We start from the raw sequence: 47,628 nt of genomic DNA on the forward strand, positions 1-47,628 counted from the left end.
TGTGCTGAAAACTGGCGAAAAGTTCAATCCGATGCTGCACGCCGCTTGACAGCCATAACAGTATCTACGTATCGCGGCAAATCATGCTTCGGCCAGGTCGACGATCCGGTAACTGGCCTGGCCCGCGGCCGTATCGACCGTGACGAAGCTGCGTGCGCGGCCCGGCGCTGCGCCGAGGCGGTACAGCCTGGCGCTGCCGGCCGGGATCAGCAGCTCGACCCGCGTCACCACGTAGCCGGTGTGGCGGCCATCCTTCGCCGCGACCAGCACATGGCCGGCCGCCGTGGCGGGATGGTCCGGGCGCAGGTCGACCAGGGGCAGGGCGGCGCCATTCCACTGCATCGTCGCGCCGCCGCTGCCGGCAGCCAGCGGCACGATCTGCGCGACCGCGCCGATCGGCGTCGCCGCCCGCTGGCCGGCGGCGAACACGATGTAGGCGTCCTCGTTCGGCACGCCGCCATCGGGCGCGGCGCCGGCCGCCGCGCCGCGCCCGTCCGGCTTGCTCAGCAGCGCTTCCGGAAAGCGTGCGAACAGGGAGGCTGTATCGAGCAGCCGTACTTCCTGGCCATCGGCGTCGTACACGGCCGTGACGAGACCATCATCCCTGCCGGCAGCGAATGCTTGCAGCGCCAGTGCGGCGCTGACCGGCAGGCCGAGCGCCAGGCCTTTGTGTTCGAGCACGGCCAGCAGGGGCGCCTGGGCCGCATGCGGCAGGCCGGCCAGGGCGCCGCTCGCCAGCATGGGCAGGTGACGGCCGCGCCACCGGCACCAATTGCCGTCGATGCCGGTGCCGAACTGCTCCAGCGCCGGCATGCGCATGACTTCGACCAGGTCGCCGGCAGGCACGCCGAGCCGGGCGCCGTCCAGCTGCAGCAGCGCATAATTGACCTCGGCAGCACGCCCGGCAGGCGTTTCGGCCTGGACGATATCGGCGCGCGCTTCGTACGGTTCGACCTGATGCCAGCTGGCCGCGAGCGCGGCCAGGCGGCCGACGTCGAGCACGCTCAGGATGGCGTCGCTGCCCGGCACCCGCGCGGCGCTATGAAACACTTCTTCGGCGTGGTCGTCGTGATGCAAGCGCTTGACGTCCGCGCAGGCTACCTCGATGAGTCCATCGACGCTGTCGACCTGCAGGCCGAGGGTGCGGCCGTCCTGGTGCAGGACCAGGATGCGCGCGCTGCCGAGGCGTTCGGCACCCGTCCGGCCGACGTCGACCCAGCGCGCCAGGTCGACCACCGGCACCAGCGCACCCTCGTGCAGCACGACCCCGCTGAGCGCGCCCTGGCGCCTTGGCAGCAGCGCCTGCCCGGCCGGTACCGGAATCGCCTGCATCACGGCGTCGACCGGGATGCCGAGGCGCACGGCGCCGAGCGCGGCGGTGGCAAGGTGCAGGGCGGGATCGGCAAGGGGAGCACCCATCGCTCAGCGCTCCGTCGCGACGCGTTCGAGCTCCGCCAGCAGCGTGGAAACGTCCTGCGTGGCGCCGGCCTGGGCAGTGGTGGATGCGTGGATCTCGCCCACCGATTTGCTGGTGGTGGCGATCGAGTCGACGATGCGTGCGAAGGCATCCTCGACTTCGCTGGAGAGGCGCGTGCCTTCGCCGACGCGGGCCACGGTCTCGTTGATGAGCTTGGAGATTTCGCGCGCCGCCAGGGCCGACTTCTCGGCCAGCTTGCGCACTTCGTTGGCCACGACCGAAAAGCCCTTGCCGTGTTCGCCGGCGCGCGCCGCTTCGATCGCGGCATTGAACGCCAGCAGGTGGGTCTGGCCGGCGATGTCGCCGATGGTTTCGATGATGTCGTGGACGTCGCCCGACGCCTTCTGGATCGCGCCGATCGCTTCGCGCGAACGCCCCAGCAGCTTGCTGCCGGCGGCGGCGTCAAGCTGGGCACGGCCGGCCATGTCGGCCGACTGCTGCGAGCCGCGCGCAATCGCGCCGATCGACTGCGAAAGCGAAGCGAGCACGCCGGAAATCTCCTTGACCTTGGCGCTCACCAGCTCTTCGCGGTGCACCTGGTCGGTGACGTCCATGGCGAACTTCACGACTTTATACGGCTTGCCGTTGACGTCGAGGATCGGATTGTAAGTAGCCAGGATCCAGATTTCCGCATCGTGCTTGCCGCGCCGCTTGAAGCGGCCGGACTGGAACTGGCCCTGCGCCAGGTTGGCCCAGAAGTGGCGATAGGCCGAACTCTTGACGTAGTCGTCTTCGCAGAACATGCGGTGGTGCGCGCCCACCACTTCTTCTTCGGCATAGCCCATCGTGCGCAGGAAGTTGTCGTTCGCCGACAGCGCATTGCCGCGCATGTCGAACTCGATCACCGCCTGCGAGCGCCCGATCGCGTCGAGCTTGCCCTTGATCTCGGCGGCCATGCGCTTTTGCGCGGTGATGTCGGTGGCGAACTTGACGACCTTGACCGGCTTGCCTTCGGCATCGAAGATCGGGTTGTACGAGGCGAGGATCCAGACCTGCTTGCCGTCCTTGCGGATGCGGCAGTACTCGCCGGCGTTGAATTCGCCGCGCCCGAGGCGCTCCCAGAACGCCTGGTATTCCGCCGAGTGCGCAAATTGCGGGTCGCAGAACATGCGGTGGTGCTGGCCGCGCACGTCGGACAGGTTGTAGCCCATCACCGCGAGGAAGTTCTCGTTCGCGTGCAAGACCTTGCCCTGCAAGTCGAACTCGATCACGGCCTGGACCCGGTCGACCGCCAGGTTCTTGCCTTCGACGTCGGCGTTGCGGGTTTTCGCCGCCGTGATGTCGGTAGCGAACTTGACGACCTTGAAAGGCTTGCCGTCGGCATCGAAGATCGGGTTGTAGGTCGCCTGGATCCAGACCGGATGGCCGTCCTTGGCCAGGCGCTTGAATTCGCCGCTGTGGAACTCGCCGGCGGCGAGGTGCTTCCAGAAGGTGTGGTACTCGAGCGAGCGGCTCCAGGCGTCGTCGCAGAACAGCGCGTGGCGCTGGCCGACGACTTCGTCGAGCGTGTAACCGAGGGTGTCGAGGAAGTTATCATTGGCATGCAGGATGCGCCCTTCGAGGTCGAACTCGATCACGGCCTGGGCGCGGTCGAGCGCCTTCATGCGGCCCGCGTATTCGGCGTTGCGCTGCACCTGTGCGGTGACGTCGGTCGCATACTTGATGACCTTCATCGGCTTGCCGTCCGGCCCGAATACGGGATTGTAGGAGGCGTTGATCCAGACGTCGCGGCCATCCTTGTGGCGCCGCTTGTAGACGCCGGCGTGCAGTTCGCCGGCCCCGAGGTGGCGCCAGAATTCGGCGTAGGCGGGCGTGGCCGCCTGGGCCGCTTCGCAGAAGATGCGGTGGTGCTGGCCGCGCAACTCCTCCAGCGTGTAGCCCATCGTGTGCAGGAAGTTCTCGTTCGCCTCCAGGATATGGCCGTCCAGGCCGAATTCGGCCACTGCCTGGACGCGGCTGATGGCAGCGATCTTGGCCGCATTCTCGGCGCTGTGCAGCTTGGCCGCGGTGATGTCGGTCGCAAACTTGATGACCTTGACCGGGCGCCCGTCGCCGTCGAACACCGGATTGTACGAAGCCTGCAGCCATACCGGGCGGCCATCGCTCGCAATGCGCATGTATTCGCCGCTGCAGGGGTGACCCTGGCCGAGTTCCCTCCACAGGTTGCCGTAGGCGCTCGAGGCGGCGAATTCGTCGTCGCAGAACATGCGATGGTGCTTGCCCACCACCTCGCCGAGCGTATAACCCATCGCCTGGAGGAAGTTATGGTTGGCATGGACGACCTTGCCGCTCAAATCGAATTCGACCACGGCCTGCACGCGGTGGATGGCGTCGAGGGCGGCAAGCGCCAGGTCGCGCCGGCGGTCGGCGGCTTGCGATTGGATGGGTTCGGCGGAAGTGTGCATGAAATCTCAGGCAAAGAAGGGGTGCCCATGCGCCGGCATCAGCCTGGCGTGGGTGCGATATGCATGGCGCGCGCCATGCCCGGGGAGAACGGTGAAACGCAAACAGGAACGGCCGGATGCGTGGCACGGGTCAGGCGGCGTCGACTCAGCCGTCTTGTTCTCAGTTTGATCAATTTCTAATAGGAAACAGGATTGTATCTTTTGACTATACCGGTTGCAATCGTCAATATACACAAATCCATGAGTGTTGCCGTTTTTCAACAATACGGCAATGAGGACAGAAGAGAGGCAGCTCCCTAGACCGTAATGACCAGTTCCGGCCGGAAGCCGTCCTGCTCGCCCTTGCTCAGGTAACCGAGCGGATTGGCGACCACGCGGCAGGACCAGGCACGCCCGTTCTCGACGCCCGTCGCAACGTAATCGTTCAGGCAGTGCAGGTGCCCGTGCAGCCACAGGTCGGCCAGCGGGAACAAGGCGTCGAGCGCGTTGCAGAAGCCCGCGGTGCCGGGCGTGACGCCGTAGCGCGGGTCGGCGCTTTGCAGGCTCGGGGCGAAGTGGGTGACCGCCACCGTCACGCCGTCGAAGGGCACGGCCAGCGCGGTGCGCAGCCAGGCCTGGCAATCGAGCGCCATGGCGCGCCAACCGTCGGCCAGCACCGGTTCGCCGTTGCGCAGGGTGGTGTTCTTGTTCAGGTAATAGTTGGCGGCGCGGAGGGCTTTTTCGCGCAGTTGCAGCTGCCTGGTCAGCTCGTGTCCTGCGGCGAGGGCGTCGAAATCGGCCCACAGCGTAGTGCCGACGAAGCGCACGTGGCCGATCGTCACTGTCTCGCGGTCGAGCCAGGTGATCCCGAGGCGTTCACAGGTAGCGCGCAGGCGCATGTACGTTTCGTCGAAATCGAGGCCGTCGAATTCGTGGTTCCCAGGGATGAACAGCACCTGCGCCGTTGTTGCGCCAAGGGCGGGTGCGAAGCGTTCGAGGCCGAAGTCGGTGCCTGTCAAGCGCGAGCCGGCCTGGTAGGAGCCGATGTCGCCGGCGAGGACGATGACGTCGAGGTCGGGGGCGAACGCGGGCTGGAAAGCCGGATAGCGTTCGAGGTGGAGGTCGGAAAACAGCTGGATGCGCATGGCGGCAGTATAGCCGGATGGGCGCCGCCCCGGTGCGCGACCCGGCACTGACCCGCCGCCGTGCCGGTATCGTTCCTCAGTGTTCGCAAGCGCACGGAAAAGGCGCGGTGGGGGCGCTAGGGTAGCGCATTGGCCAAAGGGGGAAAGCATGAGCAAGGACGCGGACAAGCTACGTATCAAGCCGGCGACGATGCCGGCCGGCGGCTGGGGCTCGGTGGGCGAGGTCGCCCACATCCTGTTCGACCAGCGCGCGGCGCTCAAGGACAGCGCACTGCTGCTCAGGCAGAACAAGCCGGACGGCTACGCCTGCGTCAGCTGCGCCTGGGCCAAGCCGGCCAATCCGCACCCCTTCGAATTCTGCGAAAGCGGCGCCAAGGCCACCGCCTGGGAAACCACCAGCAAGCGCATCGGCGCCGACTTCTTCGAGCGCCACACGGTGACGGAGCTGGAAGCCTGGAGCGACCACGAACTCGAGGGCCAGGGGCGCTTGACGACGCCCTTGCGCTGGGACGCCGCCAGCGACAAGTACCGCCCCATCGCCTGGGACCGGGCCTTCGCCGAGATCGGCGCGCAGCTCAGGCAACTGCAGGCCGCCGAGCGCGAACAGGTCGTGTTCTACAGTTCCGGGCGCGCTTCGCTCGAAACCTCCTACATGTACGGCCTGCTGGCGCGCATGTACGGCAACAACAACCTGCCCGACAGTTCCAACATGTGCCACGAGAGCACCTCGGTGGCGCTGCAAAAGACGATCGGCGACGGCGTCGGCACCGTCGTGCTGGACGACTTCGCACAGACCGACTGCATCTTCTTCTTAGGCCAGAACGTCGGCGTGAACAGCCCGCGCATGCTGCACCAGCTGCAGGAGGCGCGCGAACGCGGCGTGCCGATCATCACCTTCAATCCGCTGCGCGAGCGCGGGCTGGTCAGCTTCACCAACCCCCAGTCACCCGGCGAAATGCTGAGCGGGCACGAGACCGCGATCAGCACCCAGTACCACCAGGTCAAACCCGGCGGCGACACGGCCGCGATCATGGGCCTGTGCAAGGCGATCTTTGCGCTGGACGATGCAGCTGTCGCCGCCGGCGAACAGCGCGTGCTCGACATGGCCTTCCTGGGCGAGCATACCCACGGTTTCGACGATTTCGCCGCATCCGTGCACGCATGCGGCTGGCCCGACATCGAACGCGAATCGGGCCTCCTGCGTGCGGACATCGAAAGCGCGGCCGCCGTGTATGCGGGCGCCGGCGCCGTGCTCGGCGTGTACGGCATGGGCCTGACCCAGCACCGCAACGGCGTGCAGAACGTGGCGATGATGGTCAACCTGCTGCTCCTGCGCGGGAACATCGGCAAGCCCGGCGCCGGCATCTGCCCGGTGCGCGGCCACTCGAACGTGCAGGGCCAGCGCACAGTCGGCATCACCGAAAAGCCCGAACTGGCGCCGCTCGACAAACTGAAGGAACAGTACGGCTTCGAGCCGCCACAAAAGACCGGCATGAATACGGTCGAGGCCTGCGAAGCGATCCTGGCGCGGGAGATCCCGGCCTTTGTCGCCCTCGGCGGTAATTTTTTGCGCGCCGTGCCGGAGACGAAGCTGATGGAAGCGGCCTGGCGCGAGATTCCGCTGACGGTGCAGATCGCGACAAAGCTCAACCGCAACCACGTCATCCACGGCAAGGCGTCGTACATCCTGCCTTGCCTGGGGCGTATCGAAATCGACCGCCAGGCCGGCGGCGCGCAGTCGGTCACGGTGGAGGACAGCACCGCCTGCATCCACGGCTCGCGCGGGATGGCGGACCCGGCGTCAAACGACTTGCTGTCGGAGCCGGCCATCGTCGCCGCCATCGCCAAGGCCACGCTGGATCCGAACCCGCGCGTGGACTGGGATGCCTGGGTGGCCGACTACGGCAGCATCCGCGATGCGATCGCCGAGACCTACCCGGACATCTTCCACGACTTCAATGCGCGCATGTGGACCCCGGGCGGTTTTCGCAAGCCGGTCGGCGCCGCGCACCGGGTCTGGAAGACCGAGAGCGGCAAGGCGACCTTCACGGTGCCGGACGACTTGCCGGGCGATCCGGACCTGGATGGCGGCGCTGCCACGCTGCGCCTGTTCACGGTGCGCAGCGACGGCCAGTTCAACACCACCATCTACAGCCACGACGACCGCTTCCGCGGCGTCTACGGCAGCCGCCGGGTGATCTTCATGGGGCATGCCGACATGGCGGAACGCGGCCTGGCGCAGGGCGACCTGGTCACGCTGCGTAGCGCCACCGACGACGGCGTGGAACGCCAGGTGGCCGGTCTCGCCGTCGTGCCCTACGATATTCCGGCGGGGACGATCGCCGGCTACTTCCCCGAATGTAACCCGCTGATCCCGCTCTGGCACCACGCCAAGGAGAGCAAGGTGCCGGCGGCGAAAGCAATCGACGTGCTGCTGGAGCGCAGCGGGAGCGCGCCGTGAACGCGGCCGAGCCCTTCCTCGCAAGCGGCGAGCACCAGGCCCTGGACGCCACCCGGCGCGTGCCGGCCAGCCGCTGCCGGGGCGACCTGGTCGAAGAAGGCAGCGAACTGCTGGCCGAGGAGGTCCCCGTCGCCCTGGTCTACAACGGCATCGCCCATGCCGTGATGCTGGCCTCGCCGCTCGACCTGGAAGACTTCGCGCTCGGCTTCACGCTGAGCGAACGCATCGTGCGCCACCGGCGCGACGTTTACGACATCGAGATCGACCACACGCCGCGCGGCATCGCGATCGACCTGCGCATCGCTTCGGGCGCCATGGCGCGCCTGAAGGGAACGCGCAGCGCACGCTTGGGGAAGACCGGCTGCGGCCTGTGCGGCGTCGACAGCCTGGATTATTTCGAGCAGGACGCCTGCCTGCCGGAGCCGGGCGCGCCTCGGGCCTTGAAGATGGCACCGATCGATCCGGCCGCGCTGCACCGCGCGATGGGCGAACTGGCCGCGCGCCAGCACCTGCACCAGGCCACCGGCGCCGTCCACGCCGCCGGCTGGGCCGGCATCGACGGCGCGCTGCTGTGCGTGCGCGAGGACGTGGGGCGCCACAATGCGCTCGACAAGCTGGTCGGCGCGCTGGCGCATGCCGGCGTGGCGCCGGACGCGGGCTTTGCCGTGGTCACCAGCCGCGCCAGTTTCGAAATGGTGCAGAAGGCGGCGCGCGCCGGCTTCGGCCTGCTGGCCGCGATTTCCGCGCCGACGGCGCTGGCGGTCAGGATGGCCGAGGGCGCCGGCCTGACGCTGGCCGGCTTCGTGCGCGGCGGCAGGCATGTGGTTTATAGCCATCCGCAGCGGTTGCTGGCTTAAATCTCGTCTTCTTCCTCGTCGCGCAGCTTGTCGAATACGGCCAGCGCCTTGTCGTCGAGCCCGGCGACGACGAAGGGATCGTCGTCCGCAAATTTGGCGGCGTCGACCAGCATGCGCAGCCTGGCCAGGCGGTCGCCCAGGGCCAGCGCCTGCGCCAGCGGCGGCGCATCCGGCTGGCCGGCGCCGGCGATGGCCTCGACCACCGTTTCGGGGAAGTCCCACAGGGCGGCGATGCGCGCCGACAGGATGCGCGCCTGCGCGAACAGGCCGGCGATGAACGGATCGGACCAGGGCAGTGCATCGTCGCTACACGCCTGGTCGACCACGCGCATCGCCACCACCAGCCCGACGTTTTCCATCAGCCCGGCGAGATAGGCTTCGAAGGCGTTGGCGCGCAGGCCGGGCGCCAGCAGGCTGGCCGCCAGCGCGCTCTTTTCCGACTGGCGCCAGATGATGGGCGCGACCCGTCGCGCCAGGCGGCCGTTCTGCATGCTGACGATCGGACGAAACGCCACGCGCGCCAGCAGCATGCGCATGCCGTTCTGCCCGAGCAGCATGATCGCGCCCTGAATGCTGTCGACCGGCGGGCCGGCATGGTAGCGCGGCAGGTAGGCCGGCCGATTCGCTTCGCGGTAGACCTCGGCCACCAGCACGGTATCGGCGCTCAGCTGGCGCGACAGTTCGGCGGCGTTCATGTCGTCGCTGCGCAGGGTGCGCATCAGCTGCGGAATGATCTCGGGCACGCGCGGCACCAGGGCGGCGCCGGCAACCGGGGATTGCGCCAGGCGCGCCAGTTCGTCGAGGATGCGCCCTTCGATCTGCTGCGTGGCGCGCGGCGGGCTGGCGGAGGCCAGCCAGCGGTACCAGGCCGCGTCGAGTTCGGCGGGGTCGAACGCGGCGGCGTCGGCCCCTGCGCCCGCCGGCGCAGGGTCGGGTGCCGGCGCCTGCGCGCCGCCTAACAGTTTGTCCAGCCAACCCATGTGCCGCTACCCGTAAAAATACCTCGTTGTGCGGATTTTACATGAGGGCGCACCCACGCGGCCCTGTCAAGAAGTTGTTGCCTACTCGTAATTTATTGATTTATTATTTGGCAACATACCTGAACAGGGAGTTGACATGCGCGCCATCCGATTCCAGCAAAGCCCGCTCAAACACGTCGCCGCGCTCGGGCTGGCGGTCTTGTTCGCCGTTCCGGCCGCAGCCGGGCCGGCGCTGCCGGATTCGCCGCAAGCCTGGCGCGCCGCCGCCGAGGCCGACATCGCCGCCGCGGTCCAGGTCACTCGCGACAACCATCCAGGCGCACGCGACCCCTATAACCCCGGCTTCCTGGCCAACCTGGAGGCGGCGCGCGTGCACGGACTGGCGCTGGCAGCGCGGGTACGCGACGCCGCCGGCTACAACGCCGCGCTCGACGGCTTCAATGTGCGCATCGGCGACGGCCACGCGGCGATCCGCTCGCTGGTCGACGCCGCGGCGCGCCCGCCGGCACGCTGGCCGGGCTTCGTCACCGCCTGGCGCGGCGACGCCTTGTATGTGGCCGCATCGCCGGCCGGCCAGCCGGCGGTGGGCAGCAAACTGCTCGGCTGCGACGGCATGGACGCGCGCCGGCTGATTCGCGACAACGTGTTTTCCTTCGAAGGGCGCGTGCAGGAAGCCGGGCAATGGTGGTCGGTGGCGCCGACCCTGTTCGTCGATGCGCACAACCCGTTCGTCACGCTGCCGCAGCGCTGCAGCTTCGAGGCGGGCGGCCAGGCCAGCGAACATGTACTCGCCTGGCGCGAGGTCGACGCGCAAGCGAAGCGCCTGCTGGCCGAAAGCGAGGAGGGTGTGCCGCGGCCGGTGGGCATGTTCGCGCCGCGCCCGAACCTGGTGTGGGTGTCGATGCCGAGCTTCAAACCGGACGAAGCGCAGCGCGCCGCCTACCGCGCGATCTACCGCGACATCGAAGGGCAGCGCGCACGCTGGCTGGCCCTGGATGCGGTCGTGGTCGACCTGCGCGGCAATGGCGGCGGCTCGTCCGCCTGGAGCCTCGATTTCGCCAGGGCCTTATGGGGCGGCGAACGGGTGGCCGCCGCGCGCGCGGCGTATTCGCCGCGTTCCGAAACATGGTGGCGCGCCTCGCCCGCCAACACCGAGTACATGCTGTCGGCGGCACGCCAGCTTGCCGACCAGGGCAGCACCGAAATGGCGGCGTGGGCGCGCAGCGCCGGCGAAGGCATGCGCGCGGCGCTCGCCCGGAACGAGGACTTCCACGTCGAGAAGAAGACAGTGGCCGCCCCGGCCGCGACCCCGGCCGCCGCCGCGGCGCCGTTCACGCGGCCGGTCTACGTCGTCGTGCCCGGCCACTGCGCCAGCGCCTGCCTGGACGCCATCGACATCCTGACGCGCTTCCCGAACACGACCCTGGTCGGCGCGCCGAGTTCGGCCGACTCGACCTACATGGACGTGCGCCGCCACCCGCTGGCGTCCGGCCTGGCGGCGATGGTCGTGCCCAACAAGATGGTCGTCAACCGCGAACGGGACAACGGCCAGTACTACGAACCGCGCCTGCCGGTGCGCGACCTGGTGTGGTCGGTCGAGACGCTGCTGGAGACGATCGAGGCCGATCTCGCGCGCGGCCAGCCGGCGCCGCAGGCGTACACGCCGAGGAGCAGCGGCGGCTGATCCGCACCGCTGCCGGGCGCCTGCGCGTGCGCGGCCATCCATGCGACAATCGCGCGCATGATGACCTTATCGGACTACCAGGCGCTGTTTCGCGCCTCGCCCTATCCCTATCTCGTGATGGCTCCGGACCTGACCATCGTCGGCGCCAGCGGCGCCTACCTGCGTTCGGTCCAGCGCAGCGAGGAGGACATCGTCGGCCGCTACGTGTTCGAAGCATTTCCGGCCGAAGAAGACAATCCCGAGGCGACCAACATCGGCGAGGTCAAGGCTTCGCTGCTGCGCGCGCTGGCCAAGGGCCAGCCCGACACCACCGCCTTTGTCCGCTATGCGGTCGAGGTGGACACGCCCGAAGGCAAGAAATACGAGGAGCGCTACTGGAGCACCGTGCACACGCCGGTGCTGGGCGAGGACGGCAAGCCGATCCTGGTGTTCCAGAACCCGGTCGACGTCACCGAGCTGTACCGCTTCGACGAGCAGTCGCAGGTGGCCACGCTGCGCCTGACGCCCCCGGCCGACAGCAACGCCGAGAACTTCAACCGCGCCCAGATGCACGAGGCGCTCTCGCGCATCCTCAACAACGAGCGCGAACACCTGCGCAGCCTGTTCAACCAGGCGCCCGGGTTCGTAGCCGTGCTGATGGGACCGAAGCACGTGTTCGAGCTGGTCAACGAAGCCTATTACCAGCTGGTCGGGCACCGCGAGCTGGTCGGCAAGACCGTGTGGGAAGCCTTGCCCGAGGTGGCCGGCCAGGGCTTCGAGGAATTCCTCGACCAGGTCTACCGCACCGGCGTTCCCTGGACCACGCGCGCCATGCCGCTTGCGGTCCAGTACGAGCGCGACGGCCCGCTGTCGCAGCGCTACGTCGACCTGATGTACCAGCCCTACAAGGACCAGTACGGCACCACGATCGGCATCTTCGCGCAGGGCTACGACGTCACCGAATCGGTCGAGGCGCAGCTGGCCAAGCGCGAGAGCGAGGAGCGCCTGCGCGACGGCATGGATGCGGCCAAGATGGTGGTCTGGGACTGGGACCTGGCCAGCGGCGAACTGGCCTATTCGGACAACGTCGCCGACGTGCTGGGCTTTACGCCCGACCGCATGGCCGGCGTCGGCCAGTACATCCATCCCGAGGACCGCCACAAGATCGCCGACGCCCACCGCGAGGCGATCGCCGGCAGCGGCGCCTACCAGGAAATCGTGCGCGTCATCCGCCCCGACAACGGGCGCCAGGTGTGGCTCGACAGCCGCGGCAAGGTGCAGTTCGACGCCGAGGGCAAGCCGCTGCGCATGCGCGGCGTCACGGTCGACGTGACCGACCGCATCCAGGCCGAATTCGAGCTGCGCGAATCGAACCGCAAGAAGGACGAATTCCTGGCCATGCTGGCGCACGAGTTGCGCAACCCGCTGGCGCCGATTTCCACCGCCGCCGAGATGCTGCGCCTGACCAACGTCACCGACCCGCGCACCAAAAAGGCCAGTGAAGTCATCAGCCGCCAGGTCAGGCACATGACGGCGCTGGTGGACGATTTGCTGGACGTCTCGCGCGTCACGCGCGGGCTGGTCGAGCTGGAACAGGAACTGGTCGACATCAAGGCTGCGGTGGCCAGCGCCGTCGAGCAGGCGCGTCCGCTGATCGAGGCGCGCCACCACGCGCTGACGGTGCGCACCGACAGCCAGCAAGCCACCGTGCTGGGCGACCGTACGCGCCTGGTGCAGGTGATCGCCAACCTGCTCAACAACGCGGCGAAATACACGCCGCAAAACGGCGAGATCACGCTGGCCGTGCATACCGAGGGGAGCTTCGTCGACATCGCCGTGATCGACAACGGCATCGGCATCGATGCGCTGCTGCTGCCGCACATCTTCGAGCTGTTCACCCAGGCCGAACGCACGCCGGACCGCGCCCAGGGCGGCCTGGGCATCGGGCTGGCGCTGGTCAAGACCATGGTGGGCCTGCATGGCGGCAGCGTCACGGCCGACAGCGCGGGGCCGGGCACGGGCAGCACCTTCACCATCCGCCTGCCGGCGATCACGCAAGGCTTGAAAGACCGCATCGAAGGCGCGGCGCGCGAAGGACGCCTGGCGAGTCCGGCGTCGCTCGACATCATGATCGTCGACGACAATGTCGACGCCGCCGAGTCGCTGGCCGTGCTGCTGGAAGCGCAGGGGCACCGGGTGCGGGTGCAGGCGCATCCGCTGCAGGCGCTGGAGAATGCGCGGGCGCGGCCGCCCCAGGTCTTCATCCTCGACATCGGCCTGCCCGAGATGGACGGCTACGAACTGGCGCGCCGCCTGCGCGCCGACCCCGCCACCGGTTCCGCGCTGTTCATCGCGCTCACCGGCTACGGCCAGGCGCATGACCGGATCCTGTCGAAATCGAGCGGCTTCGAACACCATTTCGTCAAGCCGATGGATATCGAGCGGCTGGGGCAGGTGCTGGCGCAGGCGGGAGCCTCGCATGCGTGATGCGATGCGCGCCTTGCCCGTGCGCCTGCGCCCCGGACAGGACTTGCGCGGCGCGCTCGGGACGGTGCTGGCGGAGCACGGCGTCGCGGCCGGCTTCGTGTTACAAGGGATCGGCAGCCTGAGCGTGGCGCGCATCCGCTTCGCAGGCAGGGAGGAGATCACGGAGCTGCGCGGCGACCTGGAAATCCTGACCCTGTCCGGCTCGCTGTCGCCCGATGGCGCGCACCTGCACATCAGCGTGTCGGATGCGGCCGGGCGGGTCTTCGGCGGGCACGTGGCGGCGGGGTGTATCGTGCGGACGACGGCGGAGATCCTGGTGGCGCTGTTGCCGGATCACGCATTCAGCCGCGAGCTCGATACGGAGTCGGGCTGGGATGAGCTGATGATCCGGACGGCGGCCCGTTCTTGAGCTCCACGCGTTTCGTGCGTATGCGATGCGGGAGACGCACGTAACGCGTGGACGGAGTCCACCCTACGGTCCCGATGATTCGGCGGCTCGTCCTTGAGCCACAGGAGTGTGATACCCGTAGGGCGGACGGAGTCCACCCCAACACTCAATATTCGCGGCGGTCGGGCTTGATCTCTTGCAGGATGGTGGTCGAAATCTCTTCGATCGACTTCGTGGTCGACGACAGCCAGCGAATCCCCTCGCGCTTCATCATCATTTCCGCCTCGTTGACCTCATAACGGCAATTCTCGATCGACGCATACTTGCTGCCGGCGCGGCGTTCCTCGCGGATTTGCGCCAGGCGCTCGGGCGTGATCGTCAGGCCGAACAGTTTGTGTTTGAACGGCGGCAGCGACGAGGGCAGCTTGCCGCGCTCGAAGTCGTCGGGAATCAGTGGATAGTTGGCGGCCTTGATGCCGTACTGCATGGCCAGGTAGAGGCTGGTCGGGGTCTTGCCGGAGCGGGACACGCCGACCAGGATCACGTCGGCCTCGGCCAGGTTCTTGTGCGACTGGCCGTCGTCGTGCGCGAGCGAGAAATTGATCGCCTCGATACGGTTCTTGTACTCCTCGGAGTCGACGATGTTGTGGATGCGGCCGATGGTGTGGGTCGACTTGACGCCGAGTTCCATCTCGAGCGGCGCCACGAAGGTCTGGAACAAGTCCATGTGCATGCCGTTCGAAGCGCGGATCACGCCCGACAGGTCGTGCTTGACCAGCGTGGAAAACACGATCGGGCGCTGGTTGTCGGCCGCGTAATGCTCGTTGATGCGGCGCGCGGCATCCTTGGCCTTCTCGATCGTGTCGATGAAGGGAATGCGGATCTGGCGAAAGCGCATTTCGAACTGGCTCAGCACCGCGTGGCCAAAGGTTTCGGCGGTAATGCCGGTGCCGTCGGAAACGAAGAACACGGTGCGGGTCGGCGAGGGGAGCGGGGTGCGGCCTTCAACTGTCATGGTATTTTTTCAACAAGTGCTGTCTGGTTTGCAGTGTTGTGCGATGTGAATTCAGGGCACACGGGGTAGAATGCTCGGCAACGGATTTTGCATTGTGCTGCACCGCGACCAGAATAACAAGAATACAAGCCGGCAGCCGCTCCATAAGGTTTCCATCATCAAGTAAGGTGCTTTACCATGACAAACCTGTCTAATGCGGTATTGAAAGACCCTGAACAAGGCGCGAGTGTTTACGTTGCCCCGTTCGAAAACCTGCGCATGACCGATGTCGAATCAGTCGGCGGCAAGAACGCCTCGCTCGGCGAAATGATCAGCCAGCTCGCCGAAGCCGGCGTGCGCGTGCCGACCGGCTTCGCCACCACGGCGCAGGCTTTCCGCGACTTCCTCGAGCATTCGATCGACGGTGGCGCACCGTTAGCGGAGCGCATCGCCACCCGCCTCGAAGGCCTCGACATCGACGACGTCCGTTCGCTCGCCGCCGCCGGCGCCGAGATCCGCCAGTGGATCGTCGAAACCCCGTTCCAGCCGCGCCTGGAAGACGAAATCCGCAGCTACTACGAGTGCCTGGTCGCCGATTCGACCGCCGAGATGTCCTTCGCCGTGCGTTCCTCGGCCACCGCCGAAGACTTGCCGGACGCCTCCTTCGCCGGCCAGCAGGAAACCTTCCTCAACGTGGTCGGCATCGACAACGTGCTCGAAGCGATGAAGCACGTCTTCGCCTCGCTCTACAACGACCGCGCGATCTCCTACCGCGTGCACAAGGGCTTCACCCACGCCGAAGTCGCACTGTCGGCCGGCGTGCAGCGCATGGTGCGCTCGGACGTCGGCGCCGCCGGCGTCATGTTCACGATCGACACCGAATCCGGTTTCAAGGACGTCGTCTTCATCACCTCCAGCTACGGCCTGGGCGAAACCGTGGTGCAGGGCGCGGTCAATCCGGACGAGTTCTACGTCCACAAGCCGATGCTCCAGCAAGGCAAATCGCCGGTCATCCGCCGCAACATCGGCTCCAAACTGATCAAGATGGAATTCACCAACGAGGCGAAAGCCGGCCGTTCGGTGAAGACCGTCGACGTGCCGATCGAACTGCGTAACCGCTACTCGCTGACCGATGCCGAAGTGGTCGAGCTGGCGAAATATGCCGTCATCATCGAGAACCACTATGGCCGTCCGATGGACATCGAGTGGGGCAAGGATGGCCGCGATGGCAAGCTGTTCATCCTGCAGGCGCGTCCGGAAACGGTCAAGTCGCAGCAGAAGGCGACCGACGCCCAGCAGCGCTTCAGCCTGAAGGGCAGCGGCACGGTATTGACCAGCGGCCGCGCCATCGGCCAGAAGATCGGCGCAGGACCGGTGCGCGTGATTACCGACCCGTCGGAAATGGAACGCGTGCAGCCGGGCGACGTGCTGGTGGCCGACATGACCGACCCGAACTGGGAACCGGTCATGAAGCGCGCCTCGGCGATCGTCACCAATCGCGGCGGGCGTACCTGCCACGCGGCGATCATCGCCCGTGAACTGGGCGTGCCGGCCGTCGTCGGCTGCGGCGACGCGACCGAGCTGCTGAAGGACGGCACGTTTGTTACCGTCTCCTGCGCTGAAGGCGACGAAGGCAAGATCTACGACGGCTTGCTCGAAACCGAAATCACCGAAGTCTCGCGTGGCGAATTGCCGCCGATCCCGACCAAGATCATGCTCAACGTCGGCAACCCGCAGCTGGCATTCGATTTCCAGTCGGTGCCGAACAACGGCGTCGGCCTGGCGCGCCTGGAATTCATCATCAACAACAACATCGGCGTACACCCGAAGGCGATCCTCGAGTACCCGAACATCGATGCCGACCTGAAGAAAGCAGTGGAATCGGTCGCACGCGGCCACGCCTCGCCGAAAGCCTTTTACGTGGATAAACTGGCCGAAGGCGTGGCGACGATCGCCGCCGCGTTCTGGCCGAAGCCGGTCATCGTGCGCCTGTCCGACTTCAAGTCGAACGAGTACAAGAAGCTGATCGGCGGTTCGCGCTACGAGCCGGACGAAGAAAACCCGATGCTGGGCTTCCGCGGCGCCGCGCGCTACCTGGCCGAAGACTTCGCCGAGTCCTTCGAGATGGAATGTCTCGCCATGAAGCGGGTCCGTGAAGAGATGGGCCTGACCAACGTCGAGATCATGATTCCGTTCGTGCGCACCTTGGGCCAGGCCGAAAAGGTCATCGACCTGCTCGCGAAGTACGGCCTGAAGCGCGGCGAAAACGGCCTGCGCGTCATCATGATGTGCGAAGTGCCGTCGAACGCGATCCTGGCCGAGCGCTTCCTCGAGTTCTTCGACGGCTTCTCGATCGGTTCCAACGACCTGACCCAGCTGACCCTGGGCCTGGACCGCGACTCCGGCATGCCGCTGCTGGCCGCCGACTTCGACGAGCGCGACCCTGCCGTGAAAGCGATGCTGTCGCTCGCCATCAAGGCGTGCCGCGCGCAGGGCAAGTACATCGGCATCTGCGGCCAGGGTCCGTCGGACAATCCTGACTTCGCCCAGTGGCTGGTGGAAGAGGGCATCGAGTCGATGTCGCTCAATCCAGATTCGGTGATCGAGACCTGGCAGAAGCTGGCGAAGATGTAAGACGCGCCGGCCTGCCGTGCCATCGAACCCCGCTGCCTGCACAGGTAGCGGGGTTTTTTCATGTAAAAGCCTGATCAGCGAGGGCGAGGCCTGGTGCCCGGCAGAAGCATGCTCGAACCCGCAAGGTGGGCGGCTATAGCCGGGAGCAGGCTTGTCCGCTGCCTGGTTGCCGCCCACGCGTTCAACCACCTTTTGAAACTTCGCAACGAATCACCCGCCGCTTGAACGCGTGGGCGGCGCAAACAGCGCTCCTCCGCAAACTGGCGAGGTGGAGCCACCCACCTTACGGGTCGGCGCATCGTTTTCGATGCGCTTGACTGGATGGCATTGCCCAAACCTAGAAGCTAATAGCTTAGAGGCAACAAAAAGCTTGACTCGTTGTCAAAACGAGTTAGACTTTTGGAAACCCTCGTTGCCGCGGTCGCGGGGTTTTTCATATCGACTGGAGAATGCCATGCGCCGTGGACTCTTGCTGCTTGCCCTGATGGGAATGCTGTTCTCAACCGCCGCGCTGGCTGCGGAGCCGTCGTTCTGTACCTCGGTGTGCGACAGCGAACGGCGTGCCTGCAAGGCCGACGCGCAACAGATCGCGATGGAAGACCGCGAGGACCTGCTGGCCACGCAGGAGAAAAACCGGCTGGCGCGCACTGCGGCCAATACCGGCGCGCCGGTCCGGACGGGCGCCCGGGCGCCGGTTGACACGGCCCTGCAGAACCGTCGCCTCGGGCGCGTAGCCGCCTGCGATACCACTTACCAGCGCTGCGAGCGCTCCTGTCGGGCGCCCGAGGCCAAAGCGACCGCTTTGCCCATCTACACGCCGCGCAAGAGCGGTTGAGGAGAGCATCATGTCCGACTGGATGAACTGGATGGTGGGTGCGGGGATCCTGGTGATTGCTGAAATGTTCACCGGCACGTTTTATTTGCTGATGATCGCCATCGGCCTGGCCTTTGGCGGCATTGCCGCGCTGCTGGGCTTGAGCGGAGCGCTCCAGACGCTGGTGGCCGCCGCTGTTGGCCTGGTGGCGACCGCCATCCTGCACCGCAGCCGTTTCGGCCGGCCGGCGAAGACCAACGCCACGCGCGACCCGAACGTCAACCTCGACATCGGCGCGCGCGTCGCCGTGCCGGGCTGGCACGAGGGCCGCGCGCGCGTGATGTACCGCGGCGCGCTGTGGGACGTGGAACTCGGGCCGGGCGCGCTGGCGGAAGCGGGCGATTATCGGATTGTCGAGGTGCAGGGGAATCGGCTGATCGTGACGAACGGCTGACGCCTGCCGGGTCCGGAAAAAAAACGCCAACCCGGAGGTTGGCGTTTTTTGTCCTGCAAGGCGCGCTGTCAGTTCCAGCCGCCCGCGTTCGAACGGTAGTCCTCTTGCGCGCCGGCGGTATTCGCCTGCGCCTGCATCACGTCTTCGGCACGCTCGCGCGCGGCCTGGGTCAGCAGCTGTGCAACTGCCTCGAGTACTTGTTTCATATCCATCTCCCGAGAATGCGTGCCGGCGGCCGTGTGGAATTGGTCGCGCCGGAATTGCCAATGCTCTCGTTATAGAGGTGATCGGCCACGAATGCCAATTCCGATTGGCAATGTCAGGTATGGGATGGGTGAATAGGCTATTCGACATGCCGGGCCAGCCAGGCCCTGACTCCCTCGAGCGAACGGAAGTCGGCGACCGAACGCGTGGCGATCTGCGGGTGCCTCGCCTGCAGCATGCGCGACAGGCCGGCGCCGGGGCCGAGTTCGAGCGCTACCGTAATGCCGGCTTCCACCAGTGCATCCATGCAATCGCGCCACAGGATGGTCTCGGCGACCTGGCGCGACAGGTGTTCGATGGCCTTGCTCTTATGGCTGATGCGTTCGGCCGAGATGCCGGACAGGACCGGCACTTGCGGGTCGCGCAAGGATCGGCCTCCCAGTGCGGCGGCCAGGGGGGCAACGGCGCCTGCCATGAAGGGCGTGTGCGAGGCGACTTCGACCGCTAACCGGCTGGTGCGTGCGCCCGTGGCAAGCAATGCATTCTCCAGGCCGGCCGCCGATTCGGCGCGTCCACCGGCGATCAGGCTGTCTTCGCCAGTGACGATGGCGAGGTGGAAATCGTGCCGGCGCAGCTGCGCCTCCACTGTGGCGACCGGCAGGCCGGAGACCGCCAGCAGCGCCTGGCCGGGTGAGGCGCGCAGGCAGGCATCCATCAGTTCCGCACGGGCACGCGCCAGCGCCACCGCGTCGGCAGGCGGCAAGGCGCCGGCCACCGCATAGGCTGCGACTTCGCCAATACTGTAGCCGGCGACCAGGGCCGGTTCCGGCAGGTCGTCTGCGAGCGCATTCCAGTTCGCCAAGGTGGCGGCCACCACCAGCGGCTGGGCGTAGCGATTCGCAAACAGCAGCGCGTCGTCGGCCAGGATCGCGTCCAGCGATTCCGCGAACCCGGCCTGCGTGACGAGCATGTCGAGCAGGGCCGCGGCGGCCGGATCGGTGCGCGCCATGTCGAACATGGCGGCATGCTGCGCGCCCTGGCCGGGGCAGAGCAGGGCGAGGCGGCTCGCCATCGTCAGGTTCCGCCGGTCGCGGCGTCGACCAGGCAGGCGGCGGCCAGCAGGTCGGCGGCGCCGCCGGGGGACAGCCGGTGCCGGACGAACAGGTGGTGGCAGGCTGCGGCGCGCGCTTCCCAGTCCGGCGCGGCGGTGCCGCCGGCCAGCAGGAAGTCGCTCGCGTGCTGCCTGACCGTCAGCGCGCCGCCAGCGCCGCCGCGATGGTAGACGTTGGTGTCGCTGACGTGGGCCATCAGCGCGAACAGGGCGTCGACGCGCGCGCGGCGCAGCCCGCGTCCGGCGGCGCGCGCCTGGCGCAAGGCGGGCAGCGCGACGTCGAACACGGCCGGCATGCCGCGCGCGGCTTCCTGGCGCGCGCCACCGACCTGGTAGCGCTGGGTGACTTGAGTGCCATGCGAGTTGGCTGCATCGGGGTGGGCATGGGCGGCCAGCGCCGCGCCCCAGCGGGCGACCAGCGCGGCACGGATGTCGACGGCGGTAAGCACTTCCCCACCCGCCGCGTTGGCGGCATGGCAGGCGCCGAGCGCGGCGCACAGCAGGCCGAGGCCGAAGATCGCGCCACGATGGGTGTTGATGCCGCCGGTGGCGTCCAGCATGCGCGCTTCGGCGTCGACCCCGAGCGCGGCCAGCTTCGCGAAGGGCGCGCCATCCATGCCGGCCTGCGTGATGCGGACAAAGTAATGGCGCAGCGCGAACATGCTGCGCATGAAGGTGGCTGCCGTCATGTCCGTGTGGCTGCCGTTGTCCAGCAGCGACACCAGGCCGGGCTTTGGGTACAGGCTCAGTTCGGCGTAGAGGCTGCGCACGGCCAGGCGGCCGACGCGGGCGCAGAACTGGCGTTCGTTCCCGTGCTGCGCGCTGTGGTGGCGCCGATCAGAAGCGGCAGCCTCATCAACGCACGGCTGGACCGGCACGGTGCCCAGGCCTGGCAAATCCAGGCCAGGGAGGCACGCGCGCGCATCCGCCGCCGCGCCGGCGTCGATCAAGCCGTGCATGGCGCGGTCTCGTTCACGTTGGTGTGCAGGCTCGCGAGCAGGCTGTCGACACTGACGAGCGCGACCCCATGCAGCGATTTCGCCAGCACGCGCGCCTGGCCATCGCGGCAGCCTGCGAGCTCCTTCCACGCCACCGCCTGCCCGCCGCCGAAGACGATTTCGCCGTCCAGCGGCAGCACGCGCGCATGGCGCACCAGCAGGTCGAGCGCGGCTTCATAGCTGCGCGCGTCGGCCGGATGCAGCAGCAGGTCGATGTCCGAGCCGGCGCGCAGACAGGTTTGGCCCGTCAGCGCGGCAAACGCCAGCGAACCGTAGACGCGCAGCGTGCAGCCACCGTCAGTGGCTTCCCGATCCAGCGCCGCCAGCGCCGCTTGCCACGCCGCCGGCGCCGCGGCAATTGCTTCGGCCAAGGGCAGGGCCGGGTTGCCGCGCGCGATCTCCGCGACCGCGGCAGCCAGCGCGATGCGCGGCTTGGCGCCGTCGGGGCGTGGCGGCAGGGCAATGCCGAGCGCGACTTCACCGGGCGCGAGCGTTGCCGGCGTGCGCGTGACGACCGCCGGCCAGCCGGCGGCGCCCCAGCAGGCAATGGCCTCGCGCGCGCCTGGCGCAGCAGCGGCAGCGGCGCGCTCCCAGCCGCGCGCCGACAGCCAGATCAAATCATGTCGGGAGAACATGTGCCCCCGATCGCACCGCTTCCGCCACCGGCTGCGCCAGCCTGCGCCCACCGCGTTCGAATCCGAGCGCGCGCCGGCGGTCGAGCGGATCGGCCTCGCGCAGCGCCGCCGCCAGGAGCGTCGCGAAATCGTCTTCCCAGATCGCCTGCAGGCCGCCCATGCGCAGGTAGTTGCCGGCGCCCGGTGCGAACACCGGATCGACCTTGGCCAGTTCGGTCAGCCGCTCCTCGGGTACCTTGGTGATACGGGCCATCGCCGGTAGTCCCATCACGCGGATGGTGGCGTCGGGCAAGGCGAAGCAGGCGTCCGCCATCAAACCGCTCGTGATGAAACCGCCGGACAGGGCCTGGTCGTACACCAGCCCGATCACCTTGTGCCCCTGGCGCCGCGCCAGGTCGATGCATTTGCCCAGGTGCGCCATGTAGCTGTTAATGCCGAGCATTTCGTCGCGGTGGCGCAGGCGCTGGCCTTGCGTGTCGACCAGGATCAGGATCGGCCGCCCGGGATGAGAACGTATGGTCGCCAGCACGGCCGTCGCCTGGGCCAGGGCGATTTCGATGCCGATCGGCGCATGGCCGGTGGTGCCGATGACGGCGATCGTCTCGTCTTCCACTGTGCCGGTGCCGAGCAGGAACTGGTCATGCTCGTGAATGGTGTGCCCCTGCGGGAACAAGCTGGAGGCCAGGGATTGCCAGTCCATCAGTCGGCTCCTTTGCGGTAGGGTTGTGCGAGTTCGGTAAATGCGTCGGCGTCGAGCATCGGGACCGCGGCCGGGTCTGGAATGCCCAGCATTTTCCAGATCTGCAGGGGTTCGCTTGCGCTGCCGAAGTCGCGCAGGCGCGTCGCCAGCATCAGGTGTTCGGCGTCGAGGTCGGCCAGCGTCAGCGCGGCATGTCCGCGGGCGGCGTCGATGGCGTCCAGCGCCGCCTCGCGGAAGGCGCCGACGTTGTCCGCCACCAGGCACTGGCAATCGCCCAGCAGGTAGCGGTGCTTGCCGCCGGTGGTGCGCCAGACCAGGGCGCGGTCGCGCGCATCGAATTCTTCGACGCCGTGCGCGGTCTCGATCACTTCCGGCCCCGACATGCCGAGGCGCGCTTCCTCGGACATGACCACCGTGTTGGCGCAGCGCGCGGCGATGCCCATGCCGCCGAAGCAGCCGTTCGATCCGCCGATCAGCACCACTACCGGGATTCCGGCGGCGCGCACGTCGAGGATGGCGCGCATCACTTCGGAGACGGCGATAAGGCCGGCATTCGCTTCATGCAGGCGCACGCCGCCGGATTCGAGCAGCAGCAGCACCGCATGCGCCTCTTCCTGCACGGCGCGGGCCAGCATGCCAACCAATTTTGCGCCGTGCACCTCGCCGACCGCGCCGCCCATGAAGCCGCCTTCCTGGGCCGCGCCGAAGACAATCTGGCCGTCCAGCCGCCCGCGGCCGACGATCACGCCGTCGTCGAACGACACCGGCGCATCGAGCTGGGCCAGGTGCGGGCTGACCACGCGCGCAGCCGGTGGCAGGAATTCCTCGAAACTGCCGGCGTCGAACACGCGCGCAATGCGCTCTCTCGCATTGCATTCGAGGTAGCTGCTCATGGCAAGCCCCCGGTCATGTTTTCGGCGGCCTGGTCCAAACGCAGGCTGACCACGGCGGGCGTGGCGCCCATGTCGTTGATGCAGATGCGCGTGTCCTGCAATTGCCAGCGCTCGTGGAAGTCGCGCATCACGGCTTGCCAGGTCGCGCCGAAGCCGTTGGCGGCAGTGCGGATCTCGATTTCGCAGGCGCCGCCGAGGAGCGCCGGCTCGATCAGCACTTCGAGGTTGCCGGAGCTGACCACGCCGACCAGCTGCGGCGTCGCCGCCAGCGCGCGCCGCCCGTTCTCGAATCGAAAATTCAACGTTTCCATGCGGGTCCTTTGTTTATGCCTCGTTACCAGTTGCGGAAGCGCTTCGGCGGGTCGTACAGCCCGCCGGAGGCGCGCACCAGGTCTTTCATGTTCTTGGCCGCCAGCAGGTCGCGCGTGGCGAGGCGCTTGTCGATGCCGAGGTCTTCGGGGCGGCGGATGATGCCGCGCTCGCGCAAGTTGTCCACCATGCGCCGGTCGCGCCCCATGCCGACCGGCGTATAGCCGGCCACGCCGCGGATCGCCTGCTCGCGTTCTTCGTCGCTGCGGCACAGCAGCAGGTTGGCGATGCCTTCCTCGGTCAGGATGTGGGTGACGTCGTCGCCGTAGATCATCACCGGCGGGATCGCCATGCCGGCCTGCTCGCCCAGTTTCCAGGCGTCGAGTTGTTCGACGAATGCCGGCGCCATGTGTTCGCGGAAAGTTTCCACCAACTGCACCACCAGTTTCTGGCCGCGCGGGATGGTGCTGCGGCCGGCGCGCGCCTGCGCTCCAGCCTTCAGCCAGGCCGGGCTGGCATGGCGCCGCCCGCGCGCGTCGCTGCCCATGTTGGGCGCGCCGCCGAAGCCGGAAATCCGGCCCAGGGTGGCGGTCGAGGAATTGCCCTGCAAATCGATTTGCAGCGTCGAGCCGATGAACATGTCGCAGGCGTAATGGCCGGCGGCCTGGCAAAAGGCGCGGTTGCTGCGCATCGAGCCGTCCGGGCCGACGAAGAATACGTCGGGGCGGGCGCGGATGTAGTTTTCCATGCCGAGCTCGGAACCGAAGGAGTGTACCGATTCGACGAATCCGGCCTCGATCGCGGGAATCAGGGCTGGATGGGGATTGAGCGCCCAGTGGGTGGCGATCTTGCCTTTCAGGCCGAGCTCTTGCGCATAAGTAGGCAGCAGCAGTTCGATGGCGGCCGTATCGAAGCCGATGCCGTGGTTCAGGCGCGTGACTTCGTATTCGGCATAGATGCCCTTGATCGCCATCATCGCCATCAAGACCTGGATTTCGGAAATCTGCGCCGGGTCGCGCGTGAACAGCGGCTCGATGTAATACGGTTTCGGTGATTGCACCACGAAGCCGACCCAGTCGGCCGGGATGTCGACGCGCGGCAGGGTGTCGACGATCTCGTTGACCTGGGCGATGACGATGCCGCCCTTGAAGGCGGTCGCTTCGGCAATGGCTGGCGTGTCCTCGGTATTCGGGCCGGTGTAGAGGTTGCCGTGGCGGTCGGCGGCTTCCGCGGCGACCAGCGCGATGCGCGGCGAGAGGTCGACGAAATAGCGGCCGAACAGTTCGAGGTAAGTATGGATCGCGCCGATGTTGAGCTTGCCGGCGCTCGCGAGCCGCGCCAGGCGCGCCGCCTGCGGGCCGGAAAAGGAAAAGTCGAGGCGCGCACCGATGCCGTTGTCGAACACGTCCAGGTGTTCCGGCAGCGACAGCACCGACAGCAGCAGGTGCAGGCCGTGCACGCGGGCCGGATCGAGTTTCGCCAGCGCCTTGCCGAGGAAATCGGCCTGCTTCTGGTTGTTCCCTTCGAGGCAGACCCGGTCGCCCGGCTCGATCACCTGGTGCAGCAGTTCGACGATGTCGTCGCTGGCTACGATCTTGCCCGCCAGCCGGTTGCCCAGCACCCGTGCGGCACGCGCGATGCGGGCGGCGCGGTTTTCCTGCTGGCGGTTCCAGTTGCGCGCGGCGCCGGCTTGACCAGGATGATCCATCGATTCGTTCTCCATGACTTGTTTACAAAACGATAAACAGGAACCACACCACGACCGGCGCCACGATGGTAATGATGCCACCGTAAATCATCAGCTGGCGCAGGAATACGTCGCGGTCCACGCCCTGGGCATTGGCCAGCACCAGTGCGCCGTTGGTCGAGAACGGGCTGACGTCGACGATGGTCGAGGACACCGCCATGGCCGCGATGAAACCGACCGCGTCGACCCCGGTGCCCGATTGCAGGAAGGGCACGGCGAGCGGGATCAGCGAGCCCAGCACGGCGGTCGAAGACGCAAAGGCCGAGACCACGGCGCCGACAAAGCACAGCAGCAGGGCGGCGATCAGGGGCGAGGTGAGGTGCGCCACGCTCTCTCCGACAAAGGTGATCGTGCCCATCTTCTGCATTACGCCGACATAGGTGCTGACGCCGACGATCAGCATGATTTCCGGCCACGACACCTGGGTGATGGCGCGCTTTTGCACGTTGGGCGCGATGACCGACAGGATCAGGCCGATGGTGATGGCGACGAACCCGATGTCGAGCTTGTAGAACAGGGTCAGCACGGCCAGCGCGATCAGGCCGGCGACGGTGAACAGTTGCTGCCCGGTGGCGCCGGCATGTTCGGTGCCGGCCTGGGTTGTTGCGGACGGGCCCGCACTTGTGCCGCCTTTCCCTGCGGCCGGACTGGCATTCAGCGCATCCGGCGACCGCTTCATGGTCAGCCGCTCTTCGGTCATGGCCTCGCCTTCGGCCTCGTCGAAGATTTGCGGGCCCGAGGCCGGCATGGCCACCTGGGTGTTGAACGGGGTATTTTCGACGCTGCCGGCTGACGGCCCCTGGTGCCGGCGCATCAGCGCCAGTCCGCCGAACATCAGGAACAGCAAGAGCGCGACGGCAAAGTTGACGCCCAGGCTGACGAAGGCGGTAGTCAGTTCCGACAGCGGCAAGCCCGCCTTTTGCACGATCTTGTTGGTGATGCCGCCGTAGATGCTGATCGGCGAGAAGCCGCCGCCCTGGGCGCCGTGCACCACCAGCAAACCCATCATCAGTGGATTGATGCCGTACTTGGCGGCAAAGCCGAGGGCGATCGGCGCGATGATGGCGACGGCCGCCGGACTGACGGCGCCGACCGCGGTCAGCAGCGCCGTAATGAAGAACATCACCCAGGGAATCGCCGCGACCTGCCCGCGCACCGCTTTCAGGGCCAGGCGCACCAGCCAGTCGATGGTGCCGTTGTTTTGCGCCTGGGCGAACAGGTAGGTGATGCCGACCAGGGTGAGGAAGAGCTCGGCCGGGAAGCCGCCCATGATCGCCTTGGTTTCCATGCCGGCGACCAGGGTGCCGACGAGGAAGGCGCCGACAAAGGCGATCACGCCCATGTTGATCGGCAGGACGGTGGCGAGAACGAACATCGCGACCAGGACGTAAATCGACATCATGTGAGAGGACATGCGCTTCGCCTTGAACGAGGGTACCGGATGGCGCGTTGTCTCGGCGCGCCTGTTTTGTGGTCCTGACAATACGAGTTCAAGGTAACGCCGATTCGCGCGGCGATCAATTAGCGCCGCCGGCGGAACGTTTACGCTGAGCGAAAACGTCAGGCGGCCAGGCTGCCGCCGGCGCCATCCTTCCCATGGCGCAGCATGCGGCAGGCGGCGGCCAGGGCCAGCAGGTTGGGGTCGCGCTCACGCACCCGCAGGAAATTGACCCCGATGGTCTGGCGCATGCGGTACTCGGGCTTCAGCGGAATCAGCTGCAGCTTGTCGCCGAAGACGTCGCGCACCCGCCCCGGCAGCAGCGTGTAGCCCAGGCCCGCGCTGACCAGGTTCATCAGCGAAAAGATGTCGCTCACCTGCATCACCACGCTGGGCGCGAAGCCGGCCACCCGGAAGGCTTCGACGAAGCCGTGGTAAGTGACGAAACCTTCGGACAGGCTGACGTATTTTTCGCCGGCGCAGGCGCGCAGGTCGATCGCGGCCTCGTGCGCATAGGGCGAGCCGGCGGGCGCGGCAAAGAAGATGTCGTCGTCGAATAAGGGAATCGAGACGATGTCCGGGTCGAGTTCGGGCACCGCCATCAGGGCGGCGTCGATGGCGTTGTGCTTGAGCTTGTGCAAGAGGTCGGCGTTCGAGCCGAGCACGAGTTCGGTCTGCAGTTCGGGGCGGCGCAGCTTGATGTCGAAGATGACGTCGGGCGCGGTGCTGTTGGTGAGCGAATACAGCGAGCCGATCTTCAGATGGCCGGACGAGTAGCCGGCGGTCTCGCGCGCGGCGGCGACGGCGTCGCCCATCAGCTTGATGACTTCGCGGCTGGCGTCGGCGAGCTCGCGTGCGGCCTGGGTCGGGATCAGGTTGCGGCCCTTGTGGCCGAACAGCTGGCACGCCAGGCTCTCCTCGAGCGAGTGCAGGGCGCGGTGCACGCTGACCACGCTGATGCCGAGCAGTTCCGCCGCGCCGTTCAGGCTGCCGCCCTCCATGAAGGCAATCAGCACCTCGAGCTTGCGGAACGTAATTTCTTCGCTGATCTGGCTGCGCATGGTGGAGGCCCGGGAGAGTGGAGAAGGAATAATTTTGCGATTATGCGTAGCGGATGAATGAACAGTTTGATGTGCGTCGGCTGTGCCGGGTATGACTGTGAAATGGGGTAGACGCCATCTGTGCCGCTCTGAAAAAGCCGAATGGATTGACTCTACGCCAAAACGCGTTAGACTCCCAATGTTGCTTGTTCAAAATATATAACCATTAAGAGCACATCTGATCTCATGCACCGGACCCATGTACCCTCGTCGCCCTCGCCGGGCCGCGGGGGTTTTTTATGCCAAGGTTTGTAACTCATCTATAAGGGATCCCCATGGAATTTTCGTTCGAAATCGTCGCGCTGGTCATCTTCGTCATTGCGATCGTGTTCGTCTTCAAGACGATCAACGTGGTGCCGCAGCAGCACGCCTGGGTGGTCGAGCGCCTCGGCAAATACCACGCGACGCTGGCGCCGGGCTTGAACATCGTGATCCCCTTCGTCGACCGCATCGCCTACAAGCACGTGCTCAAGGAAATCCCGCTCGACGTGCCGCCCCAGGTCTGCATCACCAGGGACAACACGCAATTGCAGGTCGACGGCATCCTGTATTACCAGGTGACCGACGCGATGCGCGCCTCGTATGGCGCGTCGAACTATGTCCAGGCCATCACCCAACTGGCGCAGACCACGCTGCGCTCGGTGATCGGCAAGATGGAACTCGATAAAACCTTCGAGGAGCGCGACCACATCAACACCACGATCGTCAACGCCATCGACGAGTCGGCCGCGAACTGGGGCGTGAAAGTGCTGCGCTACGAGATCAAGGACCTGACGCCGCCGGCCGAGATCCTGCACTCGATGCAGCGCCAGATCACCGCCGAACGCGAAAAGCGCGCGCTGATCGCCGCCTCGGAAGGCCGGCGCCAGGAACAGATCAACATCGCCAGCGGCGAACGCGAGGCGGCGATTGCCCGCTCCGAAGGCGAGCGCCAGGCCGCAATCAACCGCGCCCAGGGCGAGGCGAACGCCATCGTCGCCATCGCCGAAGCGAGCGCCACCGCGCTGCGCCAGGTGGGCGCGGCGATCCGTGATCCGGGTGGCGAGGACGCGATGAACCTGCGCGTGGCCGAACACTACGTCGATGCCTTCGGCAAGCTGGCCAAGACGAATAATTCGATCATCGTGCCGGCCAACCTGGGCGAGATGAGCGGGCTGATCGCCAGCGCGCTGCATATCGTCAAGACGCAGAAATGAACGGGGCAGGTATACCGCGGGTCGTTGTCATCACCGGCGCCTCCGACGGCATTGGCGCCGAGATGGCGCGCCAGCTGGCGGCAGCCGAAGGGGCGAACCTGGCGCTGGTGCTGGCGGCGCGCAATGCGGCCCAGCTCGATGCCGTAGCGGCCGAGTGCGCCGCCTTCGGCGCGCAGACCATGACGGTGCCGACCGACGTCGGCGTGCAGATCCAGTGCCGGCGGCTGGTGATCGGCGCCGTCGAGCGCTTCGGGCATATCGACGTGCTGGTGAATAATGCGGGGCGCTCGGCGCATGCGCTGTTCGAGGAAGTCGAGGACCTCGGCTGGTACGAGGAACTGATGCGGGTAAACCTGTGGGGAGCGGTCTGGTGCACGCAGGCGGCGCTGCCGCACCTGAAGCGCGCGCGCGGCAGCATCGTCGCCGTGTCGTCGCTGGCGGGGCTGGTGGGCGTGCCGGGGCGTACGGCTTACAGCGCCACCAAGTTCGCGATGACGGGATTTTTCGAGGCGCTGCGGGCGGAACTAAAAGGCGCGGGCGTGAGCGTGACCACGGCGTATCCGGGCGTAGTGGCGACGAAAATCCGCTACCGCGGCTTCAACGCGCAAGGGGAGACGGCGGGCGCCAGCGGCTTGAAGGAAGAGGGCGCGATGAGCGTGGAAGAGTGCGCGCGCCTGATCATCGATGGTATGAACGGGCGCAGGCGCGAGGTGGTGATGACGGCCAAGGGCAAGCTGGGTCGCTTGCTCAAGCTGTTGGCGCCGGGACTGGTCGAGAAGATTGCGCTAGCGGCGTTGAAGGATGAGGTCAAGCCGCATTGACAGCGGCAGCAAGGGCGGCTGTTCGAACCGCATCCGTTCCATAACGCGGCGGGCATGCCCGCCCTACGAACTTCGCTCCCGTTTTCGATTCGGCGGTGGCGGCACCGTAGGGTGGGCATGCCCACCGCATACGTGTTGGTGCGTGGGCATGGCGTTTCCCGTACCCCCGCACCCGTGCGTACCATTAAAAATCAACCGACCCCGACACCGTCACCGTGCGCGGGCCGCCCGCGACCAGGTAGCCATAGCCGGGATACCCGCCCGCCGACGCCCAGTAATTCTTGTCTGTGACGTTGTCGATGCGGGCGCGCAGCGTCACGTCGCGTTCCATCAGGCGGGTCGACCAGGTCGCGCCGATGTCGAGGCGGCTCCAGGACGGCAGCTTTTGCAGGTTGGCGGCGTCGGCGAACTGGGTGCTGGTGTGGAGGGCGCGCGCGTTCAGCGCCAGGCCGGGTACGCCAGGGACGTCCCAGTCGGCGCCGAGGTTCACCTGGATTTCCGGTACGCCGATCGCCTCGCGGCCGTCGGTGGCGCCGTTGAAGGTGCGGCGCTGCTGGCTGTCGAGCAGGGTGGCGCCGCCCAGCAGGCGCAGGCCCTTGGCCGGCAGGCCGAACACGGACAGTTCCACGCCGCGGTTGCGCTGCTCGCCGAACAGGCCGAAGGTGTTGTTCGCCACATAGGCTTGCGGCTGCGCCGTCTGGAACAGCGCGACGCCGGCGCCGAACTTGCCGCTGTCGACCTTGATGCCGACTTCCTTCTGGCGCGAGACATACGGTGCGAACACGGCGCCTTCGTTGGTCAGCGGGGCGCCGAAGCCGCCGCTGCTGGCGCGGGTGCCGCGCTGCAGCGCCTCGATGTAGTTCGCGTACAGCGACACGCCCTGCATCGGCTTGTAGACCAGGCCGGCGACCGGGGTGTTGGCGGTCTCGTCGTAGTCCGGCGTAGGGGCGCCGGTGCCGTACAGGTAGCCGGCATCGCGGATGCGCTGGTGGCGCAGGCCGACGGTCAGCAGCACCTTGTCGTCAAGCAGGGACATGGTGTCGGCGATCGCCGCGCTCGACAGGATGCTGCGCTGCACGCGCAGCGGATTGTTCAAATCGCCGCCGGTGAAGAACTGATTCGACGGCGCCGCCGACGCCACCGGACGGTAGATGTTGGTGGCGAAGCCGGCGAAGTCGCTCATCGCATAGGCGTTGAGTTCTTCGCGGTAGAAGCCGGACACGGTGGCCGAGATGCCGTGCTTGACACTGCCGGTCTGCAGCTCGGTGCGCGCACCAAGTTCGCCGGTGCGGACGCGGTCGACGCGCACGTTGTCGAAGCGCGTCATGGTGGCGCTGCCGTCGACGCCGGTGACGGTGGCCGACGACAGGATATTCGCTTCGTTGCCCTTGCGCGCGCCGAGCGCGGCCCAGGCCACCGCGCCGCCCGGGAGGTCGACCTCGGCGCGCAGGGTGCCGAAGACGTCGCGCTCTTTCGACAGGGTCCAGGGCTGGGCCCAGTTGCTGTCGGCGTCCGGCGCTTCGATGATCGGCAGGCCGGCGGCAATGGTCACGCTCGGGCGCGCGTTGGTGAGCGCGTGGTTCTGGTAGCCGGCGTCGGCCGAGACACGGAAACCATTGCCGCGGTAGTCGGCGCCGATCGAGAACACCGACAGTTCGCGCTCTTCGCCTTCGATCGCGGTCTCGCCGTCGCGGCGCACGCCGTTGATGCGCAAGCCGACGCGGTTGTCGGGACCGAAGCGGCGCGCGACGTCGAAGGCGCCATAGGCCTGGCCGCCGCTCTCGACGCCCAGCGTGACCTGGTTCAGGTCCTTGTTCGGCGCGCGTTTGGGCAGCAGGTTGATCATGCCGCCGATGCCGCCGCCGCCCGGCGCCGCGCCGTTCACGAAGCTGTTGGCGCCCCGGAAGACCTCGACGCGCTCGAGCAGTTCGGAAGCGACGAACTGGCGCGGCAGCAGGCCGTACAAGCCGTTATAGGCCAGGTCGTCCGAGTTCACCGCAAAGCCGCGGATCACGTACAGCTCCTGGTAGTTGCCGAAGCCGCGCGCGACGCGCACCGACGGGTCGTTCTGGACCACGTCGGCCACGCTGCGGGCTTGCTGGTCCTGGATCAGCGCCTGGGTGTAGTTGGTGGTGTTGAAGGGCGCGTCCATGATGTCGACATTGCCCAGCAAGCCGAGGCGGCCGCCGCGTGCGACCTGGCCGCCGGCGTAGGCGCTCGGCAAGCCCTGGGCCGAGGCGTCGGCCGATGCGGTGACGACGACGGTCTGCATCGGGGTTTGCGGTGTCTCCGCGGCGGCAGTCTGGGCAGTGGCGTGGCCAGCTGCGAACACGAAGGCGCCAAAGGCGAGGGGAGTGAGGATGAAGCGAGGCTGGTTCATGGTTTCTTGTTAGATGAGAATAGTTATCATTATTATGCGCGCAAAGCTTGCGGCTGTAAATGAGAACCATTATTATCTGTGCTCATCGTCGAACCTCAAGCCCCATGTCATCGCACTCCCTACGCCGCTGGTCCTGGATCCACAAGTGGAGCAGCCTGGTCTGTACCGTCTTCATGCTGCTGCTGTGCCTGACCGGCCTGCCGCTGATCTATCACCATGAAATCGGCCACCTGCTGGGCAACGATGTGGAAGCGCCCGCGCTCGCGCCAGAACTGGCCGCCAATCCGCCGCGCGCGAATCTGGACGACGTGATCGCCGCCGGCCGCGCCCTATATCCGAACAAGATCATGATGTACATGTCGCAGGAAAGCGACGAGCCCAGGATCTGGAACGTGACCCTGGGCGACCATCCGAACGACGAACACTACAAGCCGATCGCGGTCGATGCGCGCACGGCGAAAGTCATCACCGAGCCCGCCTTCGAAGGCGGCGCCTTCATGTCGACCATGTTCCGCCTGCACGTCGACCTGTTCGCCGGCCTGCCGGGTAAACTCTTCCTCGGCTTCATGGGGCTGCTGCTGATCGTGGCCATCGTCAGCGGGGTGGTGCTGTACGCGCCCTTCATGCGCAAGCAGGAATTCGGCACCGTGCGCCATGGCCGAACCAGCCGCCTGAAATGGCTCGACCTGCATAACCTGCTCGGCATCGTCACGCTGGTGTGGGCGCTGGTGGTGGGCGCGACCGGCATGGTCAACACCTGGGCCGACGTGCTGCTGAAGTACTGGCAGGCGACCGAGATCGCCGCCATGCTCGAACCGTACAAGGGCGCGGCGGCGCCGACCAAACTCGCCTCGATGGAGCAGGCCGTCAGGGCTGCCGAAGCCGCTTCGCCCGGCATGGCGGTGGGCTTCGTGGCCTTCCCGGGTACTCCCTTCGCCAGCCCGCATCACTACGGCGTCTACATGCGCGGAAACGAAGCGTTTTCGTCGCGCCTGTACAAGCCGGTGCTGATCGACGCGCAAACCGGCGCCATCACCGACCACCGCGACCTGCCGTGGTACCTGACGGCGCTGCTGATCTCGCAGCCGCTGCACTTCGGCGACTACGGCGGCGCCTGGATGAAGCTGCTGTGGGCGCTGCTCGACGTCGCGACCATCGTCGTGCTGGGCAGCGGTCTGTACCTGTGGGTGCAGCGCGGGCGCGCCGTCAAGCGGCATGCGCAGGCGGTCGCGCAGGCGCCGGCCATGGCCACGCCGGTGCTGGCGCGCTCGGGGGAGGGACGATGAAAGGCGGCTTCATGCAGCTGTGGTGCATGCCGATCCTGCTCGGCATATCGACCACCATCGGCCTGGTCAGCGCATTGCTGGGCGACGGGATCTGGGACATCGTGTCCGCTTTCACGCTTGGCGCGCCGGTGCTGGTGGGACTCTGGTACAGCCTGCGCGGCCCGATTCTTAAGAGGCGCTGAAGCCTTCCCGGGTTGTCAAAGCCTTAAGCATTGCCAAAGGATCGCCCCGTATAACGTGGTGGATACCAACCACCACATCGGGAGACTGCAATGAAGGGCTTCATCCGCGCCAACAAGGGTTTTATCGTATTCATGATGCTGTTCGGCGTGTTCCGCACGGCGGTGGCGGACTGGAACCCGATTCCCTCATCCTCGATGCGGCCCAACCTGCTCGAAGGCGACGTGGTTTTCGTCAACCGCCTGGCGTTCGACCTGAAACTGCCGCTCACCGACACCATCGTCACCCACACCGGCGAGCCGCAACGCGGCGACGTCGTCACCTTCAGTTCGCCCGTCGACGGCACGCGCCTGATCAAGCGCCTGGTCGCGCTGCCGGGCGACGTGGTCGAGATGCGCAACGAGATCCTCAGCATCAATGGCCGCCCGGCGCAGTACGACGCCGCGGAGCAGGTGATGGAGCCGGCCGGGCAGGGCCAGGTGCCGGCCTTGCGCCTCTCCGAACATGTAGACGGCCACGCGCGCCGCGTCCAGTTCATCCCGCAAGTGGACACGCCCGCCCGCAACTTCGGCCCGGTGACGGTGCCGCCCGGCCATTACATGATGCTGGGAGATAACCGCGACAACAGCGCCGATTCGCGCTACATCGGTTTCGTGCCGCGCAACTTGCTGATCGGCCGTGCCGAGCGCGTGCTGGTCTCGGCCGATATGTTGACGAATTACGCGCCGCGCTTCGAGCGCTTCGGCATGTCGCTGCGCGACTGAGCCACTTCTTCGAGCTAACACCAAGCCCGGTCGCGCACGCCGAGTGGCGCGATACGTAGGGTGGACCGGGCGGCGAACCGCTCCGTCCACGGCCTTTCTCATACATATCGGGATGCGCTCCGTAGCCCGGAGCGCGCACATACGGGCTTCCCCTGGCATGAAGAAGTGCAACGAAACTGCCGTGGACCGAGCGGTTCGCCGCCCGGTCCACCCTACGATGATCGACACTCAGCCTGTGTGGCCTGGCTCAGCGCTGGCAGAAAGTTCGCTCCAGGCTTCACTGAACGGCACTACAGCCATCGGCCGGCGTTTCCGGTGATCGGTTCAGCGCTGCGCCAGCGTCGACGAGACGACGACGATTTGCGCCAGGCGCGGGTCGGGCACATAGCTCATCAGCATATCCTCGCCCCATTCGCCGCGGTTGAATTCCATCGTCACGTTGCCGTCGCCGGACGCGAACTTATAGGGCGCGACCGCGAGCAGGCGGATCGGCTGTTCGCGGTCGATGGTCGCATCGATGTAGCGCGCTGCGGTGCGCACTCTCATGATCCAGCCGTTCGACATGGCATAGGTGCCGCCGATCACCTGGGCCTGGTCGGGCCGGACCCGGATCGTCTTGGCAGGCGCCGTCACTTGCACGGTCGAGATCGGCGCGGTGTCGCGCGGGTAGGGCAGTTCCTGGGCACTGGTGGTGCAGGCCAGCGCGAACAGGGATGCCGGAAGCAGCAGGGATAAAGGACGCATGATCGTTCCTTCGCAAAAGATTGGCGAACGTCGGGGCAGGCTTGAGCGTCAGGCCGGCCCGACCGGGTTCCGCGGTGCGGGCGATTGGGTGCGCACTGCGGATAACCTCAGTCTAGGAAAGCCCGTGCCGACCGCAAGGCCACGGGCAAGGGCATCACAAAACTGTCTCGGTCCGCTCGAAACCAGATCGACGCGAAATGACACGCGATTGCCCGGGAACCGGTTTTTTTCGTATCGCACCATCGCATCATGGAAGCAAGCGGAATCGGGCAGGCGCCGACGTGAGTCGTGGAAACTCGGTACAATCGCTGCCCCGCGCGCTGCTTAGTGCAGCGCGCCTCGTCTTGAAAGCACCCGATGTACAGAACCCTCACCGTCGTCCTGGCCTGCCTCGGCATGGCCGGCGCCCTCGCCATCGATACCTATCTGCCATCGATGCCCGCCATCGGGCGCGACTTCGGCGTCGGCCCCGTGGCCGTGCAGCAGACGCTCTCGGTCTTCCTGTTCTGCTTTGCCTTCATGATGCTGTTCTACGGCACCCTGTCCGATTCCTTCGGCCGCCGCCGCGTGATCCTGGTGTCGCTGGTGCTGTACACGATCGGCTCGGTCGGCGCGGCCTTCGCGCCCTCGTTCGGCTGGCTGCTGGCCTTCCGTGCGCTGCAGGGCCTGTCGGCCGGCGCCGGCTCGGTGGTCGGCCAGGCCGTGGTGCAGGACCGCCTGAAGGGCGCCGACGCGCAAAAGATGATGTCGCACATCATGATGGTGTTCGGCCTGGCGCCGGCCATCGCCCCGATCGTGGGCGGCTGGCTGCACGTGCACTTCGGCTGGCGCTCGACCTTCATCTTCCTGGCCGTGTTCGGTGCGCTCCTGATCGCGATGACGCTGCGCCTGCTGCCGGAAAGCCTGCCCGTTGAAAAACGCCAGCCCTTCCATCCGGGCACGATCGCGCGCAACTACGGCAAGGTGCTGCGCCATCCGCAATTCCTGCTGCTGTCGCTGTCGGTGGGTATGGCCTTTGGTGGGCTGTCGCTGTACATCGGCTCGGCGGCGAATTTCGTGATGGTCATCCTCGGCCTGCCGGAAACGGCCTTCGCCTGGATGTTCATCCCGCTGATCGGCGGCATGGTGGCGGGCTCGGCCTGGGGCGGCAAGCGCGCAGCCAACGTGGCGCCGGCACGCATGAAGTGGATCGGCTTCGGCACCATGCTGGCGGCGGCCGTGCTCAACATCGGCTACAACGCCTTCTTCCCGGCCGCGATTCCATGGGCGGTGCTGCCGCTGGCGATCTATACCTTCGGCCTGGCGGTGGCCATGCCGGCCATCCAGATGAGCGCACTGGGGCTGTTCCCGGACAACCGCGGGCTGGCCTCGTCGATGCTGGGCTTTATCCAGATGATGTCGTTCGCGCTGGTGTCGGGGCTGGTGGCGCCGTTGCTGTTCGACAGTGCGTTCAAGCTGGCGTGCGGGGTGGGGGTAGGGTTGCTGTTGAGTTTTGGGGCGTGGAGGGTGAGCAGGCTGGCTTGAAGCGCGGCGCTGGCTAATCGCAGCTTACGCGTGGGCACGGGTGCCCACCCTACGGTGCCCACCCTACGGTGCGCACCTGTTATCGGTGCAAATGATGTTGTGGCTGAGAGGTGTTGCGACGCGGGCATGCCCGCCCTACGGTGTGCGACGTTGACCAATACAGGTTGTGCACCGTAGGGTGGGCACCTGTGCCCACGCGTCAACGGACGTGTACATACCGCGCCGATGTTGACCCCGGCGCGGAATCACATTACCGCTTGTTGGTCTTCATCGCCGCCTGTACTTCGCGCTTGGCGTCGCGGTCTTTCTCGGTGGCGCGCTTGTCGTGCTGCTTCTTGCCCTTGGCAAGGCCGACTTCGCACTTCACGCGCCCGCCCTTGTAGTGCAGGTTGAGCGGCACCAGCGTGTAGCCGGAGCGCTCGACCTTGCCGCGCAGCTTGTCGATCTCGGCGCGGTGTAGCAAGAGTTTACGCGTGCGCAGGGCTTCGGGGTGGCTGAAGGCGGAGGCGGTACTGAGCGCACTCACGTGGCAGCCGAACAGGAACAGCTCGTCGCCGCGTACGACGACGTAGGCTTCCTTGATGTTCACGCGTCCGTCGCGAATGGCCTTGACTTCCCAGCCCTCGAGCACCAGTCCCGCTTCGTAACGGTCCTCGATGAAGTAGTCGAAAAATGCTTTTTTATTGTCAGCGATGCTCATGAAATAGCGAAAATCCGCGGGTCGGTTAAACTACAGCTTGTCGCGCCAGGGCGCGGCGCAAAAATGCAACTTGTCCAACATCATAACAAACGGTTGACCAATGGCAGTAGTGCACAAATCAGTTTTCTTGGGCTATAGCGCCGAACAGATGTTCGACCTGGTGGCAAAAGTGGAAGATTATCCAAAGTTCCTCCCGTGGTGCAACGGCGTCAAGGTGGTCGAGCGCACCGAGGACAAGCTGGTGGCCAGCCTCGGCATCAACTTCCACGGCGTCAAGCAGAGCTTCACCACCTCGAACCACAACCTGCGCCCGACGCAGATGAAAATGCATCTGGTCGATGGCCCCTTCAAGATGTTGGAAGGCACCTGGAATTTCAAGGCGCTGCGCGCCGATGCCTGCAAGATCGATTTCGACATGCATTACGAGTTCTCCAGCATCATCCTCGAGCAGCTGGTCGGCCCGGTGTTCGGCATGATCGCCAACAGCATGGTCGATTCCTTCTGCAAGCGCGCCGAGGCCGTCTATGGCTGAGCGGATCGGCGTCTCGGTCTGCTATGCCACGCCGGCGCAGGAATTCCTGCGCATGCTCGACGTGGAGCCCGGCACCACCATCGGGCAGGCGATCGAGGCCAGCGGCGTGCTCGCCGCTTTTCCGGAAATCAACCTGGTGACCCAGCCGGTCGGCATCTTCGCCAGGAAGAAAACGCTGGAGACGGTATTGCGCGCGCGCGACCGCATCGAAATCTACCGCGCGCTGGTGGCCGATCCCAAGGATTCGCGTCGCAAACGGGCGGCGAAAAAAGATGCCGGCGCGGCCAGGCCTGCTGCCTGAAGCACAGTTTGTAGGCGGCAGTGCGTGTTAACCGAATCTATGCCTCAAGGCATTCTTTGCTAAGATTGGCGGGCTTTCATCCGCATCACAATCAGCATCCCGGCGTCCAATGGTCGCCCCATCGGCTTGGAAGCGAATACGCGCGGCGTTGCCGCTGTTCCAGCCTTTTCGCCAGGTTCCAATGCTGAGTGCGCTGAGTCTCTTGCTGGTCACGACCGCCCTGTCGGTGGTAATGCTGTTCGTGTTGTCGTCGCTGCGCAGCAGCAAGGTCGAGGGCATCCACGAGTGGGGCCAGGCCAATGCCTGTGCCGTGCTGGCGCTGCTGCTGTTCGCGTCGCGCGGCATCCTGCCCGACCTGCTGTCGATCGAACTGGCCAACGCGCTCTTCCTCGGTTCGGCGGCGCTGATGCTGGCCGGTTTCCGCCGCCACCTGCTCGCGCCCGTGCCGGTGCGCCCGCTCGTGCTGGGCATGCTGGCGACCATGGCCGGGCTGACCTTCTTCCATCTGGTGATCGACATACTGCCGCTGCGCACGGTACTGGTGTCGATCTTCCATGCCAGTGTCTATGCCGCGATCGGGCGTTCGATTCCGGCGGCGCAGGAACCGGGCCTGGCCTACGCTTTCCGCTTCACCCGCCGTGCCGCCTTCGCGCTGGGGGCGGTGCACGCCTGCCGCGGCATCTTCTACGCTTTGCAGGCCGGCACGCCGCTGGACTTTCTCGATCCGGCCGCCTATAACCTGGTCTTTTTCGCGGCCGGCACGCTGGCGCTGCCGGCGCTGACCCTGGGCGCGGTGATGATGGCGAATGCCCGCGTCCTGCACGACACGGCGTATGCCGCCGACCACGACCACCTGACCGGCGCCTGGTCGCGCCGCGCCTTTTTCACGTTTGCCGAGCACGAGCATGCGCGCGCCGGGCGCCTCGAGTGCTGCCTGTCGCTGCTGGTGTTCGACGCCGACCATTTCAAGCGCATCAACGACACCCATGGTCACGCGACGGGCGACCGCGTGCTGCGCGACATCGTGCTGCACGCGCAGGAAGTGGTGCGCAAGATCGATTATTGCGCCCGGCTGGGCGGCGAGGAGTTTGCCGTGCTGCTGCCCGACGCCAATCACCAGACGGCGATGGACGTCGCGGCGCGCCTGCGCAAGGCGCTCGACCGTTCGCTGCAGCTGGCGCCGTCGACGATTCCGATCAGTTACACGGTCAGCATCGGCGTGGCCACGCTGGCGCAAGGGGAAACGCTCGCCGGGCTGATGGAGCGGGCAGACGCCGCGCTGTATGCGGCCAAGGCCGATGGCCGCAACCGGGTGGTCAGCGCGCCACTGCCGCCGGCGCCCGCGCAGGTTTTCGAAGGCGGCCGGCGCGGGTGAGTCAGAACGTTTAAGGTAGCGCTTTTACTTCGTACCTGCGCGCTTGGCGCGGCGGCTGACGCCGAAGCCGGCGGCGCCCGCCAGCAGCAGGGCGATCGATGCCGGTTCCGGTACGTCGCTCGGCGCGCGGGCCACGTTCACGAAGACGAAGTTCTCGTCGTTGTAGTCGAAGTCGCCACCGTTCGGCAAGTCTTCGAAGCCGACTGCAAAACCTGCCGGGATGGCGCTATCGCCACCATACTGGGCAGCGTAGATGTGGTTGCGGCCGTCGGCGTTCAAGGTCTTGTCCGAATAGAAAGGACCGACCGTCGGCGAATTCACGTTGATCAGCTTGAACACCAGGCGGTCGTTGGCATTCACCGAGCCAAAGTTCAGCATTTGTCCGTACACGGACGTTTGATTGTCCAGGCCATGAATACCTGTGTCGACGCCATTCACCAGCAGCGCGATCCGCGTCGTGTAATCAGCATCCGAGCCGACGAAGTAGGCGAGCACCTCGCCGGTCGCCGCAGCGAAGAAATCATATTGCACGCTGCTTTCAATACCTGGGTAGGCATATGGTGTCGGAACTGCTTGGGCAGGAGCGGCGAAAGCGAAGGCGATGGCGGCGGTGATGCTTGCGTAAAAAGTTTTCACAAATGTTCCTTTTATTAAGTGTACTTTACTTAATAGCAATCTTCATGCCTAAAGGAATTGTGCTTTACAGATCAACAAGTTATGCAGACTCGTGGAAATTGTCTGATTGTTAATGTAAGAAAATCCGACAACCCGAACCGTCTCGGCTCAACGGCATTCGCTCAACTGTTGTTCGGTCCGTGCACTGCCTGCGGCGCGTTCGGCGTCGGTGAGAAAACGGCGCTGGCCGTCCGCGCCGATTTCCGAAATGCGGATGCCGGACGCGTACATGCGCTGGTTTGCGCGCACGTTCTCGCAATGCTCGGCATGGGCGATCTTGCGCCGGGATTCGGCCTGCGCCTTGGTATCGGCTTCTTCGCGTGCCTTGGCGCGCTTGCGGTAATCGGCTTCGCGCTCGGCCAGTGTCGGCGCCGCCTTCGCTTTCGTCGCCTCGCTGGCGGGCGCGGCGGCGGGGACATCCTGCGCCGGGGCAGGGCGGCCGGGCATTTTCAGGATTTTCGATGGTGGCGTGCCGGGCGGGGGCGGCTGGTCGGAATATTGGCGTGTGCCGTTGGGGCCGATCCAGATAAATTGGGCTTGTGCCAGGCCGGCACAGCAAAACAGGACCAGGGCGGCCAAAGTGGAGCGATGGGTCATCAAATATTTCCTGTGGTAACTATCTGCGATTCTCCATGATTCGCCCAGCATGTCAACGAAAGGCCCGTAGACCGTGTTTTTTCGGCGACGTGCGACGTCTTTCGCTGCATTCTGTATAATTCGCTTTTGCGCCTATAGGAAAATGCTATGCGTCTACTTCAAAAAGCACTCACGTTCGATGATGTGCTGCTCGTCCCGGCCTACTCGAATGTTCTTCCGGCCGACACCTCCCTTCGCACCAAGCTGACCCGCAACATCACGCTCAACATCCCGCTGCTCTCGGCTGCGATGGATACCGTGACCGAAGCCCGTCTGGCGATCGCGATGGCGCAGGAAGGCGGCATCGGCATCATCCACAAGAACCTGCGTCCGGCCGACCAAGCCCGTGAGGTAGCGCGCGTCAAGCGTTTCGAAGCCGGCGTGCTGCGCGACCCGATCACCGTCCCGCCGACGATGAAGATCCGCGACGTCATCGCCCTCCAGCACCAGCACGGCTTTAGTGGCTTCCCGGTCGTCGAAGGCAAGCAGGTGGTCGGCATCATCACCAACCGCGACCTGCGTTTCGAGGAAGACCTCGACGCCGAGACCCGCACCAAGATGACCCCGCGCGAAAAACTCGTGTATGTGAACGAGGAAGCGGATACCGAAGAAGCCAAGCGCCTGATGAACAAGCACCGCCTTGAGCGCGTGCTGGTCGTCAACGACGCCTTTGAGCTGCGCGGCCTGATCACCGTGAAAGACATCATGAAGTCGCACGAGCACCCGTTCGCATCGAAAGATGCGCAGGGTAAACTCCTGGTCGGCGCGGCGGTCGGCGTGGGCGAGAAGGACCGTGAACGCGTCGAGCTGCTGGTCGCCGCCGGCGTCGACGTGCTGGTGGTCGACACCGCCCACGGTCACTCGCAAGGCATCCTCGACACCGTGAAATCGATCAAGACCCGCTACCCGCACGTCGACGTCATCGGCGGCAACATCGCCACCGCGGCCGCCGCCCAGGCGCTGGTCGAAGCGGGCGCGGACGCGGTCAAGGTCGGCATCGGCCCAGGCTCGATCTGCACAACCCGCATCGTCGCCGGCGTCGGCGTGCCGCAGATCACCGCGATCTCGAATGTGGCCGAAGCGCTCGCAGGCACCGGCGTGCCCTGCATCGCCGACGGCGGCATCCGCTACTCGGGCGACGTTTCGAAGGCACTCGCAGCGGGCGCCTCGACCGTCATGATGGGCTCGATGTTCGCCGGTACCGAAGAAGCACCGGGCGAAGTCATCCTGTACCAGGGCCGCAGTTATAAATCCTACCGCGGCATGGGTTCGCTGGGCGCGATGGCCGAAGGCTCGGCCGACCGCTACTTCCAGGATGCCTCGGCCAAGGCCGACAAGTTCGTCCCGGAAGGCATCGAAGGCCGCGTCGCCTACAAGGGCAGCGTGCTGGCGATCATCTATCAACTGGTCGGCGGCGTGCGCCAGTCGATGGGCTACTGCGGCTGCGCCACGATCGACGAACTGCGCGAAAAGGCGGAATTCGTCGAAATCACCTCGGCCGGCATGCGCGAATCGCACGTCCACGATGTCCAGATCACCAAGGAAGCGCCGAACTACCGTTCGGAATAAAGCAAAAGCGGCCCATTGCGGCCGCTTTTAACATCCGCGCCGGTCGTGCACCGTAGGGTGGGCACTCGTGCCCACGCGTAGAGACCGCGTGAATAATCGCGACGCAATACGCTGCCACCAAAACCCGAATTCTTCTTTATATTTACCCTCAATGCACTCCAAAATCCTCATCCTCGACTTCGGCTCCCAGGTCACCCAACTGATCGCCCGCCGCGTCCGCGACGCCGGCGTCTTCTCCGAAGTCTTTCCCTACGACGTCGACGCCGACTTCGTGCGCAACTACGGCGCCGCCGGCATCATCCTCTCCGGCAGCCACAACTCCACGCTCGAAGGCGACTCCCCGCGCGCCCCGCAAGCCGTGTTCGAACTCGGCGTGCCAGTGCTGGGCATCTGCTACGGCATGCAAACGATGGCCGCCCAGCTCGGCGGCAAGGTCGAAACTGGCAAGCTGCGCGAATTCGGCTACGCCGAAGTGCGCGCCCGGAACCACACCAAGCTGCTGAACGGCATCAACGACTTCATCACCGATGAAGGCCACGGCATGCTCAAAGTCTGGATGAGCCACGGCGACAAGGTGCTGGAAATGCCGGAAGGCTTCAAGCTGATGGGTTCGACCGAGAGCTGCGACATCGCCGCCATGGCCGACGAAGAGCGCGGCTTCTACGCCCTGCAGTTCCACCCGGAAGTCACCCACACCAGCCAGGGCGAAGCCATCATCGGCCGCTTCGTGCACGACATCTGCGGCTGCAAATCCGACTGGAACATGCCGGACTACATCGGCGAAGCCGTCGAAAAGATCCGCGCCCAAGTCGGCACCGACGAAGTCATTCTCGGCTTGTCGGGCGGCGTCGATTCGAGCGTCGCCGCAGCCCTGATCCACCGCGCCATCGGCGACCAGCTGACTTGCGTGTTCGTCGACCACGGCCTGCTGCGCAAGGATGAGGGCAAGATGGTCATGAACATGTTCTCGAAGAACCTGGGCGTGAAAGTCATCCGCATCGACGCCGAAGACCAGTTCCTCGGCCACCTGGCCGGCGTCAACGACCCGGAACAGAAGCGCAAGATCATCGGTCGCGAATTCGTCGAAGTGTTCCAGGTCGAAGCCGGCAAGCTGACCAACGCCAAGTGGCTGGCCCAGGGCACGATCTACCCGGACGTGATCGAATCGGCCGGCAAGGGCAAGAAAGGCCAGACCATCAAGAGCCACCACAACGTGGGCGGCCTACCGGAAACGCTGAACCTGCAATTGCTGGAACCGCTGCGCGAACTGTTCAAGGACGAAGTGCGCAAGCTCGGCGTGGCGCTGGGCCTGCCGCACGACATGGTCTACCGCCACCCGTTCCCGGGCCCGGGCCTGGGCGTGCGCATCCTCGGCGAAGTGAAAAAGGAATTCGCCGACCTGCTGCGCGAAGCCGACGCCATCTTCATCGAAGAACTGCGCAACACCCCATTCGCACTGCCACCGGTCCCCGGCATCGATTCCGGCAAGGCGCCGATTAATTGGTACGAAGCGACCAGCCAGGCTTTCGCCGTGTTCCTGCCGGTGAAATCGGTGGGCGTGATGGGCGATGGGCGTACCTATGAGTACGTCGTGGCCCTGCGCGCGGTGCAGACGCTGGACTTCATGACGGCGCAGTGGGCGCATTTGCCGCACTCGCTGCTGGGGAAGGTGTCGAACCGGATCATCAACGAAGTCCGCGGCATTAACCGCGTTGTTTATGATATTTCGGGGAAGCCGCCGGCGACGATTGAGTGGGAGTGACGATGCTCCTCTAACGCACTAGTTGTTTAGTTTCGAGTGGAACCCATAAACCGTTGATAGCTCGAGGGAGTAATCGACGGTTTATTTTTATCTAGCCAGCGTTAGTTGTGGTATTTTAAGCTGTTAAGCGGTGTTCCTCGCGAGCTTTATGCGATAACTGACCGAAAAGTCGCGGTGACCCGTCGGGAGAATAAGCCCTTCTTCGGCACTTCGGCTCCGTGGCACGCTAGCGAGATTAAGTGTTGGGTTGCTGAAAATATAATGTTTTCTTGGCGCTCGCTCAACGTGGTTACTACGAAACGTTGATGCAGCTAAGAATGCTTAAGCGAGAACGTTGGCTCCCTAATGACCATGGGTGTTTAAAGAATACTAACGGTTTGTAGAAAAGAGGCAAAAAGCGAATGGCAAGTAAGTCTAATTTGGTAAATTTGGACGCAATGATAAAACGTTCCGACTTCGCCTCAACCGAAGGCGAGGGCGTTGATTACGATAGCGTCTCAACTATTTCGCTGCGGGACTTTACCCCAGGTGCATTAATGGGCCCGAGCTTGAGGAAACCTGATTTCCAACGGGAGACAAATCATTGGGCGCCAGAGCAAGTAGTTTCATTATTAGAGTGCTTCGTAAATGGGGATCTCATCCCGTCAGTGATTTTATGGAAGTCGCCAGCCAATGTTTTTGTGATCGATGGTGGGCATCGTCTGAGCGTACTACGGGCGTGGATTGAGGATGACTATGGTGATGGCCCAATCTCACAAGCGTTTTTCGGATACGAAATTTCGGATAGCCAAAAGCGCGCGGCAGCGCGAACCCGGGCACTGGTAGCTGAGCGCGTCGGGACATGGCAACATTTTGTAGCTCGAAGCGCAGAAGGTGTTGACGACCCGGCCGAAAAGAAGCGCTTGAATACTGTAGTAACTCGAGGGTTGTCAATCCAGTGGGTGCGAGGTGATGCGGATAAGGCAGAGAGTTCGTTCTTCCAGATCAATACTAAAGGTACACCCCTTGATGAAGTTGAGGAACTGCTTCTAAAGAGCAGGTTTAAACCAGTAGCAATCGCTGCGAGAGCGGTGATCCGAGCAGGTAAAGGCCATCGGTACTGGTCAAGGTTTAATAGCACGACAGCTATGCAGATCGAGGCAGCGGCAAAGCAGGTCCACACCGCATTATTTGACCCAGAGGTAAACCCGCCAATCAAGACGCTTGACCTTCCCCTTGCTGGCCCAAAAGGTGTACGTGGCGCGCTTCAGGTTCTGATCGAGCTAATGTTGGTCGCGTGTCGCGATCAATCCGGCAAGCCGAAAACTGTCGTTGAGATGGCGGATGATGGAGATGGTTCTACTACGGTTAACGTTTTAAACAGGACGCTCGCATTGATCCGCCGAATTACGGGTAATGATCAAGGTAGTCTTGGTCTTCATCCAGCTGTATATTTTTATGGTCCGACTGGCCGCCATTCAAGTCCGATGTTTATGGGCACTGCAAAACTGCTTGCGAAAAAGCTTGTTAATAATGACAGGAATTTTTTCAAGAAATTTACTCAGGTGCGCGTATCGCTGGAGACGTTGCTGATCGAGCATAAAGATCTTATGGCGACCATACTGCAAAAGTTAATCAGCCAGAAACGTGCGGATAAATACGCAGAGCTTTTAGATCAAATTATAGAAGCCTTGGCAAAAGGCAATTCGGTAACAGACGGTGATATTGTAACGTTTGCGGGCCTCGACGGGAAGGTCGTGACCGGTAACACGGATGCTGATGGGACGCGGTTTTCTGATGACGCCAAAAGCGAAGCGTTTATCCGCGTCGCGTTAGCGTCCGCAGTGAAATGTCCCATTTGCGAAGGTTATTTGGACCTTCCGAAATCTGTGTCGTACGACCACGGCGTTAGAGTGCAGGATGGTGGGAAAGGGAGCGCAAAGAATCTTCAGCTAACACACCCATATTGCAATCAGTCCATAAAAAACTAATGCTCACCGGAGGCTGTTCTACGCCAGGATTTAGTTTCAGGACGAGGTTAACCCTTACCATCCTACTCGTCGGTAGCAGAGGAGTAGCACCTGGATTATCAGATTAGATATTTCGAGGGCACAAGCACGAGCGACAGATACGAGCACGAGCACGAGCATACGCACTAGGTTGCGAGACCGAGCTGCAATACGTCTCCTAGATTGCAGAATATGCAAAATTGGATCGAAGCAATTAGTTGCCCGGACGTGATTTAATGGGGATATAAGGAACTATATGTTCAGGACTTGCATCGTATAAAGAAACCAGCATGCGATGATCGTTCGTGAGAATGTCAAGGTCGTTGTCCTTAGCTAATTTTATTATGGAATTATCGGTTAGGCCAAACCTTATGAAAAGCTCGCCTCTACAATCTTCTGATATTGATACTTCAACCTGTTTGAATTCCGCAAATAGTTCTCTTGTGAACTCAAACGCCTTGATGCCCGCATACCCGTCCAAATCAATTAAATTAGACACTTCAGCGGCGATGTATGGAGTTATCCATACTTCCTTGTAATTACCTGCAAATTCCCATAGCTGATAGTAGTCCTCAGCACAGAATTGTCCTAACCGCTTTGACCTTTCTATGTATCTGCCTTCGTCAACGGCACCAATTATCATAACGAGAAGTAAATTCGTGTCAATTAATAATCGATCACTCATCATTACTGGCTCTCTTTGTAAGCCCTGAATCCTTTAAACTGCAACGTTTTCCGATTAACTATGAAGACCTTGTATTCTCTTCTCGTTCCCATAAGTTTGGCTATTTTAAATAGGCTATTCGTTGGCGTAGAATCTTCCTTTAAATCAAGCGGATCCTCCCCTGTTAAAAAATAGCTTAGAGTGATCTCATAATCTCCACCAGCTATAACTGCACCCTCTAAGTTAAATTGTTTTGCTCCAGGAAGAAGATCCTTTGCACTTGCTAAAGCAACCGCAATAGCTTTTTTAAAGTCCATGTTCAAACCCTATCTCAATATATTTAACGCTGAACGTCAGATCGCGACCGTTAGCGAACAGACGGAATTGCCCAGTGTATGGTGTTGTTGCTCTCCTGGCAAGTATGTGGCGCTGTTAGGCGTTCTAAGTCGCTGTGGGTTGGGGCGCAAGGATCTAGCAATTTCTTTCTTCTAAAGGTTGTTCAGAGGCGCGTCAAGTGTGTGAAGGTGCAGCGGTGCTGTCCGGTCTTACATTCTGACACGGTCTCGACCATAGCCAATTCAAGGGCATTGTAGTGGTCAAGTAATTTCGGACACGACGATAAGTTCTTTCTCTGCCATTGTGCGTTCATAGACGCTGG

At 64.7% G+C, this 47,628-nt stretch carries 42 protein-coding genes; 20 read left to right on the forward strand and 22 right to left on the reverse strand.

Annotated features, from left to right (window positions below):
- Positions 1–81: 81 nt before the first annotated feature.
- The 3 genes from IFT60_RS24550 to IFT60_RS24560 form a co-directional block, all read right to left on the reverse strand.
- Positions 82–1,419 carry a chemotaxis protein CheW gene (locus tag IFT60_RS24550; protein ID WP_192056736.1) on the reverse strand — a complete coding sequence of 446 codons (1,338 nt, stop codon included), beginning with the start codon at positions 1,417–1,419 and terminating at the stop codon, positions 82–84.
- A 3-nt stretch (positions 1,420–1,422) separates the two neighbouring features.
- Positions 1,423–3,882 (reverse strand): methyl-accepting chemotaxis protein, encoded by a 2,460-nt coding sequence (locus IFT60_RS24555; RefSeq protein ID WP_197986459.1) that lies wholly within the window; start codon positions 3,880–3,882, stop codon positions 1,423–1,425.
- A 296-nt stretch (positions 3,883–4,178) separates the two neighbouring features.
- Positions 4,179–5,006, reverse strand: a complete 828-nt coding sequence (locus IFT60_RS24560) for a metallophosphoesterase (protein WP_192056737.1) — start codon at positions 5,004–5,006, stop codon at positions 4,179–4,181.
- A 148-nt stretch (positions 5,007–5,154) separates the two neighbouring features.
- Between IFT60_RS24560 and IFT60_RS24565 the strand changes: the two genes are divergently transcribed.
- Positions 5,155–7,467, forward strand: a complete 2,313-nt coding sequence (locus tag IFT60_RS24565; protein WP_192056738.1) for an FdhF/YdeP family oxidoreductase — start codon at positions 5,155–5,157, stop codon at positions 7,465–7,467.
- Positions 7,464–8,324, forward strand: a complete 861-nt coding sequence (gene fdhD, locus IFT60_RS24570; protein ID WP_192056739.1) for a formate dehydrogenase accessory sulfurtransferase FdhD — start codon at positions 7,464–7,466, stop codon at positions 8,322–8,324. The genes IFT60_RS24565 and fdhD overlap by 4 nt, the downstream gene beginning before the upstream one ends.
- On the opposite strand, the gene IFT60_RS24575 is transcribed toward fdhD, so the two are convergent.
- Positions 8,321–9,304, reverse strand: a complete 984-nt coding sequence (locus tag IFT60_RS24575) for an HDOD domain-containing protein (RefSeq protein WP_192056740.1) — start codon at positions 9,302–9,304, stop codon at positions 8,321–8,323. The genes fdhD and IFT60_RS24575 overlap by 4 nt on opposite strands.
- A 136-nt stretch (positions 9,305–9,440) precedes the next feature.
- Here IFT60_RS24575 and IFT60_RS24580 point away from each other — a divergent pair, with 136 nt between their 5' ends.
- The 3 genes from IFT60_RS24580 to IFT60_RS24590 are packed head-to-tail and all read left to right on the forward strand — an operon-like array spanning position 9,441 to position 13,863.
- Entirely contained in the window at positions 9,441–10,988 is a 1,548-nt protein-coding gene (locus IFT60_RS24580) for a S41 family peptidase (protein ID WP_192056741.1), read from the forward strand.
- A gap of 57 nt (positions 10,989–11,045) precedes the next feature.
- Complete coding sequence (locus IFT60_RS24585; protein ID WP_192056742.1) at positions 11,046–13,454, forward strand: hybrid sensor histidine kinase/response regulator; 2,409 nt, start codon at positions 11,046–11,048, stop codon at positions 13,452–13,454.
- A gap of 4 nt (positions 13,455–13,458) precedes the next feature.
- A complete protein-coding gene (locus IFT60_RS24590) occupies positions 13,459–13,863 on the forward strand; it encodes a PPC domain-containing DNA-binding protein (RefSeq protein WP_192056777.1) in 405 nt (134 codons plus the stop codon).
- A gap of 145 nt (positions 13,864–14,008) precedes the next feature.
- Here IFT60_RS24590 and ppsR read toward each other — a convergent pair whose 3' ends face one another.
- Positions 14,009–14,857, reverse strand: coding sequence for a phosphoenolpyruvate synthetase regulatory kinase/phosphorylase PpsR (gene ppsR / locus IFT60_RS24595; protein ID WP_192056743.1), 849 nt, complete (start codon positions 14,855–14,857; stop codon positions 14,009–14,011).
- 258 nt (positions 14,858–15,115) lie between these two features.
- Here ppsR and ppsA point away from each other — a divergent pair, with 258 nt between their 5' ends.
- From ppsA to IFT60_RS24610, 3 genes are all read left to right on the forward strand, one after another.
- Positions 15,116–17,470 carry a phosphoenolpyruvate synthase gene (ppsA, locus tag IFT60_RS24600; RefSeq protein ID WP_229511171.1) on the forward strand — a complete coding sequence of 785 codons (2,355 nt, stop codon included), beginning with the start codon at positions 15,116–15,118 and terminating at the stop codon, positions 17,468–17,470.
- A gap of 454 nt (positions 17,471–17,924) precedes the next feature.
- Positions 17,925–18,305 carry a hypothetical protein gene (locus tag IFT60_RS24605; RefSeq protein WP_192056745.1) on the forward strand — a complete coding sequence of 127 codons (381 nt, stop codon included), beginning with the start codon at positions 17,925–17,927 and terminating at the stop codon, positions 18,303–18,305.
- Between the two features lie 10 nt (positions 18,306–18,315).
- Positions 18,316–18,738, forward strand: a complete 423-nt coding sequence (locus IFT60_RS24610; RefSeq protein WP_192056746.1) for an NfeD family protein — start codon at positions 18,316–18,318, stop codon at positions 18,736–18,738.
- A 68-nt stretch (positions 18,739–18,806) separates the two neighbouring features.
- Here the strand turns inward: IFT60_RS24610 and IFT60_RS24615 are convergent, their stop codons facing one another.
- The 10 genes from IFT60_RS24615 to IFT60_RS24660 form a co-directional block, all read right to left on the reverse strand.
- Positions 18,807–18,944, reverse strand: coding sequence for a hypothetical protein (locus tag IFT60_RS24615; protein WP_192056747.1), 138 nt, complete (start codon positions 18,942–18,944; stop codon positions 18,807–18,809).
- Positions 18,945–19,081: 137 nt separating this feature from the next.
- Complete coding sequence (locus tag IFT60_RS24620) at positions 19,082–20,014, reverse strand: ACP S-malonyltransferase (RefSeq protein ID WP_192056748.1); 933 nt, start codon at positions 20,012–20,014, stop codon at positions 19,082–19,084.
- 2 nt (positions 20,015–20,016) lie between these two features.
- Positions 20,017–21,012 carry a triphosphoribosyl-dephospho-CoA synthase MdcB gene (mdcB, locus tag IFT60_RS24625; RefSeq protein ID WP_192056749.1) on the reverse strand — a complete coding sequence of 332 codons (996 nt, stop codon included), beginning with the start codon at positions 21,010–21,012 and terminating at the stop codon, positions 20,017–20,019.
- Positions 21,000–21,686 carry a malonate decarboxylase holo-[acyl-carrier-protein] synthase gene (gene mdcG, locus IFT60_RS24630; RefSeq protein WP_192056750.1) on the reverse strand — a complete coding sequence of 229 codons (687 nt, stop codon included), beginning with the start codon at positions 21,684–21,686 and terminating at the stop codon, positions 21,000–21,002. Before mdcG ends, mdcB begins: the two co-directional genes overlap by 13 nt.
- The gene (gene mdcE / locus IFT60_RS24635; protein ID WP_192056751.1) at positions 21,670–22,386 is read right to left on the reverse strand and encodes a biotin-independent malonate decarboxylase subunit gamma; all 717 of its coding nucleotides are present in this window, start codon (positions 22,384–22,386) and stop codon (positions 21,670–21,672) included. Before mdcE ends, mdcG begins: the two co-directional genes overlap by 17 nt.
- Positions 22,386–23,279, reverse strand: a complete 894-nt coding sequence (locus tag IFT60_RS24640) for a biotin-independent malonate decarboxylase subunit beta (RefSeq protein WP_192056752.1) — start codon at positions 23,277–23,279, stop codon at positions 22,386–22,388. Before IFT60_RS24640 ends, mdcE begins: the two co-directional genes overlap by 1 nt.
- The gene (mdcC, locus tag IFT60_RS24645) at positions 23,276–23,590 is read right to left on the reverse strand and encodes a malonate decarboxylase acyl carrier protein (RefSeq protein WP_192056753.1); all 315 of its coding nucleotides are present in this window, start codon (positions 23,588–23,590) and stop codon (positions 23,276–23,278) included. The genes IFT60_RS24640 and mdcC overlap by 4 nt, the downstream gene beginning before the upstream one ends.
- Positions 23,591–23,613: 23 nt before the next feature.
- Positions 23,614–25,296, reverse strand: a complete 1,683-nt coding sequence (mdcA, locus tag IFT60_RS24650) for a malonate decarboxylase subunit alpha (protein ID WP_192056754.1) — start codon at positions 25,294–25,296, stop codon at positions 23,614–23,616.
- Positions 25,297–25,318: 22 nt separating this feature from the next.
- Entirely contained in the window at positions 25,319–26,749 is a 1,431-nt protein-coding gene (locus IFT60_RS24655) for an SLC13 family permease (RefSeq protein WP_192056755.1), read from the reverse strand.
- 146 nt (positions 26,750–26,895) lie between these two features.
- On the reverse strand, positions 26,896–27,834 hold the full coding sequence (locus IFT60_RS24660) for a LysR family transcriptional regulator (protein ID WP_192056756.1): 939 nt from the start codon (positions 27,832–27,834) through the stop codon (positions 26,896–26,898).
- A gap of 314 nt (positions 27,835–28,148) precedes the next feature.
- Here IFT60_RS24660 and IFT60_RS24665 point away from each other — a divergent pair, with 314 nt between their 5' ends.
- Both IFT60_RS24665 and IFT60_RS24670 read left to right on the forward strand, forming a co-directional pair.
- Positions 28,149–29,069: an SPFH domain-containing protein gene (locus tag IFT60_RS24665; protein WP_192056757.1), complete on the forward strand. Its 921-nt coding sequence runs from the start codon at positions 28,149–28,151 to the stop codon at positions 29,067–29,069.
- Positions 29,066–29,890 (forward strand): SDR family oxidoreductase, encoded by an 825-nt coding sequence (locus IFT60_RS24670; protein ID WP_192056758.1) that lies wholly within the window; start codon positions 29,066–29,068, stop codon positions 29,888–29,890. Before IFT60_RS24665 ends, IFT60_RS24670 begins: the two co-directional genes overlap by 4 nt.
- 184 nt (positions 29,891–30,074) lie before the next feature.
- Here IFT60_RS24670 and IFT60_RS24675 read toward each other — a convergent pair whose 3' ends face one another.
- Positions 30,075–32,270 (reverse strand): TonB-dependent receptor, encoded by a 2,196-nt coding sequence (locus IFT60_RS24675; RefSeq protein WP_192056759.1) that lies wholly within the window; start codon positions 32,268–32,270, stop codon positions 30,075–30,077.
- A 104-nt stretch (positions 32,271–32,374) separates the two neighbouring features.
- On the opposite strand from IFT60_RS24675, the gene IFT60_RS24680 reads away from it, so the two are divergent.
- The 3 genes from IFT60_RS24680 (at position 32,375) to lepB (ending at position 34,500) form a co-directional block, all read left to right on the forward strand.
- Complete coding sequence (locus tag IFT60_RS24680) at positions 32,375–33,556, forward strand: PepSY-associated TM helix domain-containing protein (RefSeq protein ID WP_192056760.1); 1,182 nt, start codon at positions 32,375–32,377, stop codon at positions 33,554–33,556.
- On the forward strand, positions 33,553–33,738 hold the full coding sequence (locus tag IFT60_RS24685) for a hypothetical protein (protein WP_192056761.1): 186 nt from the start codon (positions 33,553–33,555) through the stop codon (positions 33,736–33,738). Before IFT60_RS24680 ends, IFT60_RS24685 begins: the two co-directional genes overlap by 4 nt.
- A 90-nt stretch (positions 33,739–33,828) precedes the next feature.
- The gene (lepB, locus tag IFT60_RS24690; RefSeq protein WP_192056762.1) at positions 33,829–34,500 is read left to right on the forward strand and encodes a signal peptidase I; all 672 of its coding nucleotides are present in this window, start codon (positions 33,829–33,831) and stop codon (positions 34,498–34,500) included.
- A gap of 324 nt (positions 34,501–34,824) precedes the next feature.
- Here lepB and IFT60_RS24695 read toward each other — a convergent pair whose 3' ends face one another.
- Positions 34,825–35,244, reverse strand: a complete 420-nt coding sequence (locus IFT60_RS24695; RefSeq protein WP_192056763.1) for a hypothetical protein — start codon at positions 35,242–35,244, stop codon at positions 34,825–34,827.
- A 357-nt stretch (positions 35,245–35,601) separates the two neighbouring features.
- On the opposite strand from IFT60_RS24695, the gene IFT60_RS24700 reads away from it, so the two are divergent.
- Positions 35,602–36,768 (forward strand): multidrug effflux MFS transporter, encoded by a 1,167-nt coding sequence (locus IFT60_RS24700; RefSeq protein WP_192056764.1) that lies wholly within the window; start codon positions 35,602–35,604, stop codon positions 36,766–36,768.
- A 250-nt stretch (positions 36,769–37,018) separates the two neighbouring features.
- Here IFT60_RS24700 and smpB read toward each other — a convergent pair whose 3' ends face one another.
- Positions 37,019–37,468, reverse strand: a complete 450-nt coding sequence (gene smpB, locus IFT60_RS24705; RefSeq protein WP_192056765.1) for an SsrA-binding protein SmpB — start codon at positions 37,466–37,468, stop codon at positions 37,019–37,021.
- A gap of 100 nt (positions 37,469–37,568) precedes the next feature.
- On the opposite strand from smpB, the gene IFT60_RS24710 reads away from it, so the two are divergent.
- From IFT60_RS24710 to IFT60_RS24720, 3 genes are all read left to right on the forward strand, one after another.
- Positions 37,569–38,000 carry a type II toxin-antitoxin system RatA family toxin gene (locus IFT60_RS24710; RefSeq protein WP_192056766.1) on the forward strand — a complete coding sequence of 144 codons (432 nt, stop codon included), beginning with the start codon at positions 37,569–37,571 and terminating at the stop codon, positions 37,998–38,000.
- On the forward strand, positions 37,993–38,301 hold the full coding sequence (locus IFT60_RS24715) for an RnfH family protein (RefSeq protein ID WP_192056767.1): 309 nt from the start codon (positions 37,993–37,995) through the stop codon (positions 38,299–38,301). Before IFT60_RS24710 ends, IFT60_RS24715 begins: the two co-directional genes overlap by 8 nt.
- A 181-nt stretch (positions 38,302–38,482) precedes the next feature.
- Positions 38,483–39,676 carry a GGDEF domain-containing protein gene (locus IFT60_RS24720; protein ID WP_192056768.1) on the forward strand — a complete coding sequence of 398 codons (1,194 nt, stop codon included), beginning with the start codon at positions 38,483–38,485 and terminating at the stop codon, positions 39,674–39,676.
- Between the two features lie 24 nt (positions 39,677–39,700).
- On the opposite strand, the gene IFT60_RS24725 is transcribed toward IFT60_RS24720, so the two are convergent.
- Positions 39,701–40,351, reverse strand: coding sequence for a DUF4114 domain-containing protein (locus IFT60_RS24725; RefSeq protein WP_192056769.1), 651 nt, complete (start codon positions 40,349–40,351; stop codon positions 39,701–39,703).
- Positions 40,352–40,459: 108 nt separating this feature from the next.
- Positions 40,460–40,948, reverse strand: coding sequence for a DUF4124 domain-containing protein (locus IFT60_RS24730; protein ID WP_192056770.1), 489 nt, complete (start codon positions 40,946–40,948; stop codon positions 40,460–40,462).
- 147 nt (positions 40,949–41,095) lie between these two features.
- Between IFT60_RS24730 and guaB the strand changes: the two genes are divergently transcribed.
- The 3 genes from guaB to IFT60_RS24745 all read left to right on the forward strand — a co-directional run bounded on the left by guaB (position 41,096) and on the right by IFT60_RS24745 (position 46,288).
- Positions 41,096–42,556 carry an IMP dehydrogenase gene (gene guaB / locus IFT60_RS24735; protein ID WP_192056771.1) on the forward strand — a complete coding sequence of 487 codons (1,461 nt, stop codon included), beginning with the start codon at positions 41,096–41,098 and terminating at the stop codon, positions 42,554–42,556.
- Positions 42,557–42,707: 151 nt separating this feature from the next.
- Positions 42,708–44,318, forward strand: coding sequence for a glutamine-hydrolyzing GMP synthase (gene guaA, locus IFT60_RS24740; RefSeq protein ID WP_192056772.1), 1,611 nt, complete (start codon positions 42,708–42,710; stop codon positions 44,316–44,318).
- A gap of 401 nt (positions 44,319–44,719) precedes the next feature.
- Positions 44,720–46,288, forward strand: coding sequence for a GmrSD restriction endonuclease domain-containing protein (locus IFT60_RS24745; protein WP_192056773.1), 1,569 nt, complete (start codon positions 44,720–44,722; stop codon positions 46,286–46,288).
- Between the two features lie 232 nt (positions 46,289–46,520).
- Here IFT60_RS24745 and IFT60_RS24750 read toward each other — a convergent pair whose 3' ends face one another.
- Together IFT60_RS24750 and IFT60_RS24755 are read right to left on the reverse strand one after the other, a co-directional pair.
- Positions 46,521–46,994, reverse strand: coding sequence for a PIN domain-containing protein (locus IFT60_RS24750; protein ID WP_192056774.1), 474 nt, complete (start codon positions 46,992–46,994; stop codon positions 46,521–46,523).
- Positions 46,994–47,287 (reverse strand): hypothetical protein, encoded by a 294-nt coding sequence (locus tag IFT60_RS24755; protein WP_192056775.1) that lies wholly within the window; start codon positions 47,285–47,287, stop codon positions 46,994–46,996. Before IFT60_RS24755 ends, IFT60_RS24750 begins: the two co-directional genes overlap by 1 nt.
- Between the last annotated feature and the right edge of the window lie 341 nt (positions 47,288–47,628).

It is taken from the genome of Massilia sp. CFBP 13721, from assembly GCF_014842025.1.
GTDB lineage: Bacteria > Pseudomonadota > Gammaproteobacteria > Burkholderiales > Burkholderiaceae_D > Telluria.

Coding starts and splice junctions, on each gene's coding strand:
- IFT60_RS24550 (WP_192056736.1), bottom strand. CDS start 1,419: ATGGGTGCTCCCCTTGCCGATCCCGCCCTGCACCTTGCCACCGCCGCG.
- IFT60_RS24555 (WP_197986459.1), bottom strand. CDS start 3,882: ATGCACACTTCCGCCGAACCCATCCAATCGCAAGCCGCCGACCGCCGG.
- IFT60_RS24560 (WP_192056737.1), bottom strand. CDS start 5,006: ATGCGCATCCAGCTGTTTTCCGACCTCCACCTCGAACGCTATCCGGCT.
- IFT60_RS24565 (WP_192056738.1), top strand. CDS start 5,155: ATGAGCAAGGACGCGGACAAGCTACGTATCAAGCCGGCGACGATGCCG.
- IFT60_RS24575 (WP_192056740.1), bottom strand. CDS start 9,304: ATGGGTTGGCTGGACAAACTGTTAGGCGGCGCGCAGGCGCCGGCACCC.
- IFT60_RS24580 (WP_192056741.1), top strand. CDS start 9,441: ATGCGCGCCATCCGATTCCAGCAAAGCCCGCTCAAACACGTCGCCGCG.
- IFT60_RS24585 (WP_192056742.1), top strand. CDS start 11,046: ATGATGACCTTATCGGACTACCAGGCGCTGTTTCGCGCCTCGCCCTAT.
- IFT60_RS24590 (WP_192056777.1), top strand. CDS start 13,459: ATGCGCGCCTTGCCCGTGCGCCTGCGCCCCGGACAGGACTTGCGCGGC.
- ppsR (WP_192056743.1), bottom strand. CDS start 14,857: ATGACAGTTGAAGGCCGCACCCCGCTCCCCTCGCCGACCCGCACCGTG.
- ppsA (WP_229511171.1), top strand. CDS start 15,116: ATGACCGATGTCGAATCAGTCGGCGGCAAGAACGCCTCGCTCGGCGAA.
- IFT60_RS24605 (WP_192056745.1), top strand. CDS start 17,925: ATGCGCCGTGGACTCTTGCTGCTTGCCCTGATGGGAATGCTGTTCTCA.
- IFT60_RS24610 (WP_192056746.1), top strand. CDS start 18,316: ATGTCCGACTGGATGAACTGGATGGTGGGTGCGGGGATCCTGGTGATT.
- IFT60_RS24615 (WP_192056747.1), bottom strand. CDS start 18,944: ATGAAACAAGTACTCGAGGCAGTTGCACAGCTGCTGACCCAGGCCGCG.
- IFT60_RS24620 (WP_192056748.1), bottom strand. CDS start 20,014: ATGGCGAGCCGCCTCGCCCTGCTCTGCCCCGGCCAGGGCGCGCAGCAT.
- mdcB (WP_192056749.1), bottom strand. CDS start 21,012: ATGCACGGCTTGATCGACGCCGGCGCGGCGGCGGATGCGCGCGCGTGC.
- mdcG (WP_192056750.1), bottom strand. CDS start 21,686: ATGTTCTCCCGACATGATTTGATCTGGCTGTCGGCGCGCGGCTGGGAG.
- mdcE (WP_192056751.1), bottom strand. CDS start 22,386: ATGGACTGGCAATCCCTGGCCTCCAGCTTGTTCCCGCAGGGGCACACC.
- IFT60_RS24640 (WP_192056752.1), bottom strand. CDS start 23,279: ATGAGCAGCTACCTCGAATGCAATGCGAGAGAGCGCATTGCGCGCGTG.
- mdcC (WP_192056753.1), bottom strand. CDS start 23,590: ATGGAAACGTTGAATTTTCGATTCGAGAACGGGCGGCGCGCGCTGGCG.
- mdcA (WP_192056754.1), bottom strand. CDS start 25,296: ATGGATCATCCTGGTCAAGCCGGCGCCGCGCGCAACTGGAACCGCCAG.
- IFT60_RS24655 (WP_192056755.1), bottom strand. CDS start 26,749: ATGTCCTCTCACATGATGTCGATTTACGTCCTGGTCGCGATGTTCGTT.
- IFT60_RS24660 (WP_192056756.1), bottom strand. CDS start 27,834: ATGCGCAGCCAGATCAGCGAAGAAATTACGTTCCGCAAGCTCGAGGTG.
- IFT60_RS24665 (WP_192056757.1), top strand. CDS start 28,149: ATGGAATTTTCGTTCGAAATCGTCGCGCTGGTCATCTTCGTCATTGCG.
- IFT60_RS24670 (WP_192056758.1), top strand. CDS start 29,066: ATGAACGGGGCAGGTATACCGCGGGTCGTTGTCATCACCGGCGCCTCC.
- IFT60_RS24675 (WP_192056759.1), bottom strand. CDS start 32,270: ATGAACCAGCCTCGCTTCATCCTCACTCCCCTCGCCTTTGGCGCCTTC.
- IFT60_RS24680 (WP_192056760.1), top strand. CDS start 32,375: ATGTCATCGCACTCCCTACGCCGCTGGTCCTGGATCCACAAGTGGAGC.
- IFT60_RS24685 (WP_192056761.1), top strand. CDS start 33,553: ATGAAAGGCGGCTTCATGCAGCTGTGGTGCATGCCGATCCTGCTCGGC.
- lepB (WP_192056762.1), top strand. CDS start 33,829: ATGAAGGGCTTCATCCGCGCCAACAAGGGTTTTATCGTATTCATGATG.
- IFT60_RS24695 (WP_192056763.1), bottom strand. CDS start 35,244: ATGCGTCCTTTATCCCTGCTGCTTCCGGCATCCCTGTTCGCGCTGGCC.
- IFT60_RS24700 (WP_192056764.1), top strand. CDS start 35,602: ATGTACAGAACCCTCACCGTCGTCCTGGCCTGCCTCGGCATGGCCGGC.
- smpB (WP_192056765.1), bottom strand. CDS start 37,468: ATGAGCATCGCTGACAATAAAAAAGCATTTTTCGACTACTTCATCGAG.
- IFT60_RS24710 (WP_192056766.1), top strand. CDS start 37,569: ATGGCAGTAGTGCACAAATCAGTTTTCTTGGGCTATAGCGCCGAACAG.
- IFT60_RS24715 (WP_192056767.1), top strand. CDS start 37,993: ATGGCTGAGCGGATCGGCGTCTCGGTCTGCTATGCCACGCCGGCGCAG.
- IFT60_RS24720 (WP_192056768.1), top strand. CDS start 38,483: ATGCTGAGTGCGCTGAGTCTCTTGCTGGTCACGACCGCCCTGTCGGTG.
- IFT60_RS24730 (WP_192056770.1), bottom strand. CDS start 40,948: ATGACCCATCGCTCCACTTTGGCCGCCCTGGTCCTGTTTTGCTGTGCC.
- guaB (WP_192056771.1), top strand. CDS start 41,096: ATGCGTCTACTTCAAAAAGCACTCACGTTCGATGATGTGCTGCTCGTC.
- guaA (WP_192056772.1), top strand. CDS start 42,708: ATGCACTCCAAAATCCTCATCCTCGACTTCGGCTCCCAGGTCACCCAA.
- IFT60_RS24745 (WP_192056773.1), top strand. CDS start 44,720: ATGGCAAGTAAGTCTAATTTGGTAAATTTGGACGCAATGATAAAACGT.
- IFT60_RS24750 (WP_192056774.1), bottom strand. CDS start 46,994: ATGATGAGTGATCGATTATTAATTGACACGAATTTACTTCTCGTTATG.
- IFT60_RS24755 (WP_192056775.1), bottom strand. CDS start 47,287: ATGGACTTTAAAAAAGCTATTGCGGTTGCTTTAGCAAGTGCAAAGGAT.